At 63.0% G+C, this 57228-nt stretch carries 51 protein-coding genes, 1 tRNA gene, 1 pseudogene and 1 riboswitch (2 of these 54 running past the window's edge); of the genes and pseudogenes, 35 read left to right on the top strand and 18 right to left on the bottom strand.

Annotation, left to right across the window (positions count from 1 at the left end; genetic code table 11):
* The 4 genes from P3T25_RS26335 to glyA all read right to left on the bottom strand — a co-directional run.
* A protein-coding gene (locus P3T25_RS26335; protein ID WP_154566599.1) for a type IV pilus modification PilV family protein crosses the window boundary here: on the bottom strand, positions 1-327 show its 5' portion. The gene continues 87 nt to the left of window position 1, outside the view; 327 of the gene's 414 nt are visible here — the first part of the coding sequence; the start codon lies at positions 325-327; its stop codon lies off the left edge, out of view.
* A gap of 41 nt (positions 328-368) precedes the next feature.
* The gene (locus P3T25_RS26330) at positions 369-935 is read right to left on the bottom strand and encodes a GspH/FimT family pseudopilin (protein ID WP_154566578.1); all 567 of its coding nucleotides are present in this window, start codon (positions 933-935) and stop codon (positions 369-371) included.
* A 199-nt stretch (positions 936-1134) separates the two neighbouring features.
* Positions 1135-1617: a transcriptional regulator NrdR gene (nrdR, locus tag P3T25_RS26325; RefSeq protein ID WP_027799387.1), complete on the bottom strand. Its 483-nt coding sequence runs from the start codon at positions 1615-1617 to the stop codon at positions 1135-1137.
* A 6-nt stretch (positions 1618-1623) separates the two neighbouring features.
* A complete protein-coding gene (gene glyA, locus P3T25_RS26320) occupies positions 1624-2871 on the bottom strand; it encodes a serine hydroxymethyltransferase (protein WP_154566577.1) in 1248 nt (415 codons plus the stop codon).
* Between the two features lie 166 nt (positions 2872-3037).
* Positions 3038-3146, bottom strand: a riboswitch (ZMP/ZTP riboswitch).
* A gap of 238 nt (positions 3147-3384) precedes the next feature.
* Here glyA and ydfG point away from each other — a divergent pair.
* From ydfG to P3T25_RS26265, 11 genes are all read left to right on the top strand, one after another.
* Positions 3385-4131 carry a bifunctional NADP-dependent 3-hydroxy acid dehydrogenase/3-hydroxypropionate dehydrogenase YdfG gene (gene ydfG, locus P3T25_RS26315; RefSeq protein ID WP_093644681.1) on the top strand — a complete coding sequence of 249 codons (747 nt, stop codon included), beginning with the start codon at positions 3385-3387 and terminating at the stop codon, positions 4129-4131.
* A 70-nt stretch (positions 4132-4201) separates the two neighbouring features.
* Positions 4202-4681, top strand: coding sequence for a tol-pal system-associated acyl-CoA thioesterase (gene ybgC, locus P3T25_RS26310; RefSeq protein WP_154566598.1), 480 nt, complete (start codon positions 4202-4204; stop codon positions 4679-4681).
* A gap of 155 nt (positions 4682-4836) precedes the next feature.
* Positions 4837-5514: a protein TolQ gene (tolQ, locus tag P3T25_RS26305; RefSeq protein ID WP_154566575.1), complete on the top strand. Its 678-nt coding sequence runs from the start codon at positions 4837-4839 to the stop codon at positions 5512-5514.
* Between the two features lie 10 nt (positions 5515-5524).
* Positions 5525-5968, top strand: a complete 444-nt coding sequence (gene tolR, locus P3T25_RS26300) for a protein TolR (RefSeq protein WP_154566574.1) — start codon at positions 5525-5527, stop codon at positions 5966-5968.
* Positions 5965-6957 (top strand): cell envelope integrity protein TolA, encoded by a 993-nt coding sequence (gene tolA / locus P3T25_RS26295; RefSeq protein WP_408382161.1) that lies wholly within the window; start codon positions 5965-5967, stop codon positions 6955-6957. The genes tolR and tolA overlap by 4 nt, the downstream gene beginning before the upstream one ends.
* Before the next feature lie 139 nt (positions 6958-7096).
* A complete protein-coding gene (tolB, locus tag P3T25_RS26290) occupies positions 7097-8389 on the top strand; it encodes a Tol-Pal system beta propeller repeat protein TolB (RefSeq protein ID WP_154565856.1) in 1293 nt (430 codons plus the stop codon).
* A 32-nt stretch (positions 8390-8421) separates the two neighbouring features.
* The gene (pal, locus tag P3T25_RS26285; protein WP_035552920.1) at positions 8422-8931 is read left to right on the top strand and encodes a peptidoglycan-associated lipoprotein Pal; all 510 of its coding nucleotides are present in this window, start codon (positions 8422-8424) and stop codon (positions 8929-8931) included.
* A gap of 19 nt (positions 8932-8950) precedes the next feature.
* A complete protein-coding gene (gene ybgF / locus P3T25_RS26280; protein ID WP_154565855.1) occupies positions 8951-9700 on the top strand; it encodes a tol-pal system protein YbgF in 750 nt (249 codons plus the stop codon).
* 195 nt (positions 9701-9895) lie between these two features.
* Positions 9896-9971, top strand: a tRNA-Lys gene (locus P3T25_RS26275).
* Between the two features lie 328 nt (positions 9972-10299).
* Complete coding sequence (locus P3T25_RS26270; RefSeq protein ID WP_325063544.1) at positions 10300-10764, top strand: hypothetical protein; 465 nt, start codon at positions 10300-10302, stop codon at positions 10762-10764.
* Between the two features lie 193 nt (positions 10765-10957).
* The gene (locus P3T25_RS26265) at positions 10958-11770 is read left to right on the top strand and encodes a mechanosensitive ion channel family protein (RefSeq protein WP_154565854.1); all 813 of its coding nucleotides are present in this window, start codon (positions 10958-10960) and stop codon (positions 11768-11770) included.
* 166 nt (positions 11771-11936) lie between these two features.
* On the opposite strand, the gene P3T25_RS26260 is transcribed toward P3T25_RS26265, so the two are convergent.
* Positions 11937-12614 (bottom strand): DedA family protein, encoded by a 678-nt coding sequence (locus P3T25_RS26260; protein ID WP_429359473.1) that lies wholly within the window; start codon positions 12612-12614, stop codon positions 11937-11939.
* Between the two features lie 273 nt (positions 12615-12887).
* Here P3T25_RS26260 and mutL point away from each other — a divergent pair, with 273 nt between their 5' ends.
* The gene (mutL, locus tag P3T25_RS26255; protein ID WP_154565852.1) at positions 12888-14927 is read left to right on the top strand and encodes a DNA mismatch repair endonuclease MutL; all 2040 of its coding nucleotides are present in this window, start codon (positions 12888-12890) and stop codon (positions 14925-14927) included.
* Positions 14928-14970: 43 nt separating this feature from the next.
* On the top strand, positions 14971-15927 hold the full coding sequence (miaA, locus tag P3T25_RS26250) for a tRNA (adenosine(37)-N6)-dimethylallyltransferase MiaA (RefSeq protein WP_429359471.1): 957 nt from the start codon (positions 14971-14973) through the stop codon (positions 15925-15927).
* 72 nt (positions 15928-15999) lie between these two features.
* On the opposite strand, the gene purM is transcribed toward miaA, so the two are convergent.
* A complete protein-coding gene (gene purM, locus P3T25_RS26245; RefSeq protein ID WP_429359469.1) occupies positions 16000-17055 on the bottom strand; it encodes a phosphoribosylformylglycinamidine cyclo-ligase in 1056 nt (351 codons plus the stop codon).
* Between the two features lie 159 nt (positions 17056-17214).
* Between purM and P3T25_RS26240 the strand changes: the two genes are divergently transcribed.
* The 7 genes from P3T25_RS26240 (at position 17215) to panB (ending at position 23553) form a co-directional block, all read left to right on the top strand.
* Positions 17215-18291, top strand: a complete 1077-nt coding sequence (locus P3T25_RS26240) for an AI-2E family transporter (RefSeq protein ID WP_154565849.1) — start codon at positions 17215-17217, stop codon at positions 18289-18291.
* Between the two features lie 104 nt (positions 18292-18395).
* Complete coding sequence (hda, locus tag P3T25_RS26235; RefSeq protein ID WP_168435938.1) at positions 18396-19169, top strand: DnaA regulatory inactivator Hda; 774 nt, start codon at positions 18396-18398, stop codon at positions 19167-19169.
* Positions 19162-19848, top strand: coding sequence for an HAD family hydrolase (locus P3T25_RS26230; protein WP_154565848.1), 687 nt, complete (start codon positions 19162-19164; stop codon positions 19846-19848). Before hda ends, P3T25_RS26230 begins: the two co-directional genes overlap by 8 nt.
* The gene (gene pcnB, locus P3T25_RS26225; protein ID WP_429359466.1) at positions 19845-21428 is read left to right on the top strand and encodes a polynucleotide adenylyltransferase PcnB; all 1584 of its coding nucleotides are present in this window, start codon (positions 19845-19847) and stop codon (positions 21426-21428) included. The genes P3T25_RS26230 and pcnB overlap by 4 nt, the downstream gene beginning before the upstream one ends.
* Positions 21429-21476: 48 nt before the next feature.
* Entirely contained in the window at positions 21477-22025 is a 549-nt protein-coding gene (gene folK / locus P3T25_RS26220; RefSeq protein WP_154565846.1) for a 2-amino-4-hydroxy-6-hydroxymethyldihydropteridine diphosphokinase, read from the top strand.
* Complete coding sequence (locus P3T25_RS26215) at positions 22022-22702, top strand: deoxynucleoside kinase (RefSeq protein WP_429359463.1); 681 nt, start codon at positions 22022-22024, stop codon at positions 22700-22702. Before folK ends, P3T25_RS26215 begins: the two co-directional genes overlap by 4 nt.
* A gap of 35 nt (positions 22703-22737) precedes the next feature.
* Entirely contained in the window at positions 22738-23553 is an 816-nt protein-coding gene (gene panB / locus P3T25_RS26210) for a 3-methyl-2-oxobutanoate hydroxymethyltransferase (RefSeq protein WP_266238385.1), read from the top strand.
* A gap of 380 nt (positions 23554-23933) precedes the next feature.
* Here panB and pabB read toward each other — a convergent pair whose 3' ends face one another.
* From pabB to grpE, 5 genes and pseudogenes are all read right to left on the bottom strand, one after another.
* On the bottom strand, positions 23934-25814 hold the full coding sequence (gene pabB / locus P3T25_RS26205) for an aminodeoxychorismate synthase component I (protein ID WP_429359461.1): 1881 nt from the start codon (positions 25812-25814) through the stop codon (positions 23934-23936).
* Positions 25815-25838: 24 nt separating this feature from the next.
* Positions 25839-26981: a molecular chaperone DnaJ gene (gene dnaJ, locus P3T25_RS26200; RefSeq protein ID WP_171926328.1), complete on the bottom strand. Its 1143-nt coding sequence runs from the start codon at positions 26979-26981 to the stop codon at positions 25839-25841.
* 268 nt (positions 26982-27249) lie between these two features.
* A complete protein-coding gene (gene dnaK / locus P3T25_RS26195; RefSeq protein ID WP_171926327.1) occupies positions 27250-29205 on the bottom strand; it encodes a molecular chaperone DnaK in 1956 nt (651 codons plus the stop codon).
* 143 nt (positions 29206-29348) lie between these two features.
* Positions 29349-29529 (bottom strand): annotated as a pseudogene (locus P3T25_RS26190) (hypothetical protein); the annotation flags it as partial.
* Positions 29530-29645: 116 nt separating this feature from the next.
* Positions 29646-30230: a nucleotide exchange factor GrpE gene (grpE, locus tag P3T25_RS26185; protein ID WP_171926326.1), complete on the bottom strand. Its 585-nt coding sequence runs from the start codon at positions 30228-30230 to the stop codon at positions 29646-29648.
* A gap of 379 nt (positions 30231-30609) precedes the next feature.
* Here grpE and P3T25_RS26180 point away from each other — a divergent pair, with 379 nt between their 5' ends.
* A complete protein-coding gene (locus P3T25_RS26180; protein WP_012431795.1) occupies positions 30610-30771 on the top strand; it encodes a hypothetical protein in 162 nt (53 codons plus the stop codon).
* Here P3T25_RS26180 and P3T25_RS26175 read toward each other — a convergent pair.
* The 3 genes from P3T25_RS26175 to hrcA form a co-directional block, all read right to left on the bottom strand.
* On the bottom strand, positions 30743-31150 hold the full coding sequence (locus P3T25_RS26175) for an RNA-binding S4 domain-containing protein (protein ID WP_175052135.1): 408 nt from the start codon (positions 31148-31150) through the stop codon (positions 30743-30745). The genes P3T25_RS26180 and P3T25_RS26175 overlap by 29 nt on opposite strands.
* Positions 31151-31158: 8 nt before the next feature.
* Entirely contained in the window at positions 31159-32229 is a 1071-nt protein-coding gene (gene hemH, locus P3T25_RS26170) for a ferrochelatase (RefSeq protein WP_154565839.1), read from the bottom strand.
* A 175-nt stretch (positions 32230-32404) separates the two neighbouring features.
* Positions 32405-33424, bottom strand: a complete 1020-nt coding sequence (gene hrcA / locus P3T25_RS26165; RefSeq protein WP_154565838.1) for a heat-inducible transcriptional repressor HrcA — start codon at positions 33422-33424, stop codon at positions 32405-32407.
* Between the two features lie 213 nt (positions 33425-33637).
* On the opposite strand from hrcA, the gene P3T25_RS26160 reads away from it, so the two are divergent.
* Both P3T25_RS26160 and recN read left to right on the top strand, forming a co-directional pair.
* Positions 33638-34540, top strand: coding sequence for an NAD kinase (locus tag P3T25_RS26160; protein ID WP_154565837.1), 903 nt, complete (start codon positions 33638-33640; stop codon positions 34538-34540).
* 96 nt (positions 34541-34636) lie between these two features.
* Positions 34637-36307, top strand: a complete 1671-nt coding sequence (recN, locus tag P3T25_RS26155; RefSeq protein ID WP_429359456.1) for a DNA repair protein RecN — start codon at positions 34637-34639, stop codon at positions 36305-36307.
* Between the two features lie 29 nt (positions 36308-36336).
* Here recN and glnE read toward each other — a convergent pair whose 3' ends face one another.
* On the bottom strand, positions 36337-39129 hold the full coding sequence (gene glnE / locus P3T25_RS26150; RefSeq protein WP_429359454.1) for a bifunctional [glutamate--ammonia ligase]-adenylyl-L-tyrosine phosphorylase/[glutamate--ammonia-ligase] adenylyltransferase: 2793 nt from the start codon (positions 39127-39129) through the stop codon (positions 36337-36339).
* A gap of 186 nt (positions 39130-39315) precedes the next feature.
* Here glnE and P3T25_RS26145 point away from each other — a divergent pair, with 186 nt between their 5' ends.
* The 3 genes from P3T25_RS26145 (at position 39316) to tldD (ending at position 46080) form a co-directional block, all read left to right on the top strand.
* Positions 39316-43497 (top strand): YhdP family protein, encoded by a 4182-nt coding sequence (locus P3T25_RS26145; RefSeq protein ID WP_429359452.1) that lies wholly within the window; start codon positions 39316-39318, stop codon positions 43495-43497.
* A gap of 128 nt (positions 43498-43625) precedes the next feature.
* Positions 43626-44516 carry a carbon-nitrogen hydrolase family protein gene (locus tag P3T25_RS26140; RefSeq protein ID WP_429359450.1) on the top strand — a complete coding sequence of 297 codons (891 nt, stop codon included), beginning with the start codon at positions 43626-43628 and terminating at the stop codon, positions 44514-44516.
* Positions 44517-44613: 97 nt separating this feature from the next.
* Entirely contained in the window at positions 44614-46080 is a 1467-nt protein-coding gene (gene tldD / locus P3T25_RS26135) for a metalloprotease TldD (protein WP_429359448.1), read from the top strand.
* A 206-nt stretch (positions 46081-46286) separates the two neighbouring features.
* On the opposite strand, the gene P3T25_RS26130 is transcribed toward tldD, so the two are convergent.
* Positions 46287-46442 carry a hypothetical protein gene (locus tag P3T25_RS26130; protein ID WP_200571431.1) on the bottom strand — a complete coding sequence of 52 codons (156 nt, stop codon included), beginning with the start codon at positions 46440-46442 and terminating at the stop codon, positions 46287-46289.
* A 41-nt stretch (positions 46443-46483) separates the two neighbouring features.
* Here P3T25_RS26130 and aroG point away from each other — a divergent pair, with 41 nt between their 5' ends.
* From aroG to P3T25_RS26115, 3 genes are all read left to right on the top strand, one after another.
* Positions 46484-47557, top strand: a complete 1074-nt coding sequence (gene aroG / locus P3T25_RS26125) for a 3-deoxy-7-phosphoheptulonate synthase AroG (protein WP_429359446.1) — start codon at positions 46484-46486, stop codon at positions 47555-47557.
* Between the two features lie 195 nt (positions 47558-47752).
* Positions 47753-48091, top strand: a complete 339-nt coding sequence (locus tag P3T25_RS26120) for a type II toxin-antitoxin system RelE/ParE family toxin (RefSeq protein WP_429359444.1) — start codon at positions 47753-47755, stop codon at positions 48089-48091.
* A gap of 3 nt (positions 48092-48094) precedes the next feature.
* Positions 48095-48427, top strand: coding sequence for a helix-turn-helix domain-containing protein (locus P3T25_RS26115; protein ID WP_063494819.1), 333 nt, complete (start codon positions 48095-48097; stop codon positions 48425-48427).
* Positions 48428-48482: 55 nt separating this feature from the next.
* On the opposite strand, the gene hmpA is transcribed toward P3T25_RS26115, so the two are convergent.
* Together hmpA and P3T25_RS26105 are read right to left on the bottom strand one after the other, a co-directional pair.
* Complete coding sequence (gene hmpA / locus P3T25_RS26110) at positions 48483-49688, bottom strand: NO-inducible flavohemoprotein (RefSeq protein WP_429359442.1); 1206 nt, start codon at positions 49686-49688, stop codon at positions 48483-48485.
* Positions 49689-49787: 99 nt separating this feature from the next.
* Positions 49788-50342 carry a cob(I)yrinic acid a,c-diamide adenosyltransferase gene (locus P3T25_RS26105; protein ID WP_429359440.1) on the bottom strand — a complete coding sequence of 185 codons (555 nt, stop codon included), beginning with the start codon at positions 50340-50342 and terminating at the stop codon, positions 49788-49790.
* A gap of 222 nt (positions 50343-50564) precedes the next feature.
* Here P3T25_RS26105 and P3T25_RS26100 point away from each other — a divergent pair, with 222 nt between their 5' ends.
* From P3T25_RS26100 to proC, 6 genes are all read left to right on the top strand, one after another.
* Positions 50565-51980: an FAD-linked oxidase C-terminal domain-containing protein gene (locus P3T25_RS26100; RefSeq protein WP_266238403.1), complete on the top strand. Its 1416-nt coding sequence runs from the start codon at positions 50565-50567 to the stop codon at positions 51978-51980.
* Between the two features lie 100 nt (positions 51981-52080).
* Positions 52081-53574 (top strand): FAD-linked oxidase C-terminal domain-containing protein, encoded by a 1494-nt coding sequence (locus P3T25_RS26095; protein ID WP_154567784.1) that lies wholly within the window; start codon positions 52081-52083, stop codon positions 53572-53574.
* Between the two features lie 270 nt (positions 53575-53844).
* Positions 53845-54933, top strand: a complete 1089-nt coding sequence (glcE, locus tag P3T25_RS26090; RefSeq protein ID WP_429359437.1) for a glycolate oxidase subunit GlcE — start codon at positions 53845-53847, stop codon at positions 54931-54933.
* 8 nt (positions 54934-54941) lie between these two features.
* Positions 54942-56168, top strand: coding sequence for a glycolate oxidase subunit GlcF (gene glcF, locus P3T25_RS26085; RefSeq protein WP_429359435.1), 1227 nt, complete (start codon positions 54942-54944; stop codon positions 56166-56168).
* A gap of 151 nt (positions 56169-56319) precedes the next feature.
* Complete coding sequence (locus P3T25_RS26080) at positions 56320-57018, top strand: YggS family pyridoxal phosphate-dependent enzyme (protein ID WP_093644623.1); 699 nt, start codon at positions 56320-56322, stop codon at positions 57016-57018.
* Positions 57019-57071: 53 nt separating this feature from the next.
* Positions 57072-57228: the start of a pyrroline-5-carboxylate reductase gene (gene proC, locus P3T25_RS26075; protein ID WP_429359432.1), read on the top strand. It continues 659 nt past the right edge of the window; the window shows 157 of its 816 coding nt (coding positions 1-157); it begins with the start codon at positions 57072-57074; its stop codon lies off the right edge, out of view.

Genomic DNA, 57228 nt, shown 5'->3' with positions numbered 1-57228 from the left:
GGCCCGCGGCGTGTCACGCAGGGCCGTCCACGTGACACGTGCGGCGGATACACCGCCGCGCTCCCCTACCGACGCCTCACCATGCGGCAACAAGGCCGTTGCACGCGCGCTCCATTGCCTGATCGCAGAGTCGCCTGCCGAAGGTTCGCGCATTGCTTCGGCAACGGAATCGGCTATCCATGCCGCGTGCTCGCGCATTGCCATCGCACGGGCTTCGCGCGCAGTCCACAATTGACCGGCGATCAACCCGAGCGCCGTCACCGCCATCAGGACAACGGCTAGCATCACTTCAATCAGCGAACTACCCCTATGCCTCGTTGAGCGCATTGCTGCGCAGTTGCGCGCCCATGATTTCGACGAATATCCGCTCACGATGCCGCTCCACACGCGCCCTCGACAATCCGCGCTCGCCCGCCCGCCGCGATGCGGATGCAGCGTCGCCACTTGTCGCCTTGCGTCGCTTTCCACGGCGCGCGCGGCGCGATCTCAAAGCTGCGAAACGTGCCGATCAACTGCCCCGCCGGCGGCGTAAACGTGAGATTTGTCTGCGTCGCGGTGATGCTGACCGCTGCGAGCAAAGGATGCGCGCGCAGTAGTGAGAGCGTGCCACCCCGTTCGGCCAATACAGCCCAGCCACACGACCAGTCCGCGACGCCATTGCCACAAGCTTGCCCTGCGGCAAGACAACGTCGTGCCGCGTCGATCCGGCACACGGTGACGCGAGCACCGCGGCGCAATGCCTCGCTGCGCGCATAGGCGAGCGTTGAGGCAAGCGCTTTCGCACGTGCGTCAACCTGGTCCCGCAGGTGCCATGCAACGAACGACGGTGTCGCCATCACCGCGATTATCGCCAGCAGCGCAACAACAGCCAGTGTTTCAACAAGCGTAAAGCCGCGGCACGGCCGCAAACAGACTCCATCCCATTTCATCTGCATCCCTGATCGTTTCAAAGCATGCAGCCAATCTAGCGATTCAGGAGCGGGTCAACAATCGGCCGAACGGCCAGGTGGCACTCAGACGCTATCCCGCGCAAAAATGCACGCGTGACGAACCATAACGGGAGCGGAGATGCAGATGCGCGAACCTACGCAGCGGAAAACAGAACCTGGCGCGCAACTTCAGGCGCGGCAGCAATCAGCGCTTGCGGGACGGCTTGGGAGGAGAAGAGGCGCGGCGAAATTCTTCGATCACGTCTTCGAATTCGGAGACGTCTTCGAAGCGCCGGTAAACAGAAGCGAAACGAACATAGGCAATCGTATCGAGCGCACGCAACTCGTTCATCACGAGTTCACCGAGGCGCTCGCTGCGCACCTCACGCTCGCCGCTGCCGAGCAGTTGATACTCGATGCGGGCGACTGCCGCGTCGATCGCGTCTGCTGCCACCGGGCGCTTGCGCAGCGCCAGTTGCATGCTTGCGACGATCTTGCGGCGATCGAATTCCGTGCGACTGCCATCCTTCTTGACGACCGACGGCAACGCCAGCTCGACCCGCTCATACGTCGTGAAACGTTTGTCGCAGGCCGGGCAGCGGCGGCGCCGGCGAATCGTCGCGCCGTCTTCGGATACGCGGGAATCCACAACTTGCGTATCGGCGTGACGGCAGAAGGGGCAGTGCATGGCGGCTTAGCGGTAAACCGGGAAGCGCTGGGTCAGCTCGGCGACTTGCGCGCGCACACGTTCGATCGTGGCTGCGTCTTCCGGGTTGTCCAGCACGTCGGCGATCAGGTTACCAACCTGCTCCGCTTCCTTGACGCCAAAGCCACGCGTGGTCATGGCCGGCGAGCCGAGACGCACACCGCTCGTGACGAACGGCTTTTCCGGGTCGTTCGGAATCGCGTTCTTGTTGACCGTGATGTGCGCCGCGCCGAGCGCCGCTTCCGCTGCCTTGCCGGTGATCTTCTTCGCGCGCAGGTCGACCAGCATCACGTGGCTTTCGGTGCGACCAGACACGATGCGCAGTCCGCGCTTGACCAGCGTTTCAGCCAGCACGCGCGCGTTCTCGACGACCTGCTGCTGATACGCCTTGAACTCCGGCGACAGTGCTTCCTTGAACGCGACGGCCTTGCCGGCGATCACGTGCATCAGCGGACCACCTTGAATGCCCGGGAAAATTGCCGAGTTGATCTGCTTTTCGAACTCGGCCTTCATCAGGATCACGCCACCGCGCGGGCCGCGCAGGCTCTTGTGCGTGGTGGTGGTGACGAAATCGGCGTGCGGCACCGGGTTCGGGTAGACGCCCGCGGCGATCAGGCCAGCATAGTGCGCCATGTCGACCATGAAATACGCGCCGACCGACTTGGCGATCTTCGACATCCGTTCGAAGTCGATGCGCAGCGAAAACGCCGACGCGCCGGCCACGATCAGCTTCGGCTTGTGTTCCTGAGCGAGCTTCTCAGCAGCGTCGTAATCGATGTCTTCGGCTTCGTTCAAGCCGTAGCTCACCACGTTGAACCACTTGCCCGACATGTTGACCGGCGAACCATGCGTCAGATGACCGCCGTGCGCGAGGCTCATGCCCATGATCGTGTCGCCCGGCTTGAGCATGGCGAAGAACACGCCCTGGTTCGCCTGCGAGCCGGAGTTCGGCTGCACGTTGGCGGCTTCGGCGCCGAACAGTTGCTTCACGCGGTCGATCGCCAACTGCTCGGCGACGTCGACATATTCGCAACCGCCGTAGTAACGCTTGCCCGGATACCCTTCGGCGTACTTGTTCGTGAGTTGCGAGCCTTGCGCAGCCATCACGGCCGGGCTCGTGTAGTTTTCCGACGCGATCAGTTCGATGTGCTCTTCCTGACGGCGGTTTTCCTGCTCGATGACCTTCCAGAGTTCAGGATCGACGTTGGCGATGGTGCTTTGGGCTCTATCAAACATACGGATTCCGTTGAGTGTGTGCAGGTTGACCGGATCGTGCGCCGATTCTTGCGTAGAGGGTACGCAGCGCTGCTGGCGGCTGGGCCAGCCCTGACGTGGCGGATGGAGAGTCGCCGCACACGCGAGGCAGGACAGCCACCGTCAGCGCAGATCAATGCGCGCGGATCACGGCTGCCCAGGCGAACGGCAAAACGGCTCCCTGCGCTTCACGGTGGGTTGCTCCACCTTGAACCCGATTGCTCGAATCGGTTCTATCGCCAGTCACGCAGGGATGAGCGCGTTAGTTTATTGGAAGAGGATCGAATAGGCAACCGGCTTCCTGCCGGGCCGGCGCTCGCTCGCGAAGCCGGTCCTGGCGCCGCTGCGAGCAGCGCGCAAACGTCTGATGAAAGCGCGCCCGGCACCCGCTTCGCGTCACTGCCGCAGCCAGTCGTGCGACTGGTTCATCCTTGCCGCAGCGCCGCATTGGAAGTAGGCTTGGGGCCTTTCTCTCCTACCAACCAGGGAACTGCAATGATCGTGTTCGTCACCGGAGCGTCCGCAGGATTTGGCGCCGCTATCGCTCGTGCTTTCGTCAAGGGCGGCCATCGTGTCGTCGCCACCGCGCGCCGCAAGGACCGCCTGCAGGCACTCGCCGACGAACTCGGCGACGCCCTTCTGCCGTATGAACTCGACGTGCGCGACCGCGCCGCCGTCGAGGCCGTGCCGGCTTCGTTGCCCGCCGATTTCGCCGCACTCGACGTGCTCGTCAATAACGCCGGCCTCGCGCTCGGCATCGAGCCGGCGCAAAGAGCGAGTCTGGACGAGTGGAACACCATGATCGAGACCAACTGCACCGGCCTCGTGCAGGTCACGCATGCGCTCCTGCCCGGCATGGTGGAGCGCAACCGCGGGCACATTTTCAATCTGGGCTCGGCGGCCGGCAGCTGGCCTTACGCAGGCGGCAACGTGTACGGCGCAACCAAGGCGTTCGTGCGCCAGTTCAGTCTGAATCTGCGGGCCGATCTGGCCGGCACGGCACTGCGCGTGACCGACATCGAGCCGGGCCTGTGTGGCGGCACCGAGTTCTCGAACGTGCGTTTCCGTGGCAACGACGAAAAAGCGGCGAAGATGTACGAGAACGTACAACCGCTGACACCCGAAGACATCGCCGATTCGATCTACTGGATAGCCACGCGCCCCGCTCACGTCAACATCAACACGATCGAGCTGATGCCGGTGGCCCAATCCTTCTCCGCTTTGTCCGTTCATCGCGGCTGAAATCCCGGCTGAGGCCCGCCAGACGGGGCGCACATCTTGAAACAGACCTCGGGGTGTGCGTTCCGGTAAAATGCGCCGCATGAATATGTCGACCAGCCAGCCCGGCACGGAAATCGGCTTCACGTGGCCAATCCGCGTGTACTACGAAGATACCGACGCCGGCGGCATCGTGTTTTACGCGAATTATCTGAAGTTTTTCGAACGTGCGCGCACTGAATGGCTACGCGCGTGCGGCGTCGACCAGAACCGTCTCGCCGGCGAATCGGGCGCAATCTTCATCGTGCGCAGCACCGCAGTCGACTATCGGGCACCGGCCCGGCTCGACGATGTCGTCAAAGTGGTGAGCCGAATCGAACGTCTTGGCCGCGCGTCGGTCGATTTTGCGCAGGAAGCGTGGCGGGACGGCACGCTGCTTGCTTCCGGCTCCATCCGGGTTGGCTGCGTCGAGCGCGTTGCGCTGCGGCCGGTCGCGATTCCTCCGCCGGTTCTCGCGGCTTTGCGGCGCGGGCCGGGCGTGAACGACGGTGGCATGTCAACGGACAACGACTGAACCCCGTTGTTACGGGGCCAGTGAACTCGTATCGATCAAGCAACACAAAGCATGGTTCGGCTTGCAATATCGCCGATGCTTCCGTTTTGCTCACGGCAAGCTTCGAGCGGCCTTGCAGCCGGACGCCCCCTTCCGGGACGTTAAAACGAACCTTTATGAACACTACACAAGATCTGTCGATCGTTTCTCTCGTACTCAATGCGAGCCTGCTGGCGCAGGCCGTCATGGCGCTGCTGCTTCTGCTGTCGCTGCTGTCGTGGACTTTCATCTTCCGCAAGTGGTTTGCGATCCGCCGGGCGCGCGCGCAAACTGAACGTTTCGAACGCGATTTCTGGTCGGGCGGCGACCTGCAGGCGCTCTATCAGAGCGCCGCGAACAACCGCCACACGATCGGCGCACTGGAACGGATTTTCGAGTCCGGCATGCGCGAATTCCTGAAGGGCAAGGAAAAGCGCCTGAACGATTCAGGCGCGATTCTCGACGGCGCACGCCGTGCCATGCGCGCCGCGTTCCAGCGTGAAATGGACGTGCTCGAGGCAAATCTGGCGTTTCTCGCGTCGGTCGGCTCGGTCAGCCCGTATATCGGTCTGTTCGGCACGGTGTGGGGGATCATGAATGCGTTCCGCGGCCTCGCCAACGTGCAACAGGCTACGCTTGCGAACGTAGCTCCAGGCATTGCCGAAGCGCTGACCGCCACCGCAATCGGCCTGTTCGCTGCGATTCCGGCCGTGGTCGCCTACAACCGCTACGCGCACGACATCGACCGTCTGGCGATCCGCTTCGAGACTTTCATCGAAGAGTTCTCGAACATTTTGCAGCGTCAGGCACATTAAGGAGTCCACGATGGCAGGCTCTTCCTCCAGCATGCGCGGTTCCCGTCAGCGCCGCGCGATGGCCGACATCAATGTTGTGCCGTACATCGACGTGATGCTCGTGCTACTCGTGATCTTCATGGTGACCGCGCCGCTCGTCGCCCCGTCGATCGTCAATCTGCCGACCGTCGGCGGCGCCGCGCCTCAGCAGCAAACCCCGCCTGTGATCGTCAATATTCGCGCAGACGGCAATATGAGCGTCAAATACAAAGACGACGCGGGCGCGCAGCAGCAGGAAGACATGACCAAGGCCGGCCTGCACGGCTTTATCGCCGACCGCGCACAGTCGCACCCTGACCAGCCTGTCGTGATCGCCGCCGACAAGACCGTGAAGTATGAAGTCGTGATGAACGTGATGTCCGAGTTGAAGGCTCAGGGTGTCAAGCGCGTTGGATTGCTCGTCAAATCACAATGATCCGCAAGAATTCCGAATACCCGCTTCAGCCGCCGCGTGAACGCGGCACCTGGCGAGCCTTTGTGTTCGCCCTGGTGATGCACGCGCTGCTCGGGTTCTTCCTGTATCACGGCATTCAATGGCAGAACAGCACGCCGGCAGGCGCGGAGGCCGAACTGTGGACCGAGGTGCCGGACTCGGCGATTCCGCGCCCGCCCCCACCGCCGCCCGTTCCCGTCGCCCCTGCCCCGCCGCTGCCGGATGAACAGGCCGACATCGCGTTGCAGGAAAAGAAACGCCAGCAACAGGAAGCGGCCCGTCAGGCGCAACTGGCCGAGCAACTGCGTCAGCAGAAGCTGCAAGCCCAGCAGGAAGCCGAGGCGAAGCGCCAGCAGCAACTGGCGGCCGATCAGGCTGCGCAAAAAGCGGCCGCGGCCAAGCAGAAACAGTTGCAACAACAGCAACAGCAGCAGGCCGACAAGCTGAAACAACAGCAATTGGCCGACCAGCAAAAGCAACAGCAGGAGCAGCAGAAACAAGCCGACGCTGAGGCGCAGAAGAAAGCCGATGCGCAGAAAGCGGCGAAGGCCAAGGCGCAGGCCGATGCAGCGGCGCAAGCCAAGAAGCTGGATGCGGAACGTCGTGAGCGGCTTGCCCAGATGCAAGGTTCGGCAGGCGCCCCGGGTTCGACCGGCAATGGACTCGCGAAGAGCGGCACGGGTAGCGGCTCGGGTGGCACGGCGACATCGCCGGGTTACGCGGACAAGGTGCGTCGTGTGGTGCGCCCGAATATCTCGTGGGGTGGCGAAACGGAAGGTCTGGAGACCGTCATCTCCGTGCGCTGCTCGCCGACTGGCACGCTGCTGGACGCGCAGATCGCGCGCAGCAGCGGCAACTCGGCGTGGGACGATGCGGCACTGCGGGCCGTCCAGCGTTCCAATCCGATGCCTCAGGACATCGACGGGAAGACGCCGACCAGCTTCAAGATTACGTTGCGCCCGGCAGGTTGATTGCAACAGTTTGACAGTCAGTTGACAGCAGACGCCGCGCCCCGCCCAGCGCGGCGCGCCCGGGAACGAATTAGATGTTTTCGGGTCTCTCTGCTGTCGTGAAGTGTTAGTAAAACCGTTTTTGGGGAAACCATTCAGCATGAGTTTGATGACCAAGCTAGGCCTGCGGACACTTGTAGCATCGTGCCTGATCGCCGTCGGCGGCGCCGCCCACGCACAACTCAACGTCCTCGTGACAGGCGTCGGGTCCACCCAGTTTCCGATCGCAACGGCGAATTTCGCCAATGAAGCGAACTCGCCGCAGCAGGTCAGTACGATCGTGCGTCAGGATCTGCAACGCAGCGGCAAATTCACGAATATCGACGCGGGCAGCACGCCCGTCGCGGAAACCGATTCCGTCGACCTCGGCAGCTGGAAGGCCAAGGGCGCCAACGCGTTCGTGTCGGGCAGCGTGAACCGCTTGCCGAACGGCCAGTACGAAGTGCGCTTCAAGCTGTACGACACAGTCAAGGGCGAAAGCCTGGGCGGCCTCGTGCTGGTGAGCCCGGAAAGCGGCTTGCGCATGAGCGCACACAAGGTTGCGGACTATATCTACGCGAAGCTGATGGGCGGCCGCGGCGTGTTCGCCACGCGCCTGTCGTACGTCATCAAGACCGGTGGCCGTTATCAGTTGCAGATCTCCGATTCGGACGGCCAGGACGCGCACATCGCGCTGTCGAGCCCCGAGCCGATCATCTCGCCCGCCTGGTCGCCTGACGGCACCAAGGTCGCTTACGTTTCGTTCGAAAAGAAGAAGCCGATCGTCTACATCCACGACCTGCCTACGGGCCGTCGCGTGGTCGTATCAGACCAGAAGGGTAACAACAGTGCGCCGGCATGGTCGCCGGACGGCCGCACGCTGGCCGTCGCGCTTTCGCGCACCGGCAACACGCAGATTTTCGCCGTCAATGCGGACGGCAGCGGCCTGCGGCGCCTGACGCAAGGCAGTTCGATCGACACTGAACCGTGCTTCTCTCCTGACGGCCAGTCGATCTATTTCACCAGCGACCGTGGCGGCCAACCGCAGATCTACAAGATGTCGGCCCAGGGCGAGAACGCCGGCGCCGCGCAACGCGTGACCTTCACGGGCAACTACAACACCAGCCCGCGCGTCAGCCCGGACGGCAAGCAGCTCGCCTATATTTCGCGCGTCGGCGGCGGCTTCAGGCTGTATATCCAGGACCTGCAAGGCAACACGGCAACGGGCCTGACGGACACCACACATGACGAATCGCCGAGCTTCGCGGCGAACGGTCAGTACATTCTTTACGCCACAGAGGTGAACGGCCGTGGCGTGTTGGCCGCAGTATCGACCGACGGTCGCACTCGGCAGGTCCTTTCCGTTCAGGGTGGCAGCGTACGCGAGCCATCCTGGGGCCCGTTTATGCAGTAACGTTCATGCAACAACACAAGGAGAGTAACAAAATGATGTCAAAACTTCGTTTCGCATTTGCCGTATTGATGGTCGGTGCGTTGGCCGCATGTCACTCGGGCGTCAAGCTCGACGAAAACGCTAACAAGGGTGGTGCAGTTTCGACGCAACCGAATCCGACCGATGTCGCTCAGGTCAACGTCGATCCGCTAAACGATCCGAACAGCCCGCTCGCCAAGCGCAGCATCTACTTCGACTTCGACAGCTACTCGGTCAAGGACGACTATCAATCGCTGCTGCAACAACACGCGCAATACCTGAAGAGCCATCCGCAACGTCACGTCCTGATCCAGGGCAACACCGACGAACGCGGCACCAGCGAATACAACCTGGCACTCGGCCAGAAGCGTGCCGAGGCGGTGCGCCGTTCGCTGTCGCTGATGGGCGTGACGGACTCGCAAATGGAAGCCGTGAGCCTCGGCAAGGAAAAGCCGCAAGCTACCGGTCATGACGAATCGTCGTGGGCACAAAACCGCCGCGCCGACCTCGTGTACCAACAGTAAGTAACAGGTGATGAGCCGAATGACGCATCGTTTCTCCTGGCTGCGGTTTGCCGCAGCGGCCTGCGTCGCGGGCACGGCCTTCGCGGCTATGCCTGCGCATGCGGGCATCTTTGACGACGATCAGGCCCGTCAGGCCATTCTCGATCTGCGTTCGAAGACCGATAGCCTGTCGAGCCAATTGTCGGCCGCACAGCGCACGATCCTCGATCAGTCCAACCGCCTCGACCAGTTGAATCAGCAGGTCGCAACGTTGCGTGGGCAGAACGAGGATATGGGCAACCAACTCACCACGCTGCAAAAACAGCAGAAGGACTACTACACCGATCTGGACACGCGCCTGAAGAAATTCGAGCCGCAGCAACAGACGGTGGATGGCGTCCAGGGTGAGGTGCAGCCGGGCGAAACCGATTCGTTCAATGCGGCTTCACAGTTGTTCCGCAACGGCGACTTCAAGAATGCGGCGGCGGCGTTCCGCAGCTTCATCTCCAAGTTTCCGAACAGTCCTTACCAGCCGACCGCGCAGTACTGGCTCGGCAACGCGCTGTATGCGCTGCGCGACTACAAGGGCTCGACGGCGACCTGGCAAGGTGTGGTGGCTAAGTATCCGCAGCATCCGCGTGCGCCGGAAGCGTTGCTCGCGATTGCGAACAATCAGCTCGAGCAAGGTCAGAAGGCTGCGGCCAAGAAGACGCTGGAGCAGATCGTCGCGCAGTACGGCGGCTCGGACGTCGCCCAGTCGGCTCAGAGCAAGCTGTCGCAGATCAAGTAGTCGTACAGGGTTTGGCAGTTGATGTAACGCGCAGTGGCTGCGCAGTCTCCAAATCAACAGTCACGCGCGCCTCTCGCCGGAAAGCCCGGGGTAGTGATACCTCGGGCTTTTCACTATCTGAAGTGCGGATAGCTCGACTCACCACCATGGGTTGACAGGCCATAGGTCCTATCGCTATAATCTCGCTTCTCTTTTGGGTCGTTAGCTCAGCTGGTAGAGCAGCGGACTTTTAATCCGTTGGTCACAGGTTCGAATCCCGTACGGCCTACCAAAAGATTCAAGGGCTTGCACGCGTCAGCGTGCAAGCCCTTTTCTTTTTGCGGCTCGAATCCGCGCGCGGTCTCGGCGAATCACGCCGTCACCATTCGTCCGTATCGCCCAACCGAATGGCGTCGCGAGAAACGCCGTTTAAGTGACGAGCGAAATCGACGAAATCGGAACGATATCGCCGCACTCTTTACACGCGCGCGAAGCATTCTCACAGCGCCAATCACAAAACCCCACGCACCCACGGGCCCCTCTTACATCACGCCTCTTCGATACGAAACAGATACAACGGACTCCGAACATTGATATTTATTGAGACGTGAAGACGTGCAATGATCGCCGCCGATTCTGCGAATCACGCTGCAACGCTGCGTGAGCAGACGCTTTGGCAACGCCGCAGATCCCTGCGCTTTCATTCTGTCAACATGACCAATTTTCTGTTCGACCTCGTCTCGAACCTTGTTTTGCTGGCTATCGTTCTGAGCGCATGTCATCTGTGCAACCGGTTCGCACCCGGCGCCGCGCTCAATGGTGCGCACATTTTCGTCGCAATGATTTCGGCCGCCTTGCTGCTCGATGCCGCGCTAACCTTTCTCGTGTTCGCCGATGCGCAGAGCCGCTATGGCAAATTCAGCACGCCGGCCGCGTTCTTCGAACGCGCCAGCGCATATGTGCTTGCAGCCATTGCGGCTTTGGCTTCGCGCTACGTGGCACGTCGCGCGCGCGCCGCCAAAACTAACGACAACACGCTGGTCATTCGCACGTCCCCGTACTCCGAATCTCAACTGCCGATGTAGCCCCACGCGGCCCGTTTTCTTCCCTTACGCAATCCGCATCATCAACAGGAACGGACCTTGCGGTCGCGCGCGCCGTCGCGTATAACTTTCGAAGACCGAGATTTACAGTTTGCGCCCGTCGCCGGGCATTCGCCGCTGTATTGCACTACCGCCGTTCAATCAGTCGAAGGCAACTCAACCAGCGAGGAACATCTTGGATCTCGAAACCGTACGCGTGTTCATCATGACCCGAGGCATCGACCTCGGCACCAAGGTACTCGGCGCAATCGTCTTGTGGATCGTCGGCCGGTGGGTCATCGGCCTCATCACCGGCTTGCTTCGCAAACTGTTGTCGAAAAACGGCCACGTCGATCCAACACTCGCTCATTACCTCGGTTCGATTCTCGGCGCACTGCTGAACCTGCTGCTGATCCTTGCGATCCTGCAGGTGTTCGGCGTCCAGACTACCTCGTTCGCCGCATTGCTCGCCGGCCTCGGTCTTGCAATCGGCACGGCGTGGGGCGGCTTGCTCGCACACTTCGCGGCAGGCATCTTCATGCAGGTGCTGCGGCCGTTCAAGGTGGGGGATTTCGTCATGGCGGGCGGTGTCACGGGCACGGTCTCGGAACTGGGGTTATTCGGCACGACCATCGTGACGCCCGACAATGTGGTAACCATCGTGGGTAACAACAAGATCTTTTCGGACACAATCTCGAACTACAGCGCACTGCCGGTGCGGCGCGTCGAGCTGACCGCGAAGATTGCGAACGGCGTCGATCCTACGGATGCGATGGTCCGGTTGAAGGCGGCCGTTACGCAGATCCCCAACGTGGCCGAGAGTCCCGCACCGGATATCGAAGTACTGAGCTTCACGCCGGAAGGACCGTTGCTGTGCGTGCGGCCCTACACGCATACCGATCATTACTGGCAGGTCTACTTCGACACCAACCGCGCGATCATCCAGACCTTCAAGGACGCAGGCTATCCGACACCGGAAACACCGCTTGCGCCGCGTATCGTCAGTTGAGCACTATCGGGGCTCAGGTCTCTGGATCGAGGCTGACGTCCGCTAAGGTGAAGCGTTGTTCGCTGCCTCAGCGCTTCAACTGACCAAAAGCCCAACCGCAAAACGAAAACGGCGTCGCGAGATTCGTGACGCCGTTTGTTCGTTCAGCTTCGTACTACGTGAAGCGTTAGCGGCTACCCGACTTGGCCGCGTCGCTCTTCTTGCGCGTCACTTTCCACAGCGCGCCGAGCACAACCGGCACCACGGCCGCGCCAATACCCACCAGCACGATCAGGTTCAAATACTGCCGGATGAACGGAATGTTGCCGAAGAAGTAACCGAGGAACACCAGCAGCAACACCCAGAGCAGCGCACCCAGGACATTGAAAAGCTGGAACCGGCTAACCGTCATCTCCGACGCGCCCGCCACGAATGGGGCGAAAGTCCGCACCACCGGAATGAAACGCGCCAGCACGATGGTCTTGCCGCCATGCTTCTCGTAGAAGTTATGAGTCTTCTGCAGCGCGCTGCGGTCGAGGAAGCGCTCAAGGAAAGGGATGCGCGAATTGAACACCCGAGGCCCGATGGACCGCCCGACCATGTAGTTAACCGTGTTGCCGGTGATCGCAGCGACGAGCAGCAGCACGATCAGCAAACCGAGATTCATTTCGCCGGCCGCACAAAAAGCACCGCCGATGAACAGCAGTGAATCGCCCGGCAGAAACGGCAGGACGACCAGCCCGGTTTCGCAGAACACGATCAGAAACAGCACCGCGTAGACCCAGGCGCCGTACTCGTGAATAAAGACTCCCAGAAACTTGTCGATGTGCAAGACAAGGTTGGCGAACTGTAGCAGCGTGTCCAAAAAGCGTCCTTTATTGAGCGAATGTGAGCGTGGCGGAAGCGGCCGCGTCAGCAGCCTTGCGGGCGATGAGCAACGAGCGCATGCTCGCCGCTGGAAATTGACCGCGTCATGATACCGAAAGTGCCCGGCTGCGATTAAAAATCTGCCTTGCGCGGACAATTTCGACGCCGTGCGGCGATTCTGCAGTTCTGCGATCACCTGCCGCACGACCGCGCCGATTCCTACCTTCGGCCCCCATCCAGCCTGTTCGCGCCGAATCGCTATAATTTCGCCATGTCAGAATTCTCCGAAACGCCTGCCGGCACCGCCGACGCGGCCGCAGTTTCCGCCGCCGCGCCCGTCCCACGCCCGTTGCGGGCGATCCAGCCCCTGCCCGATCAGTTGATCAGCCAGATTGCCGCCGGCGAAGTGGTCGAGCGGCCGGCCTCGGTGGTCAAGGAATTGCTCGAAAATGCGCTCGACGCCGGCGCGCAGACGCTGCGCATCCTGCTCGACGAAGGCGGCGTCAAACGCATCTCGATCACCGACGACGGCTGCGGCATCCCCGAAAACGAACTCGCGCTCGCGCTGATGCGTCACGCGACCAGCAAGATCCGCTCGCTCGCCGAACTGGAAGCGGTTGCCACGCTGGGGTTTCGCGGTGAGGCGCTGGCGTCGATTGCATCCGTCGCGCAGATGGCCATCACGAGCCGCACTGCTGACGCGCCGCACGCCGTGCGCGTCGACGCGCAAACGGGAGTGCTGAGCCCCGCCGCGGGCACCCAGGGCACCACGATCGAAGTCCGCGAGCTGTACTTCAACACGCCCGCGCGCCGCAAATTCCTGAAAAGCGAGCAGACCGAACTCGGCCATTGCCTCGAACAGATTCGTCGCGCTGCGCTGGCGCGGCCGGATGTGGCGATTTCGGTCCTGCACAACGGTAAGGCGGTCGAACACTGGAATGCCAGCGAACCTCCCGTGCGGGTCGCCAAGATCCTCGGCGAAACCTTTGCGACGGCTCATTTGCCGCTCGACGAATCCGCTGGACCGCTCGCCGTCTACGGCTGCGCCGGCCTGCCGACCGCGAGCCGCGGACGCGCCGATCAGCAGTATTTCTTCGTCAATGGCCGGTTCGTGCGCGACAAGCTGCTCACGCACGCCGTGCGCGCCGCCTACGAAGACGTGCTGCATGGCGACCGCTATCCGTCCTATGTGCTGTTTCTCGATCTGCCGCCAGAAGCGGTCGATGTGAACGTGCATCCGTCGAAAATCGAAGTGCGGTTTCGCGATTCCCGTTCGATTCACCAGTTCGTGTTTCATGCCGTGCAGCGTGCGTTGGCCCGGCATGCGGGCGCGTCGCCGGAAACGACTGCCGGTGGGCATGCAGCGCATCTGGAAGCATCGCCGGGTGGGCCGGCTTCGTTCGGCGCTACACCGCTCGGCGGCGCGGGTGCTGGAGGCGGCGGTGGCTTCGGCACCACTGCAGGCGGCTTCGGCGGCGGCTTTGGTAGCGGATCCGGATCCTCGCAGCCGGGCAATAGCTGGATGCGCCAGGCACGCATGACACAAGGCACGCTGCCGGTTGCCCAACCGTTGGCCTTCTACGACGCCCTCTTCGGCCGCAGAGACACGAACACCGGCACAGCGGAAGGCGCGACGCTCTTCGAAGCGCGCGACTCGGCTACGGAAGCGCCGTCCCCGTACAACGCCTCAGGGTCATACGCATCGCCCGCGTTCAATGCCTCCGACGAGCAGCCGCTCGGTTTCGCCCTCGGCCAGATTCACGGCATCTATGTGCTCGCACAGAACGCACATGGACTGGTGATTGTCGATATGCACGCCGCGCACGAGCGCATCCTGTACGAGCAGTTTAAAAACGCGCTGGCCGATCGCACGATTGCCGTGCAGCCGCTGCTGATCCCGCAGACCATGCAGGCCGATCCGATCGAAATCGGCACGGTCGAAGAAGAGCGCGACACGCTGGACGCACTCGGCTTCGACCTCGCGGTGCTGTCGCCGACTACGCTCGCGATCCGCGCTGTGCCCGCCCTGCTGAAAGACGCCGATCTGCAGGCCTTGGCCCGTGCGGTCCTCTCGGACCTGCATGCGTTCGGCGGTTCACGCGTACTGACGGAGCGTCAGCACGAACTGCTCGGCACGCTCGCCTGCCATCACGCGGTGCGCGCGAACCGGCGTCTGACGCTCGACGAAATGAACGCCCTGCTGCGCCAGATGGAGGCGACCGAGCGCGCCGACCAATGCAACCACGGGCGTCCGACGTGGTACCAGCTGACGCTGTCCGATCTCGATCGGCTGTTCATGCGTGGGCAGTGACGGTGCGCCTGATTACGCAGATTCGGCGCGCGCCGTCTTGCCTATGACCTCACGCACTTCGAGCACTCCCACGCCGATCCCTTGCCTGCTCGGCCCGACCGCGTCCGGCAAAACCGCTGCTGCGCTGGCGCTGGCCGCACGGCGGCCAGTGGAAATCATCAGTGTCGATTCGGCGCTGGTCTATCGCGAGATGGATATCGGCACCGCCAAGCCGACGGCGGAAGAACGCGCGGTGGCGCCGCATCATCTGATCGACATCGTCGATCCGACGGACGCATATTCGGCGGCGGAATTTCGCAGCGACGCGTTGCGCCTGATCGGCGAGATCAGCGCGCGCGGGCGACTGCCCTTGCTGGTCGGCGGGACAATGTTGTACTACAAGGCGCTCACTCAAGGGCTAAACGACCTGCCCGCCGCGGATGCCGACGTTCGCGCGACGCTCGATGCCGATGCCGCACGCCACGGCTGGCCGGCAATGCATGCGCGGCTTGCCGCTGTCGATCCCGTTACGGCCGCGCGTCTGGCGCCGAACGATTCGCAGCGAATTCAGCGGGCGCTCGAAGTTTTCATGCTGACGGGGCAAGCGATGTCCGCTCTGCTAGCCGCGCCCGCTCGAACGGACGACGCCGCTTTGGCGTGGCGCTTTGTGCCCATTGCGCTCGAGCCTTCCGATCGAAGCTGGCTGCATGCGCGCATCGAAAAGCGCTTCGACGCCATGCTGGCCGACGGCTTTATCGACGAAGTGGTGAAATTGCGCGAGCGCGGAGATCTATTGCCCGAGATGCCGTCCATGCGCTGCGTGGGATATCGGCAGGCCTGGGAATATCTCGACGGGGCGGTCGATTACTCGACCATGCGGGATAAGGGGGTGTTTGCTACCCGGCAATTGTGCAAACGGCAGCTCACATGGCTGCGCAGCATGACCGAGCGGGTTGTTGTTGATTGCTGCGACCCCAACGCTACCGGGCAGGTCGTGAGCTTGATTGAAGCGCTAATTTGAGGTTTTACCCGCGCGGCGCGTTCTTTCTGTACGCCGCGCAGGCAAACCAGCCTTGGGTCAAGCTGGGGCTGGTTAGACGACTACCGTCTGAGCTTCACCGGCCGCGCTCTCGCGAATCACGCCGATCTTCCAGACCTGCTCGCCAGCCGCCGACAAAGACGCGATCGCCGCATCGGCATCAGCAGCGGCAACCACAACCGCCATGCCGATCCCGCAGTTGAACACGCGGTGCATTTCCGCATCCGCCACGCCGCCGTGCTCCTGCAGCCACGAGAACAGCGGCGGCATCGTCCAGCTACGGTGATCCAGCTCAGCCGTCAGACCTTCACGCAAAACGCGCGGAATGTTCTCGACCAAACCACCGCCAGTGATGTGCGCCATACCCTTCACAGCGATCTGCTGCATCAAGGCCAGCAAAGGCTTCACATAAATATGCGTAGGCGCCATCAGCGCATCGGCCAGCGAGCGGCCATCGAAATCCGCATTCAGATCCGGCTGCGCGCGCTCGATGATCTTGCGCACCAGCGAAAAACCATTCGAATGGATGCCGCTGGAAGCCAGGCCCAGCACCACGTCGCCCGGGGCGATCGTGCTGCCGTCGATAATCTTGCTCTTTTCCACCGCGCCGACCGCAAAACCGGCCAGATCGTATTCACCGTCCGGATACATGCCCGGCATTTCAGCCGTCTCGCCGCCGATCAGCGCGCAGCCGGACAGTTCGCAGCCATGCGCGATACCCTTCACGACCGTTGCCGCCGTAGCGACGTCCAGCTTGCCGCAAGCGAAATAATCGAGGAAGAACAGCGGTTCGGCGCCCTGCACCAGGATGTCGTTCACGCTCATCGCCACCAGATCCTGGCCGACGGTGTCATGTTTGTTCAGTTGGAACGCGAGGCGCAGCTTAGTGCCGACACCGTCGGTGCCCGAAACCAGCACCGGTTCCTTGTATTTCTTCGGCACTTCAAACAGCGCGCCAAACCCGCCGATGCCACCCAGTACGCCGTCGCGCATCGTCTTTTTGGCAAAGGGCTTGATCGCGTCGACAAGGGCGTCGCCCGCGTCGATGTCCACGCCGGCGTCGCGATACGACAAACCTTGGGCGTCAGAGGCGGATTTCGGTTGATTCATGGGGAAGAGCAAGAAGGTCGGTAAAATGCGATTTTACCCGATGCCGACCAGAGTTGGCGCTTCAGCGCTTACTCTGGTCCCATACAGAGTTGCCGGCCGGCTGGCTGGAATTTGAATCATCCTGAATCCTCCGGTCACGACGACACCAGGGAAATAACTTTGCAACAGAACTCCTCGATCCTGACGCCTGTGCAGCGCCGCGCCTTTATCTGGCTGGCGATCGCGCTGGGCGTCGGCATTCTGCTCTGGCTCCTGAGCCCGGTCCTCACGCCGTTCCTGCTGGGCGCCATTCTCGCGTACATTCTGCAACCGGGCGTCGCGTGGATGGTGCGCCGGCGCGTGCCGCGCGGACTCGCCGCCTTGCTGATGATGCTGCTGTTCTCGTTGCTGATGACGCTGCTCGTACTGCTGGTGCTGGCCGTCATCCAGAAAGAAGGGCCGCAGTTGAAGCAGCAGGTGCCCGTGCTGTTCGCTCACGTGAGCGCCTGGCTGCAACCGAAGCTTGCGCTGCTGGGCCTCGCCGACTCGCTCGATTTCGCCAGCATCCGCGATCTCGTGATGGGCCAGCTCGAAGGCAGCGCGCAGCAGGTCGCGCTGTATGTATGGACCTCCGTTCGCACCAGCGGCAACGTGATGATGACAGTGGTCGGCAACCTCGTGATGGTGCCGCTCGTGCTGTTTTATCTGCTGTACGACTGGAATCGCATGCTCGCTCGCATGCAGATCACGGTGCCGCGCCGCTGGCTCGACAAGACGCTGCAACTCGCGCGCGACATGGACCAGATGCTGTCGCAATACCTGCGCGGCCAATTGCTCGTGATGGGCGTGCTCGCGGTCTATTATGCGATTGCGCTGACCATCGCTCGCTTCGAGATCGCGCTGCCGGTGGGTATTTTCACGGGCCTCGCTGTGTTCATCCCGTACATCGGTTTTGCAACCGGTCTCGCGCTGGCGCTGCTCGCGGCACTGCTACAGTTCGGCGACTGGTACGGCTTCGGCGCGGTCGCGCTGATTTACGGCGTCGGCCAGATCGTGGAGAGCTTTTATCTCACGCCGCGCCTCGTCGGCGAACGGATCGGCCTGCACCCGCTCGCGGTAATCTTCGCGTTGCTCGCGTTCGGTCAACTGTTCGGCTTTTTCGGCGTGTTGCTGGCATTGCCGGTCAGCGCCATTCTGTCGGTAGCCATGCGCGAGTTGCGTCAAAGCTATCTGACGAGCACGCTTTACAACAACTGAGTCACTGACTGCTCATTGACTGCTCATTGACTGTTCATGGACGTTTTAGGGCCCGCGATCCGGGCCATTTGCGGCCTAAGCCTCATTTTCGGCATTAACTTACTGTGCTTCGTCAACTGACGCTCGATCTCGGCACCCCGCCGCCATCGACATTCGACAATTTCTTCGCCGGCGCCAACGCCGAGCTGGTCACGCGGCTGCGCGAGCTCGACAACGCGCTCGCGGCCGGGCCAGTGGCCGATCGCACCTTCTATGTCTGGGGCGAAGCCGGCAGCGGCCGCACGCATCTGCTGCAGGCGCTGGTCCACGAAGCGCCGCCGGGTCATGCACGTTTTGCCGGTCCGCAGAGCAGCCTCGCCGCTTTCACGTTCGACCCGCGCGTCGCGCTGTATGCGGTCGACGATTGCGACGGTCTGTCCGCGGCGCAGCAGATTGCCGTGTTCAACCTGTTCAACGAGGTGCGCGCGCATCCCACCAGCGCGCTCGTCGCCGCGGGCAATGCGCCACCGATCGGAATGACGGTGCGCGAAGATCTGCGCACCCGTCTCGGCTGGGGCCTGGTGTTTCATCTCGCGCCGCTGCCGGACGAAGGCAAGGCCGCCGTGCTGAAACACGCGGCGCGCGAGCGCGGCATCATGCTCGCCGACGACGTCCCCGCCTACCTGCTCACGCATTTTCGGCGCGATATGCCGAGCCTGATGGCCTTGCTCGACGCGCTCGACCGCTTCTCGCTCGAACAGAAACGCGCGGTTACGCTGCCGCTCCTGCGCACCATGCTGGCCTCGCCCGACGCCGACGATCGGCGAGCCGCGCCCCCTTCATCGGCCTCATCCGCGTCCCCCGCCGCCGCTTCAAGTAAAATAGGCCCCCATGGCTAACCTCGCACTCTTCGACCTCGACCACACCCTCATTCCCACTGACAGCGACCACGAATGGGGCCGCTTCATGGTGAAACAAGGCATGGTCGACGCCGAAAACTTCGCTCGTGAAAACGACCGCTTTTTCGCCGACTACAAGGCCGGCAAGCTCGACATTCACGCTTATCTGATCGCCATGCTCACGCCGCTCGCGAAATACACGCGCGCGCAGCTTGCCGAGCTTCACGCGCAGTACATGCATGAAGTGATCAAGCCGGCGATCTTTCCGGTCGCGCTGGAGCTGGTCAGGGAGCATCGTGAAGCCGGTGATCTCTGCTGCGTGGTCACCGCGACCAACGAATTCATCACCCGTCCGATCGCGCAAGCGTTCGGCGTCGACGCGCTGATTGCCTGCGAAGCGGAAACCGTCGACGGCCAGCCGCATTCGCCGTACACCGGCCGCCCCACCGGCACGCCGAGCTACAAGGAAGGCAAGATCGTCCGTACCGAGGCGTGGCTCGCATCCCTCGGCAAAACCTGGAGCGACTTCGAGCACAGCTATTTCTATAGCGACTCGCACAACGACATCCCGCTGCTCGAAAAGGTCACCGATCCGATCGCGACCAATCCCGACGACACATTGCGCGCCCATGCGCAGGCCAAAGGCTGGCGCATCCTCGAACTCTTTCAACCCTCGTGATCAAAAAACTTATCCGCAAGCTATTCGGCCAGGACCCGGCGCCCGCTGACGACACCCCGCCCGCCGAAGCCGAAGCAGACGAAGCCGGCGAGGCGCCGGCACGCAACGCGTCCAGCGCCACCAAAGCGCGCCGCAAACCGGCGCGCCCTGCCGCCAAAACCGTGCGGGACCCCGACGTGCCGGTCATCATTCCGCACGACGTGCATGGCATCGATCAGTCGCTGATCTCGAGGAACGCGATTCGCGTCACCGAGGGTCTGCAGGAAGCGGGGCATCGCGCGTTTATCGTCGGCGGTGCGGTGCGCGATCTGCTGCTCGGCATCAAGCCGAAAGACTTCGACGTCGCGACCGACGCCACGCCCGAACAGGTGCAGAAGCTGTTCCGCCGCGCGCGCATCATCGGCCGTCGGTTCCAGATCGTGCACGTGCAGTTCGGCCAGGAAATCATCGAAACCTCGACGTTCCGCGCACTGGTCGATCCTCCCGCAGCCGACGCGGCGCCGCCGCGCCGCCTGAAGCGCGACGAACTCGACCGCCGCACGCATGCGGTAGACGCCAGCGGCCGCGTGCTGCGCGACAACGTCTGGGGCGAGCAGCACGAAGACGCCACGCGCCGCGATTTCACGATCAACGCGATGTACTACGATCCGGCCACGCAAACCGTGCTGGACTATCACAACGGCATGGCCGACATGCGCGCGCATCTGTTACGCATGATCGGCGACCCGGCCACGCGTTATCGCGAGGATCCGGTGCGCATGCTGCGCGTGGTGCGTTTTGCCGCCAAGCTCGAGTTCGAGATCGAAGACACGACCCGCGCGCCGATCGCCAAAATGGCCGATCTGATCAACAACGTGCCGGCCGCGCGTCTGTTCGACGAGATGCTCAAGCTGATGCTGTCGGGCCACGCGCTTGCCTGTTTGAAACGTCTGCGCCAGGAAGGCCTGCATCACGGTCTGCTGCCGCTGCTCGACGTGGTGCTGGAACAGCCGATCGGCGAGAAATTCATTACGCTCGCGCTGACCAATACGGACGCCCGCGTGCGTGCCGGCAAGCCCGTTTCGCCGGGTTTCCTGTTTGCCACGCTGCTGTGGCACGACGTGCAGACACGCTGGCAACAATTTGAAGCGAACGGCGAATATCCGGTGCCGGCGCTGCATCGCGCGATGGACGAAGTCCTCGACATGCAAACCGAGAAACTCGCGATCCACAAGCGCTTTTCGTCGGATATGCGCGAGATCTGGGGGCTGCAACTGCGCCTCGAGAAACGCTCTGGAAGAAGCGCGCTGAAGCTGCTGGAACACCAAAGATTTAGAGCGGGGTATGATTTCCTCCTGTTGCGCTGCGAATCGGGCGAACTCGATGAGTCGGTCGGTGCGTGGTGGACGGAGTTCATCGAAGGAGACGTCGCTGCGCGGGAGACTTTGCTCACGCAAGGCGGGAAGGACCGAAGCCCCAGAAAACGACGGCGGCGCAGCAGTGGCGCGAGGAGCCGCAAACCGGGCGACGGAATGGAGGGCGGCACGCAAGCCGAACGCACAGCCAACGACGCGGGCCATGACGGCCCGCACGAAGACTGACACAGCGTTGGCAGTTGCCGTCGAACGATAGTTGCAGGAAGTTATGCCATGACGGTTGCCTATCTCGGCCTCGGCGCGAATCTCGGGGACGCGCGCCAGACCCTGAAAGACGCGGTGGTGTGCCTGGCACAACAGCACACCATCTCCGTGCTCGCCAAGTCGAGCCTGTATCGCACTGCCCCGATCGACGCGGGCGGTGACGACTATTTCAACTGTGTCGTGAAGGTCGAAACGACGCTCCCCGTGCGGCATCTGCTAGCGCTATGCCACAAAATCGAGCATCAGTTCGGTCGTGAACGGCCGTTTCGCAACGCCCCGCGCACGCTCGATCTGGACATCCTGCTGTACGGCGATCAATCGATCGACGAAGCCGATCTGATCGTGCCGCATCCGCGTTTGATCGAACGCGCCTTTGCACTCGTGCCGCTCGTCGAGATCGACCCAACGCTGATCATCCCGCAACACGGCCGTGCGGAGGCGCTGCTTGGTGGCGTGCACGATCAACGCATCGAAAAGGTGAAGGGGCCGTGCCAGTGTCCGATGCTCAATGCATTGACCGCCGACGCCCCTGCCAGGGACAAGGGTCGTTGCGAATGAATTCGCCGCCACTCACCGTCACCGCGCCGCAACTGCGGCCGCCCTTCGGCTATCTCGCGATCGAAGGGCCAATCGGCGTCGGCAAGACCTCACTGGCACGGCGGCTCGCCCAGCGTTGGTCGATGCAGGAACTGTTCGAGCGGCCGCAGGACAATCCCTTTCTCGAACGCTTTTATCGCGACACCACGCGTTATGCGCTGCCCACGCAATTGCACTTCGCCTTGCAGCGCGCGCAGCAGGCCCAGAACGTGGCAGCCGCGCATGTGGCGGGCACACCGCTGATTGCCGATTTCATGACGCAGAAGAACGACATCTTCGCGCGTCTGACACTGCAGGAAGACGAGTGGCAGCTTTATCGCGCCCTCGCCGCGCGAATCGGCGTGAGCGCACCTGCGCCGGATTTCGTGGTCTACCTGCAAGCCAGTCCCGAAGTGCTGTTCGCGCGTATCCAGAAACGCGCGGTGCCAATGGAACTGCAGATTTCCGATGCGTATCTGCACGCGCTCTGCGACGCCTACAACGAGTTTTTCTATCACTACGACAGCGCACCCGTGCTGACGGTCAACGCTGAACATCTGAATCCGCTCGACTCGGACGCGGACCTTGCGCTACTCGCCGAACGCATCGAAACCATGCGCGGCCGCAAGGAATTCTTTGTCAAAGGCACGTCGCTTTAAGCGACGCGCCGCTCTTCTTTCCAACGGATTTCCCCATGACCTATTTGCAGGAAGCGAGCCGGAACGCCATCACCGTCCCGAAACTGCAGGCGATGCGCGACGCTGGCGAAAAGATCGCCATGCTGACCTGTTACGACGCGAGCTTCGCCGCGCTGCTGGATCGCTCGGGCGTCGACGTGCTGTTGATCGGCGACTCGCTCGGCAATGTGCTGCAAGGCCAGGCAACCACGCTGCCAGTCACGCTTACCGACATCGCGTATCACACGGCGAGCGTCGCGCGAGCGCGGCCCTCGGCGCTGGTGGTCGCCGACCTGCCGTTCGGCACGTACGGCACGCCGGAAGACGCCTTCAGAAGCTCCGTGGAACTCATGCGTGCCGGCGCGCAAATGGTGAAACTCGAAGGCGGTGAGTGGCTCGCGGACACGGTGCGCTTTCTGGTCGAACGGTCGATTCCGGTGTGCGCGCACGTCGGCCTGACGCCGCAATCGGTGCATGCGTTCGGTGGTTTCAAGGTGCAGGGCAAGACCGATGCCGGCGCGAGCCAGGTGCTGCGCGACGCGCTCGCCGTGCAGAATGCAGGCGCCCAACTGATCGTGATAGAAGCGATTCCCACGCTGCTCGGCAGTGAAGTCACGAAGCAATTGCGGATTCCGACTATCGGCATCGGCGCGGGTCTGGATTGCTCGGGTCAGGTGCTGGTGCTACACGACATGCTGGGAATTTTCCCAGGCAAGCGGCCGCGCTTTGTGAAAGATTTCATGCAGGGGCAGCCGAACATTCAGGCTGCCGTGGAAGCGTATGTGCGTGCTGTGAAGGACGGCTCGTTCCCGGGGCCGGAGCATACGTTCTAATTACGCGGTCTGTTAGCGGATTACATCAATCGGGCGTAATTGCGCCCGATTGATGTGTTGTCCCGTTTGGTCCTGTTTTGTCCTATTTGGGACCCGTCCGATATCGCCTGAAAACCTGATCGTCTATCTTCGTCTACCTTGTTAACGCGGCGCTGCCGCAAGCCGAAGAGAGATGACCATGAGCCCCTTTTGCCTGATCGATGTAGCGGAAATCCGCAATCACGCCACCGCACCGCATGACTTGCGGGAATCCACTTGGCACGCCCGCTTGTCCGGATGGATGGCCCGCTTGCTGCACGCTCGCCACAGTTGAGCCGCTGTGGCGGCATGCGTCACCCAAAGCCGGTAGCACGGCTACCTCAAGCCTCGCCCCTCCCACCTTAGCCCAGCACTCGCGCCTTTACCGCGCCTCGCAGTGCGTTGCACACCAGAAGTGCTTCGGCATTCTGCACATCGACTCGAGTTAGCACGCGTTCAGCAGCGCGAAGGCCGGTATCCTCCAGCAACACACCTCGCATGATCCCGGGCAGCACGCCCGACTCTAATGGCGGCGTCCACCACCGTCCCGCCAGCTTCACAAACACGTTCGACCGGCCGCCTTCGGTCAACTCGCCGCGCTCGTTGAAGAACAGCGTGTCGAATGCGCCTTTCGCTTCGGCTTCGCGCCAACCGCGATCGTATTCGGCGCGGCGCGTGGTTTTGTGGCGCAACAGCGGATCGTTGGCGTCCGTCGTGGGGAAATCGTGATCCGGCCCAAGCAGCACGCCGACCGTCGAGTCGGCCAGCGGCGTCAGCACTGCCGCCGTTATTTGTGCCGCGCCGTTTTTGCTCAACGCGAGGCGCACACGGTGCGGGATTTGCGTTGGCAACGCCGCACATCTTTCTGCAATTTGCGCGCGAATTTCGTTTTCATCGTCGAGTTTGAAACCCAGCGTCGCGGCGCTCGCGGAGAGTCGTGCGAGATGACGCGACAGATTCCGCACGCCCTCTTCCCGCATCGCATACATCGTTTCGAAGAGCTCGAAACCCGGCTCGGCGCCGGTCAGAAAGCTGGCCTTCAATTGGCACTCCGCATATTCGTCGGCGGCGAGGCTGTCGAGCACGATGCCTGCGCCGACCCCCATCTTGCCTTGCAGTTCGCCTGGTTGTGCGGTCGGGGTTAAGGTCAACGTGCGGATCGCGACAGATAGGCAGAAGTTGCCGCAGGCGTCTTCGCTTGTGGTGGCATCGAGCCAACCGATCGCGCCTGTGTAAAGACCCCGCGGCGTGCTTTCCAATTCCTCGATCAACTGCATCGTGCGATGCTTCGGCGCACCGGTGATCGAGCCGCATGGAAACAGCGCACGCATGATCGTGGCGAAAGACGTGCCGGCGCGCAACGTCGCATGCACCGTCGACGTCATCTGCCAGACCGACGCATACGGCTCGACCGAAAACAGCGCCGGCACACTGACCGAGCCTGTCTGCGCCACGCGCGACAGGTCGTTGCGCAACAGGTCGACGATCATCACGTTTTCGGCGCGATTCTTCGGGTCATTCGCGAGGAAATCGGCGGCGCCGCGATCCGCGTCAGGATCTTCCGACCGCGGCGCCGTGCCTTTCATCGGACGGGCGCGCAGCAGCGCCCCTTCCTTCTCGATGAACAGCTCCGGCGAGCACGACAGCACCCACTCGTCGCCCGGCAACGCGATCAACGCGCCGTATGGAACCGGCTGACGCACTCGCAGCCGCCGATAAAGCGCGGTCGGCGAGCCGAATACATCGAAACCAAGCCGATACGTGTAGTTGACCTGATAAGAATCGCCCGCGCGCAGGGCGGCATGGATCGCATCGATCGCTTCGTTGAATTGCTTTGGATCGACGCTCGCGCGCACGTTTGCGGTACCCGCTACCGACGCCTCTGCCGTCCCGCCGTCGCGCGCCATGAGCCACGCGTCGACCTCGTCGCGCGACAGCTTCTCGCAACGTTCGAACAATAAAAAACGCAGCGTAGCATCGCCACGCTGCGTTTCTTTCAATGCCTGGTGAGAAAGGCAGCCGTCCAGAAGATGCCGGCCAAACTCATAGTCGGCGAGCACGACGGCATGCAAACCACGCCGCGTATCCGCGGCCACGGTCTCGCACACGACTTCGAGTTGCGCGGCGTCCGCGCAAACCCGCTCATGCACAAAACCCATGTACAGACGACTCGAACGGCGCGCCGCCGTCGCGTCGCAATCGTCGAGCAACGCGAATACTGCATCGCGCTCATCTGCCGTCATGCTTACCGCCACATCAAACCGCTATTAATCGAAGAAGCTCTTTACCCGATCGAACCAGCTCTTGCTCTGCGGGCTATGCCGTGCGCCGCCTTCCACGAGTGCCTTCTCGAATTGCTGAAGCAACTCGCGCTGCGGCTCCGTGAGCTTGACCGGCGTTTCGACTTGCACGTGCACGTAAAGATCGCCGGCAATGCTCGAGCGCAGACCCTTGATCCCCTTGCCACGCAAACGGAACGTCTTGCCCGACTGCGTGCCTTCCGGCACCGTGAAGCTCGCGCGGCCCGCGAGGGTCGGCACTTCGATTTCGCCGCCGAGCGCCGCCGTGGTAAACGGAATCGGCATCTGGCAATGCAGGTCGTCGCCGTCGCGCTCGAATACCGAGTGCTGCTTGATGTGAATCTCGACGTACAGATCGCCCGATGGACCGCCGTTGATACCCGGCTCACCGTTGCCGGCCGAGCGGATGCGCATGCCGTCGTCGATACCTGCCGGGATCTTCACTTCCAGCGTCTTGGTTTCCTTCACCTTGCCCGCGCCGTGGCAATGGCCGCACGGCTCAGGGATATAAGTGCCCGTGCCATGGCACTTCGGGCAGGTCTGCTGGATGCTGAAAAAGCCCTGCGACATCCGCACCGAACCCGAGCCGCTACAGGTCGGACAGGTTTCCGGCTTGGTGCCGGGCTTCGCGCCCGAGCCGTGACAGATTTCGCACGACACCCAGCTCGGCACGCGAATCTGCGTGTCGTAGCCGTGCGCGGCCTGTTCCAGCGTGATTTCCATGCTGTAGCGCAGATCGGCGCCGCGATACACCTGCGGGCCTGCGCGGCCGCCACCGCCGCGTGCGGCGCCGCCGGCCGCCTGGCCGAAGATGTCGCCGAAAATATCGCCGAATGCATCGGCAAAACCGCCGAAGCCTTGCGCACCGGCTCCGCCCATGTTCGGGTCGACGCCCGCGTGGCCGTACTGATCGTACGCGGCACGCTTTTGCGAGTCCGACAGCATTTCATAGGCTTCCTTCCCCTCTTTGAAATGCTCTTCCGCATCCTTGTTGCCGGGATTGCGGTCGGGGTGGTGCTTCATCGCAAGCTTGCGATAAGCCTTCTTGATTTCGTCGTCGCTCGCGTTCTTTGCGACGCCCAGAACCTCGTAGTAATCCCGTTTCGCCATATCGGTTCAACGCCACTCGCGCAATGCGACGCGGTGGCTCCTCTTGAATGCTGGAGTCTTGCGACTCGTGCGGCCGCTGTTTCCCGCCGCTTTCACGCGACTCAAAACAACGCCCTCCATAAAACAAATGTGCCCGGAGAGCCCAAAAAGGCTCACCAGGCGCGATAACCGCTTTGCAGGTTCATGCACCCGGACGGGAGCAAACCGTTTTGCAGCCAGGCCGCACACATCGCTGTGTGCGGCTTTACGGTCAGATTGCGACCCGGCTTTAGTCTTTCTTCACTTCCTTGAACTCGGCGTCGACCACGTCGTCCTGCTGCTGATGGCTCGCGCCACCCGCCGATGCGCCTGCACCTGCCGCGCCCGCTGCCGCAGCTTCGGCACCTTGTGCAGCCTGCATGTCGGCGTACATCTTCTCGCCCATCTTCTGCGAGGCCGTAGCCACCACTTCGATCTTGGCTTCGATCGCGGCCTTGTCGCTCGAACCGCTCTTCAGCGTTTCTTCGAGGTCCTTCAGCGCGGTTTCGATCGCTTCCTTCTCCGTGGCGTCCAGCTTGTCGCCGTATTCGGTGAGCGCCTTCTTCGTGCTGTGGACCAGCGCGTCGCCCTGGTTGCGGGCATCGGCCAGCTCACGCAGCTTGTGATCTTCTTCCGCGTTCGCTTCGGCGTCCTTCACCATCTTCTCGATTTCGGCTTCGGACAGACCCGAGTTCGCCTTGATCGTGATGCGGTTTTCCTTGCCGGTCGCCTTGTCTTTCGCGCCGACGTGCAGAATGCCGTTCGCGTCGATGTCGAAGCTCACTTCGATCTGCGGCGTGCCGCGCGGTGCCGGCGGAATGCCTTCAAGGTTGAACTCGCCCAGCAGCTTGTTGCCCGCTGCCATTTCGCGTTCGCCCTGGAACACCTTGATCGTCACGGCGCCCTGATTGTCGTCAGCCGTCGAGTAGACCTGTGCGTGCTTGGTCGGGATCGTGGTGTTCTTGTTGATCATCTTCGTCATCACGCCGCCGAGCGTTTCGATGCCGAGCGACAACGGGGTCACGTCGAGCAGCAGAACGTCCGTGCGGTCGCCCGACAGAACCTGGCCTTGAATCGCGGCGCCAACGGCCACGGCTTCGTCCGGGTTCACGTCACGGCGCGGTTCCTTGCCGAAGAACTCCTTGACCTTGTCCTGCACCTTGGGCATACGCGTCATGCCGCCGACCAGAATCACGTCGTCGATCTCGCCAACCTTCACGCCTGCGTCCTTGATCGCCGTGCGGCACGGTTCGATGGTGCGTTCGATCAGTTCTTCAACCAGTGCTTCGAGCTTGGCGCGCGTAATTTTCAGGTTCAAGTGCTTCGGACCCGACGCGTCGGCCGTGATGTACGGCAGGTTGATTTCGGTCTGCTGGCTCGACGACAGTTCGATCTTCGCCTTTTCCGCCGATTCCTTCAGGCGTTGCAGCGCGAGCACGTCTTTCGACAGGTCGACGCCCTGTTCCTTCTTGAACTCGCCGATGATGTAATCGATGATGCGTTGGTCGAAGTCTTCACCGCCGAGGAACGTGTCGCCGTTCGTGGACAGCACTTCGAACTGCATTTCGCCGTCAACGTCAGCGATTTCGATGATCGATACGTCGAACGTACCGCCGCCAAGGTCATACACCGCGATCTTGCGGTCGCCCTTTTCGGCCTTGTCCAGACCGAATGCCAGAGCGGCTGCGGTCGGTTCGTTGATGATCCGCTTCACCTCCAGACCGGCGATGCGGCCTGCGTCTTTGGTAGCCTGACGCTGGCTGTCGTTGAAGTACGCGGGAACCGTAATCACGGCTTCGGTGACCGGCTCGCCGAGGTAATCTTCAGCGGTCTTCTTCATCTTGCGCAGCGTTTCCGCGGAGATTTGCGGCGGTGCGAGCTTCTGGTCGCGCACTTCGATCCATGCGTCGCCGTTATCGGCTTTCATGATCTTGTACGGCATCAGAGCGATGTCTTTCTGCACTTCCTTTTCTTCGAAGCGGCGGCCAATCAGGCGCTTGACCGCGTACAGCGTGTTCTTCGGGTTCGTGACCGACTGACGCTTCGCAGGCGCGCCGACGAGAATCTCGCCGTCTTCCATGTAAGCGATGATCGACGGCGTGGTGCGCGCGCCTTCCGAGTTCTCGATCACCTTGACCGAATTGCCTTCCATGATCGCCACGCACGAGTTGGTCGTGCCGAGGTCGATACCGATGATTTTGCCCATTTTTACTAATCTCCTGACTTTGATCGCTGCGGGAATCGCCGTTTTTGCCCATCTGGCGGTACGGCGATCCGCTCTGAATTCCTACCTGCACTCAACATAAGTGCGTCCGCATCGTTTTCAAGACCTCTTTTACGATGCGGTCTTTAATTTTTTTCAATCGGTCGAACTTTTGCCGCTTTTTTCACCATTTGCGTACTGCCGACCACATTGCCCGCACAGATCTTGTCCCGCGCGACCGCGACCGCCGCCTCGAACTGCCCCAGGCCGTGCCAGCTGGCTGCCTCGGTAAAAGAAGAACCATGTGGGCACGCCGTGAAGCATGAACGCAGTGGCGTCAACGGGAATGTTGGCCATCACGGTGCCTGTCGGGCGGACCGGCTGATAACCAGGTCCCTGATGCGGCGTCCGAGGCAGCTCGTGCGGCGGCCTCAGATGCTTGCTTACTTCGGCGCCGCGACAGTCACTAGGGCCGGACGCAGCACGCGGTCGGCGATCACGAAGCCCTTTTGCAGCACAGCAACGACGGTGTTCGGTTCCTGATCGGCCGGCACCATCGAAATAGCCTGATGACGGTGCGGGTCGAACTTCTCGCCAACCGGGTTCAGGGCAACGACGCGGCCCTTCTCCAGCGCGCCGGAGAGCTGGCGCAGCGTAAGTTCGACGCCTTCGCGGACCTTTTGCAGGTCGTCGGACGAGTGTGCAACAGCCGCTTCGAGGCTGTCGACCACCGGCAGCAAATGCTCAGCGAAGCTTTCGATCGCGAACTTGTGGGCCTTGGCGACATCTTCCTGGGCGCGGCGGCGCACGTTCTCAGTCTCCGCCTTCGCCCGCAGGAAGCTTTCCTGCAGCTCGGCGAGCTTCGCCTCTGCTTCGGCCAATGCGGCTTCCGCGCCGGTTGCCGGCGCTTCAGGCGCAGCATTTGCAGCCGCGTCCTGCTGGGGTGCTGCAGCCTCGGCGGCCTGGCGCGCGGTTTCGTCGGCGGGCGTGGGATTCTGGCTCGTCGGGTTCTCTTGCGTGTTTTCCATGTCGCTGACAGTCGTTAAAAGGTTAAAGCTAGTGGTGGCGGCAACGCGTCAAAAGCTGTCGCAATTTGTGCGTTGCAAAATTGCGACAGACAACTTGGTGCGTGAGCGCGTATCGAAACGGCAGATGGGGCCGGAAAGACCCAATTCAAGCGCATCTCCCGGAACTTTTCACACCGCGGACCTGCGGCAGAAATGCCCGGTTACAACCATTATTGCGTCGCAATCAGATTGAGATTGAGTGCGCCCAACAAGTGGCCTATGCTCCATTAAAGCGTCGGAAAAGACACGTTAACCCTAATCTAACGTAAGCCTTACCGATAATTTTCAATTACCACCTGATTCGCCTGTTTCCGTCTCGAATCTTCCCAAGGGGAGTACCGTGAAACTGACCTTTGCAATATCGGTGGTCGCATTGGTACTGATCGCGGGCACCACGACCATCTGCATGTCCGGGGCCGTCAACGATCACACCACCGAGTACGGCGGTGTGCACGCGACGATGGAACAACTGTTCAATCCCCACCTGAAAGTTTGTCGATAGTGCGCCGGTCGCGCTTGGTCGGCCTGCCGTGCAAAGCGGCGGCCGGTTCGCGGTATGTCTTGCGCCGCTCCTGCTCGACCTGCCGCTTCACCTTGCTCTCTTCGGTTTCCGCATAAAGCGTCTGCGCGACGCTGGCCGGGCCGCGCACGTCGCATACGCCCAGCACTTCCACCTGCCAGACAATCCGCTCGATTTCTATCTCGACCAGGTCGCCTACGCGCACATCCTTGGCCGGTTTGACACTCGCGCCGCCGATGCGCACGTGCGCTTTTTCGACGGCATCCGCCGCGAGCGAGCGGGTCTTGAAGAAGCGCGCCGCCCAAAGCCATTTGTCGATGCGCAGCTTCGCGCCCGGTTCGGTTGAGATCCTGTAATTCATGAGCCTGCTTAAGCCCCGGTCGTGTGCGGCACCGGCACCGCTTGAACGGGCCAGCCCTGCAGATTCTGCGCGACGATTTCGCCGAGCGCGGCGATCCACGGCTGCGAGGCGTTCAGGCAGGGAATTCGATGGAATTCCTTGCCGCCCGCCTGCAGGAACTCGTCGCGCACCTCCATGCCGATTTCTTCAATCGTTTCAAGGCAGTCGGCGGTAAAACCCGGACAGAACACGTCGGCACGCCGCACGCCCGCCGAGCCCAATTCCTTCAGCGTGGGGGCGGTGTACGGCTGCAGCCACTCAGCCTTGCCGAAGCGCGACTGAAACGTGACGCGGCATTCCACCTGCGTCAATCCCAGCGCCTGCGTCAACAACGCGCCGGTCTGCTGGCATTGCTCGTGGTACGGATCGCCGAGATCCATCGTGCGCTTTGGCACGCCGTGAAAACTCAGCACCAGCTTGTCGCCTGCCGCGAAATCCGGCCGGCCGTGCTGATGCCAATAGTGATGCACCTGAGCGGCGAGCGCGGCGATATAAGCCGGATGATCGGCGTACTGCCGCACCGTGCGGATTTCCGGCTGATTGCGCATGCGCTTGAGGGCCGAAAAGGCGTCGTCGAACGCCGTGGCCGTGGTCGACGACGAGTATTGCGGATACATGGGCATCAGCAGAACGCGCTCGGCGCCTGCCAGCTTGAGCTGGTTCAGCATGGCCGGAATGCCGGGCGTGCCATAGCGCATCGCGTAGTCGACCAGCACCGTGTAATCGTTCAATTGCAGCAGATGGCGCAAACCCTCCACCTGCTTCTCCGTGAAGACACGCAGCGGCGAGCCTTCCGGCATCCACACGGCCGCGTACTTCTTTGCTGACGCGGGGCTGCGGAACGGCAAAATCAACACGCGCAGGATCACCTGCCAGAGCAGCGCCGGAATTTCGACCACACGCGGATCGGACAGGAACTGCGCAAGATAGCGCCGGACCGCACGCGGTGTCGGCGCGTCGGGCGTGCCGAGATTGATCAGCAACACGGCGACACGGTGTGACGTGGCGTTCTGTGATGGCCGCTCGAGGTCGAAGCGCATAGGCAGCAGGGATAACCGCTTTGGGCGGAGAGTCGGTTCAGGTGGAATTCATTATAGCGGCGCGGTCCATTGCGAGGTCCGCCAGGGACCCCTGGCCATTCGGCCAATTGGCAAGCCGCGCGCTGTCGCGCATCATTTGCAGCATGAGGTGTGCGGCAGCCACGGTGACCGCAGGTTACTGTTGACTAAGCGTCAGCGAAAGCAACCGCGCGGTGATGTCCACGATTGGAATCACTCGGTTGTAGGCCATGCGGGTCGGCCCGATCACGCCGAGCGTGCCGACAATCTTGCCGTTCACCTCATAAGGTGCGGTGACGACGCTCATTTCCTCGATCGGCACGAGATTCGACTCGCCGCCAATGAAAATCTGCACGCCCGCGGCGTGACTCGACACGTCGAGCAACTGAAGGAGACTGGTCTTTTGGTCGAACACATCGAACAGCTTGCGCAGGCGCGCCATGTCCGACGAAAGGTCGGCGACTTCGAGCAGGTTGCGCTCGCCGGAAATCAACACGTGTTCGCCGGTGTCGGTTTCATCCGTGCTGGCCGTGACCGCGGCGTGCATCAGCGTGGTCATGTCGCCGCGCAATTCGTCGATTTCTTCGCGCAGGCGGCGGCGCACGTCGTCGAACGAGAGGCCCGCGAAGTGCGCATTGATGTAATTGGAGGCTTCCACCAGTTGCGAAGGCGAAAAGTCGCGCTGGGTGGCCATAATGCGGTTCTGCACGTCGCCCTCGGGCGTCACGATGATCAGCAGGATGCGCTTGTCCGACAGGCGCATGAATTCGATCTGCTTGAACACGTGGCTGCGGCGCGGCGTGAGCACCACACCGGCGAACTGCGACAGATTGGACAGCACGCTGGCCGCCGCGGCGACGACTTTCTGCGGCTCGCCCGCCTGCAGCGTAGTCTTGACGATACGCATCACCGCTTCTTCGTCCGCGGCGGATTCCACCGTCAGCATGGTATCGACGAACAGCCGGTAACCGCGCGGCGTCGGAATCCGGCCCGCCGACGTATGTGGACTGATTACGAGCCCCAGGTCCTCGAGATCGGACATCACGTTGCGGATCGTGGCCGGGCTCAGTTCGAGGCCGGAATAGCGTGACAACGTGCGCGAGCCGACCGGCTGACCTTCGGCGATGTAGCGCTCGATCAGCGTTTTGAGGAGGGTTTGTGCGCGGGGATCTAGCATGACGGAAAATTTTAGCTCAATGACGCGGCTACAGCGAGCGCTAACGGCGCCAACCCCTGACTATCGCGCCGCCGGTTGGCGGGACGGCGCATGTCATCAAGGTTTCACCATTCTAACGATAATCGCCCAATGCGCCGGCAGCGCGCTTGCGCAGGCTCGCTACCGGGTCTGTCTGCGGTTCTTTTCAGGCCCTACCTATGGTGTAATGCCGGCATGCAAGTGACCAGCCAGTTCAAGACCGTCGCGCTCGTCGGGCGCAACAATACGCCGGGCATCGGCGAGCCGCTGACCGAGCTCGCCTCGTGCATCGCGAGGCGCGGCTTCGAGGTCGTATTCGAAGCCGACACCGCCGCCGAAATTGGCGTAACCGACTATCCGGCGCTGCGTCCCGCCGAGATCGGCGCGCGCGCCGACGTTGCCGTGGTGCTAGGCGGCGACGGCACGATGCTAGGCATTGGGCGCCAGCTCGCGCCCTACCGCACGCCGCTGATCGGCATCAACCACGGCCGGCTTGGCTTCATTACCGACATTCCGATCTCCGACATGCGCGAGATCGTGCCGCAAATGCTCTCAGGCAACTTCGAGCGCGAAGAGCGCATGCTGCTCGAAGCGCGCATCATGCGCGACGGCGCCCCGATCTATCACGCACTTGCCTTCAACGACGTGGTGGTCAACCGCAGCGGTTTCTCGGGGATGGCGGAACTGCATGTCTCGGTGGACGGGCGCTTCATGTACAACCAGCGCTCGGACGGCCTGATCGTCGCCACGCCAACGGGTTCGACCGCCTACGCGCTGTCCTCGCAGGGGCCGATCCTGCATCCGCAATTACAAGGCATCGTGCTGGTGCCGATTGCGCCGCATGCGTTGTCGAACCGGCCAATCGTGCTGCCGGACGACTCGAAGGTGAGCATCCAGATCGTCTCGGGCCGCGAAGTGAACGTCAATTTCGACATGCAGTCGTTCACTTCACTGGAATTGGGCGACACGATCGAAGTGCGCCGCTCGCGCCATACGGTGCCGATGCTGCATCCGGTCGGCTACAGCCATTTCGCGACGCTGCGCAAGAAGCTGCACTGGAACGAATACCCGTCGCACGAAGAAGATACCAAGCCCTGAACGGCCCGAAACGCCGGAAAGCCGGAATGCCGGGCCGCCGGAACACGAACGCCGCCGCTGCCGAACCCTGAATCTCAAGCTCACCAGACGACCTCCATGCTTCGCCACCTCTCGATACGCGACTTCGTCATCGTCGCCGCGCTCGACCTCGAATTCGACAGCGGCTTTACCGTTTTCTCAGGCGAAACAGGCGCCGGCAAGTCGATCCTGATCGACGCACTGGCCCTTGCGCTCGGCGCCCGCGCCGATGCGAACGTGGTGCGCACCGGCGAGAGCCGTGCCGACATCACCGCGGAGTTCGAGACGCATGCGCAAGTCGAGCAATGGCTCGACGAGCAGGCGCTCGGCACGACCTCCGACGACGGTCATCACGGCGGCACCGTCATGCTGCGTCGCGTGGTGGACGCGAACGGCCGCTCGCGCGCGTTCATCAATGGCACGGCAGCGACGCTCGCGCAATTGCGCGAAGTCGGCGAGATGCTGGTGGATATTCACGGGCAGCATGCGCACCAGTTGCTGATGCGTCCGGACGCGCAACGCGAACTGTTCGACACCCATGCTGGCCTCACGGAAACCGCGGCAACCGTCACGCGTACATGGCGGTCGTGGCGCGAAAAGATTCAGGCTGTCGAGCACGCGAAAACGCGCGACCGCGAGCTGCAACTGGAGCGCGAACGTCTCGCCTGGCAGCTCACCGAACTGGACAAGCTTTCGCCGCAACCGGGCGAATGGGAAGAGGTCAACACCGAGCACCGGCGCCTGTCGCACTCGGCCAATCTGATCGACGGCGTGCAAGGGGCGCTCGGCGCGCTGTCCGAATCTGATGAGGCGATGATCACGCATCTCGCCTCGATCGTGTCGAAAGTGCGCGACCTCGCCGAGATCGACCCGGCGCTGAACGATGTGCTGGCGGCGCTGGAACCGGCGGAAATCCAGTTGCAGGAAGCCGCCTATTCGCTCAGCCACTACGCGCAGAAGCTCGAACTGGATCCAGACCGGCTCGCCCAGGTCGAAAAGCGTCTCGACGCGCTGCACTCGGCCGCACGCAAATTCCGCCTGCAACCCGAGACGCTGCCGGAAGAACACGAAGCGCGTCGCGCGCAACTTGCCGCGCTCGACGCCGCCGCCGATCTCGACAGCCTGCACGCGGCCGAAGCCAAAGCCAAAGAAGCCTTCCTCGCCGAAGCAAAAAAACTGTCGAAGGCGCGCGCCAAGGCCGGCAAGGCCCTGGGCGCAGCGGTGACCACCGGCATGCAGGAACTGTCGATGAAAGGCGGCAGCTTCGACGTGGCGCTGGTGCCGTTGCCAGAAGGTGGCGCGCACGGGCTCGAACAGGTCGAATTCCGTGTCGCCGGTCATGCCGGCGTGCCGCTGCGGCCGCTCGCAAAGGTTGCCTCAGGCGGGGAACTGGCGCGGATCAGTCTCGCTCTGGCGGTCATTGCGAGCGCCGCGAGCCCGACACCAACCCTGATCTTCGACGAAGTGGATACGGGAATCGGCGGCGGCGTCGCCGAAGTGGTTGGGCGCTTGCTGCATCAACTGGGTCAAGCTCGGCAGGTGCTGTGCGTCACCCACTTGCCGCAAGTCGCCGCGCGCGGCGACCATCATTTCCAGGTGGCGAAGTCGGGCAACGGCAAAGGCGGCACGGTGAGCAGCGTGACCTCGCTCGACCGCGCGAGCCGCGTCGAAGAAGTCGCGCGGATGCTCGGCGGACTGGAGATCACCGCCACCACCCGCAAGCACGCGAAGGAAATGCTGGCGGCCTAGGAACGCGGGTTGGAAATCATCGCGGAGCCTCAGCCAAACACCCGCTCCCACAGTCTCAGCACCGCTTCACGCTCGGTCACCACCAGCGCCGGATCGACCCGCGCCTTCTCCATCCCGTCCAGCCGCAATTGGTGCTGCAACTTCCGGTAGGTCCGATAAGCCGCCCCGACCGTCTCCGCTTCCGCCTCGCTCATCAGGCCGAAGCGCGACACCTCACGCAGCAGCGCGATATTGCCGGTATTGCGGATCAGTTCGGGATCGCTCGCCGCATGCAGCAGCACCCAGTACTGCACGGTAAATTCGATATCGACCATGCCGCCGCGATCGTGCTTCAGGTCGAACAGCGCCGTATGGTTCGGATGCCCCGCCTCCACGCGCTCGCGCATCTCGACGATTTCCTTCGCGAGCGGTTCGGCCTCGCGCGGCGTGGTCAGCACCTGTTCGCGAATCTGCTCGAATTTCGCGCCGATTTCGGCGTCGCCCGCGCAGTAGCGCGCGCGGCTCAATGCCTGATGCTCCCACACCCACGCCGTGTTGGCGGCATCGCCTTCACGCAGTTGATAACGGCGGAACGCGTCCAGATCGGTGACGAGTAGGCCCGACTCGCCGTTTGGCCGTAGCCTCAAGTCGACATCGAACAAGGTGCCAGCGCCGGTCGCCGTCGTTAGCCAGGTGATGAGGCGGCGGGTGTAGGTGGCATAGACGTCGGCGGCAGCATCGTCCGGATCGTCGTAGAGGAAGATGACGTCGAGGTCGGATGCGTAGCCGAGCTCCTTGCCGCCCAGCTTGCCGTACGCGATCACCGCAAACTTCGGCACCTCGCGATGGCGTTTGGCCAATTGGTTCCAGACAGCTTCGAGCGTGACGTCGAGCACGGCGTCGGCAAGCTCTGACAGGCGGTCGCTCACATGCTCGACGCTCAGCCTGCCGGCCAGATCGATCAGCAGGATGCGGAACACCTCGGCCTGGTGCGCGTGGCGCAGCAGGTCCATCTGTTGCTCGATGCCATCCGCCGCGGCCAGACGCAAGCGCAGCGTGCGCTTGAATTCAGGCCAGTCGAACGGACTGTCCATCGCCTCGTCGTCGAGGAGTTCGTCGAGCAATTGCGGGTGGCGGATCAGGTAGCCGGCGGCCCAGCGCGAACCACCCAGCACCGACAGCACCCGATGCAGCGCCTGCGGATATTCCGTCAACAGCGCGAGGTACGCGCCGCGCCGGCTCACGGCTTCGAGCAGGTCGAAGAAACGCGCCAACGTATCGCCGCGCCGTTCGAGCGGCTCAAGGGTACGCGCGGCTTCCAGCGCACGCTGCGCGACGATATCGAAGCGCTGCCGGCTACGCTCGGCGAGCCCCGCGTAACGCGATGACTGCCATATCGCCCGCAAGCGCGCCAGCAGCTCGTCCGGCTCGGACACACCCAGTTCAATCAGGCGCGCGCGAAGCGCGTCCTCAGCGCTGTCGTCGGCGAGCGCGCTGCTCCAGACCCACGCCGCCGCGCCGTCTTCCGGTGCGCCGCAGCCATCGCGGCCGCTCACCTTGTCGGCGAAAATCTGGTCGAACTGCTGCTCGACGAACTCGCGATGCGCGTCGAGCTTGAGCATCAACGCGGCATAGTTGTCGCAACCCATTGCTTGCGCGAGCGCCACGCGCTCCTCAGGATCGACCGGCATCGCGTGAGTTTGCGCGTCGTTGCGGTATTGCAGGCGGTGCTCGAGTTCGCGCAGGAAGCGGTACGCCTGTGAAAGCTTCACGCAGACCGAGGTATCGAGCAGCCCGTGCGTGGCCGCGTGCCGCAAGACAGCGAGCGTCGGACGCACCCGGAAGCCGGCATCCTGGCCGCCGCGGATCAGCTGAAATACCTGAGCGCTGAATTCGATTTCGCGGATGCCGCCGCGGCCCAGCTTGATGTCGTCGGCTTTGTCAGGGCGCATCGAGGCACGCCGCTGTGCTTCCTGGCGAATCTGCAAATGCAGCGCACGGATTGCGCTGATCACACCGAAGTCGAGATAACGCCGATAGACGAACGGCGTGACGATCGCGTCGAGCTGCTTCTGCAACCGCCGTGCCGCCTCGCTCGCGCCTTCGGACACGAGCCGGCCCTTGATCCACGCATAGCGCTCCCACTCGCGGCCCTGCACGTAGAAATACTCTTCGAGCATGCCGAGGCTGCACACGAGCGGCCCCGAATCGCCGTTCGGCCGCAAGCGCATATCGACGCGGAACACGTAACCGTCGGCGGTCACCTCGGCCAATGCGCCGATCAGGCGCTTACCCAGACGCGTAAAAAAGTCCTGCGTCGCGATCGGCGAACGCTGACCGCCCGCGGTCTCACCGTCCTCTTCATAAATGAAGATCAGATCGATATCCGACGAAACATTCAGCTCACGCCCGCCCAGCTTGCCCATCCCAACCACGCCGAGCGCGAGCCGCTCGCCCTGCGGTCCGCGCGGTTCGCCGTAAAGCGTTTCGAGCTCGGCGGACACGACCGCGAGCGCACGCTGGATCGTCGTCTCCGCCAGATCCGTCATCGCGCCGGTGACTTCGGCGACATCCGCCTCGCCCGCGAGGTCACGCTCCATCACGGCGCAAAATACCTCGGTGCGCAATTGGCGCAGGGCCCGTTTGAGTGCATCCTCACTCAACGGACCGTCGCCCGCGCAGGCTGCCTCGGCACACAGCGCATCAAAGCGCGCGTCGATCCGTTCGCGCGTGAGGGGTGCGGACGCGAGCGCCACCACCTGCGCCACGATTTGCGGACGGGCCGCCGCGGCACGCGCCGCGTAATGTGAATAGCTGGAACTCAGGAGTGTTGCGTCAGTCATCAAGGGTCTGGCTCGCTCGTTGCTTTATCAGCGTTGTTCAGTTCGCCGCAGCACACGGGTCCCGCGGCCTCGCGCAGGTCGCGAGACGGCATGGAGAAAGGGTTTGCCGGAGGTCCGCCGACGCTTTCCCGTGTGTTACATTTCGTCGTTAATTCGCAAAACTACCATACGCCCACCCGCCGCAGCATGTCCGAGCGAAACGAATCCGCCGACCCGCACGAAACCAGGCAGGTCCGGCCCGCGAGCGGAAGCGCCCACATGGTGCTGCATCGGACGTCCCATGTAGTGCTGGCGCTCGCACTCGCCTTCTACTTTATCGCGGCGGGTCTGTTTCTCGGTTTGCGTTATGTACTGCTGCCGCGCGTCGACTCGTTCCGTCCGCGCATCGAAGCCATCGTTTCCGAGAAACTGCACACACAGTTCACCATCGGCAAGCTGGCGCCGCATTGGAGCGGCTTTCAGCCGGGCCTCGACGTCACCGATATCGTCATCCGCGACCCGGAAGGCAAAGCGGCGCTGACCATTCCGCATGCCACCGCCGCGCTCTCGTGGAAGTCGCTCTGGCAGTTCCATCCCGCGCTTTCTAGCCTGATCGTCGATCAACCGGACGTGCTGGTGTCGCGCAGCAGCGACGGCGTGATCTCGGTGGCGGGCGTGCCGGTGCCCACCCGGCACAGCGGCAACGACACCCTGTCCACTTGGCTGTTGCGCCAGCAGGCAATCGTGGTGCGCGGCGGCGTGCTGCGCTGGCGCGATGCCCAGCATGACGCGCCGGAACTCGCCCTGCGTGACATCCGGATCGCGATTCTCAACGACGGCTACGATCACCGGCTCGCGTTGCAGGCGCCCGCCGACGGCCATGTCCTGCACGGGCCGATCGACTTCCGTACGCATTTCAAACACGCCCGCCTCTCCGCGATCGGCAAGCCGGTCAACTGGGCCGGCCAGGTCTATATGTCGACCGGTCCCGTCGATCTGCCGACTCTCGCGCGCTACATCAATTTCCCGATCGAGATGTTCGCCGGCCGCATCGACAACGCGATCTGGGCTGACTTCGCCGACGGCCGCATGAAGTCGGCGAGCGGGCAGTTGGCCGGCACGGACGTCTCGATGCGGGTCCGCCCGACCCAGCCCAAGCTGGTGGTGCCGATCGCCAATTTCTCGTGGGGTCTCGAAGTCGACCAGGGCGACTACACGCTGCAACTGAACCACTTGCGCGCCGAGCTCGGCCAACCGCCGCTCGACGACGGCACGCCGCTCACCCGCACCCTCGCGCTAACCACGCTGCACGGCCGCTACCGGACCGCCTCGCTGCAGCATGGGCAACTCGTCAGCGTCAGCGGCGACCGCGTCGACCTGGGCATCCTCGCCGAATTCAGCCGCGCGCTGCCGCTGCCGCGGCCCCTGCTGAACAACCTGCTGCGCTTCAATCCCCGCGGCATGGTGTCGAACTATGTGATCGAGGTCGAACGCGGCAAACCGGAGTCCGGCGAAGCGGGCAGCGACCACCGGCCAAGCGGCGCCGAACCGATCGAGCGTTATCGTTTCAAGGGCGACCTGCAGGGCATCAGCGTTGCCGCGCAGGAACCGCCGCCGGGGCTCACCCCGCTGAATCACCCGCGCGCGGGCATTCCCGGCATCGAAAACCTGTGGGGCAGCGTCGACGCCGACGAAAACCACGGCACCGCGACGCTCAACACCTCCAACGTCGCGATTACGCTGCCGGGTGTGTTCGACGACCCGCGCCTGACACTCGACCGCCTGCATGGCCGGGCGGACTGGACCATCACGCCGAAGGCGCCGGGCGAGAATCACCCGGCCTTCACCGTCAAGCTGGCCGACTTCGGCATCTCGAACGCGGACGCCGACGCCACCGCCACCGTCGATTACAGCAACCCGGGCCATGGGCGCGGTTCGCTCGACCTGAAGGCCGACTTCCAGCGCGCGCAGGTCACACGCATCGTCCGCTATCTGCCGACCAGCATCAGCGAAAAACTGCGCATCTACCTGGGCCATGGGCTGCAAGCCGGCATCTCGCGCGGCGCGACGATCGAAATACACGGCGATCTGACCAAATTCCCCTACTCGCGTGCCCCGGAGGCCGGGGTCTTCCATATCGTCGCGCCTTTCAAGGGCGGCAAGTTCGACCCTTCGCCGTACCCGCCGCGCAAGATGAAGAACGGCACGCCGAACGTGTGGCCGCCGCTGGATGGCATCGACGGCGTGTTCGAACTCAAAGAGAACGTGCTGCGCTTCGATATCGACCGCGCCCATTACAAGCGGGTCGCTTTAAACAAGGTGAACGGCAGGATCGACGATCTCGGCACCAAGGCGTCGAACCTCGTCATCGATGGCAACGGCCGTGGGCCGCTTGCCGACATGCTCGACTACGTCAACGAAAGCTCGCTCGGCATCATGTCCAAACATGCGACCGAGAAAGTGCGCGCCGAAGGGCCCGCCGCGCTGGCGCTCAAGCTGACCGTGCCGCGCACGCCGAAGCCGCATATCGCCGTGGAAGGCGCAGTGGGCTTCCAGAATAACCGTTTGACGGTCGATAACGTGCCGCCGTTGTCGCAACTGAACGGCAAGGTGCGTTTTACCGAACATACGGCGCAAGTCGACCGGCTCTCGGGCCAGTTCCTCGGCGGCGACGTGCACGCGAAAGGCGGCCTGAAGCAGGACGGCACGTATGCACTCGACCTCGGCGGCCATATCGCCGTCGACGCCGCGCGCGGCCTGAATCTGCATGGTCCGACCGCGCAGGTCCTGACGCGCATGAGCGGCAGCGCGCCTTATGCGCTCAACGTGCGCGGCGCCAAGGGGCGGTTGCCGGAAGTCACGGCGAACTCCGATCTGACCGGCCTCGCGCTCGACTTCCCCGCGCCGTTCAACAAGCCTGTCGGCACGCCGATGCCGCTGCACTTCGCGGTCAGCCCCTACGCCAGCGCAAGCGAAGCCGGCCTGGAACGGGCCGACCTCACCTTCGGCCCGATCGCCGCCACCTACCTGCTGCGTTACCAACCGAAAACGCCGCCGACGGTCGTGAGCGGCGCGATCGGCGTCAACAAGCCCGCCGACCTGCCGTCCGAGGGCGTGATCGCCGCCGTCGACGTCGAAGCGTTCGATGCCGATGCCTGGCGCGCGCTCGTCACGCAGATGCGCAACAAGGACGCGCCCGCAGCCGCGCCGGCCACGCCTAATCCGACCCTCGCGCAATTCCTGCCGAGCCGCTTCGCGGTGCACGTCGGCACGCTGACACTGCTCAAGCGGCACTGGGACAGCGTGATCGTCGGCGCTTCGCATGCGGACGGCAAATGGCAGGCCAACATCGCGTCGAACCAGGTGTCGGGCCACGTGTCCTGGCTGCCGGGCGTCAATAAGGAATCGCCGGGCACGCTGCAGGCGCGCTTTGCCCGGGTGGTGATCCCCTCGGCCACGGATAAAGATCTGCTCGGCCAGGCCATTTCGGCGCCAGCGCAGAACATGCCGTCGATCGATCTGGTGGTCAATGAGTTGATCGTGCGCGATCGCGACATAGGCCGGCTTGAAGTGGATGCGCACAACTTCGAAGAAGACGGTGTGCCGGTCTGGCAGCTCGACAAGCTGGACATCACCAATCCCGCCGCCACGCTGACCGCCACCGCGAACTGGCGCACGTCGACGGGTCTCGGCAACACCGCCGACGAAGCGACGCCGCGCCGTACGGTGTTCGATTTCAAACTCGACATCAAGGACGCCGGCGCGCTGCTGGAGCGCTTCGGCCAGCCGCGCACGCTCAAGGCCGGCAGCGGCTCCCTCTCGGGCAAGGTGGTGTGGCGCGGCGGCCCGACTACCATCGACTACCCGACGCTCAACGGCAATCTGGCCGTCGATCTGCGCCATGGGCAGATTCTCAAGGTCGATCCGGGTGTCGCGAAACTGCTGGGCGTGCTCAGCCTGCAAAGCCTCGCGCGCTTCGCCACGCTCAATTTCCGCGACGTGATCGGCGAAGGGCTGCCGTTCGAGCACGTCACCGCTACCGGCGAGATCCACAACGGCATTGGCCGCACCGAGAACTTCGAGATGGTGACGGCGCCGGCGCGCGCCGAGATGAAGGGCTCGGTGGATCTGGCGCAGGAAACCCAGGATCTGCACGTGCAGATCGTGCCGACCGTCAGCGCCGGCGCCGCCGTGATCGCCGCGACCGTGATCAATCCGCTGCTCGGGCTGGGTGCGCTGGTGGCCGATCTGGCGTTCAGCAAATCGGTCTCCACCGCGTTTGCACGCGAGTACGCAATCACCGGTCCGTGGTCGAAACCGCACATCGAGCGGGTGAAGAGCGATCGCGGTAAGATGGACGCTCCGGCTTCGACCGTGGAAGCGCACTGAGCCCGATCCGATCCTTGGTTTGATCGGAAGAGCGCCGTGCCGCGCCGCAGTCCTCAGCCAGCCTTGAACGACGTATGCGGCGCCAACGGTTCGCGCCGCCGCCTTGCCGGGAGTTTTCCGAAACGCTCATGAGCGAAACACACGTCTCTTCATCCTCGTCCACCGCTTCGTCCACTGCCTCGCCCAGCGCGGCGTCCAGCGGAGCTTTCGAAAGCGTGTTCCGCGTGGCCGCGCTGCAAATGGTGAGCACGCCGGATCGCGAACGCAATCTGGCCGAAGCGGAGCGCCTGATCGCCGAAGCCGCCGCCGACGGCGCGCAACTGGTCCTGCTGCCCGAGTATTTCTGCTTCATGGGTTTCAAGGACACGGACAAGCTCGCCGTGCGCGAGCCCTACCAGGACGGCCCGATCCAGCGCTTTCTCGCCGACGCCGCGCGCCGCCATAAGGTATGGGTGATCGGCGGCACCTTGCCGTTGATGTCGCAGGAACCGGCGCGCGTGCTGAACACTACGCTGGTGTTCGACCCGCAAGGCAACGAGGCCGCGCGCTACGACAAGATCCACCTGTTCAACTTTGAAAAGGGCGAAGAATCGTTCGACGAGGCGCGCACCATCTGCCCCGGCGGCGAAGTCCGCACCTTCGAGGCGCCGTTCGGCCGGGTCGGCCTGTCGGTCTGCTACGATTTACGCTTTCCGGAGCTGTACCGGCGCATGGGCGACTGCGCGCTGATCGTGGTGCCGTCGGCGTTCACTTACACCACCGGCCGCGCGCATTGGGAGATGCTGCTGCGCGCCCGGGCGGTCGAAAACCAGTGTTACGTGCTGGCCGCCGCGCAAGGCGGCAAACATGAAAACGGCCGCCGGACATGGGGCCACAGCATGCTGATCGACCCGTGGGGCGAAGTCGTCGCGGTGCGCGACGAAGGCGCCGGCGTGGTGACCGGCAATCTCGAGCGTGCGCGCATCGACGAAGTGCGGCAGAGCCTGCCCGCCTGGCGTCACCGCGTGCTGAGCTGCTGACGTATTACCTGACATTGAAAGTGCGGCGCCCGTCACTCATATAGGGGGTGATAGAAGCGCTAACCGAATCCTTCGTATCGAGCAGAACATACTTCGCATGAACATCATCGAACCCGGTATCCGTAATCTCGCCACCGCCAAGGACATCCTCCTGACGCCCTACGGTCTCGACGAGGCCCTGCTCACCCGCACGCTCGCCGAAATCTTCACGCACAAGATCGATTACGCCGACCTGTACTTCCAGTACACGCGCAGCGAGGCGTGGAGTCTCGAAGAAGGCATCGTGAAGTCGGGCAGCTTCAGCATCGACCAGGGTGTCGGCGTGCGCGCCGTGTCGGGCGATCGCACTGCCTTCGCGTATTCGGACGATCTGTCGCCCGAAGCGATCCGTCAGGCGGCGCTCGCCACCCGTTCGATTGCCAAGGCGGGCGGCGGCAAGCAGAAGATCAAGGTGGCCTCGTCGTTGACCGGCATTGCCGGGCGCGATCTGTACCTGCCGTCCGATCCGCTGCACTCGCTCGACGCGACCGCCAAGGTCAAGCTGCTCGAGCGCATCGAACAGATGGCGCGCGGCCGCGATCCGCGCATCCAGCAAGTGATGGCAGGCCTCGCCGGCGAATACGACGTAGTGCTGGTCGCGCGCAGCGACGGCGGCTTCGCGGCCGATATCCGTCCGCTCGTGCGCGTATCGGTCACGGTGATCGCCGAACAGAACGGCCGCCGCGAAATCGGCAGCGGCGGCGGTGGTGGCCGCTTCGACTATGGCTATTTCACTGACGAGGTGCTGTCGGGTTATGTCGACGACGCTGTGCATGCGGCGCTCGTGAACCTCGACGCCCGCCCGGCTCCGGCCGGCGCGATGACTGTTGTGCTCGGACCGGGCTGGCCCGGCGTGCTGCTGCACGAAGCGATCGGCCACGGCCTCGAAGGTGACTTCAATCGCAAGGGGTCCTCGGCGTTCGCGGGTCGGATCGGCGAGCAGGTTGCGGCCAAGGGCGTGACCGTGGTCGACGACGGCACGCTGCCGAACCGCCGCGGCTCCCTGAACATCGACGACGAAGGCAATCCGACCCAGTGCACGACGCTGATCGAAGACGGCATCCTGAAGGGCTACATCCAGGACACGCTGAATGCACGCCTGATGAAGATGCCGGTCACCGGCAACGCGCGCCGCGAATCGTATGCCGCGCTGCCGATGCCCCGCATGACCAACACATACATGCTCAACGGCGACAAGGATCCGCAGGAAATCATCGCATCAGTAAAGAATGGTTTGTACGCGGTGAACTTCGGCGGCGGCCAGGTCGACATCACGAACGGCAAGTTCGTGTTCTCGGCCTCCGAGGCCTACATGATCGAAAACGGCAAGGTCACCTACCCGGTCAAGGGCGCGACGCTGATCGGCAGCGGGCCGGAATCGCTCAAATTCGTCAGCATGATCGGCAACGACATGAAGCTCGATTCGGGCGTCGGCGTGTGCGGCAAGGAAGGCCAGAGCGTGCCGGTGGGCGTCGGTCAGCCGACGCTGCGTATCGACAAGATGACGGTCGGCGGTACGGCCTGATTTGGATGTAGACGCATACTTCGTGCATATAAAGCTCGAAGTATGCGGATTTGCCGCATTTTTACACCCCGCAGCTTGTCATCCGAGCTTGCACGGGTTATAAAGTCACTCACCCTTTTTGACCAGCGACCCAATTTCGCCATGTCCGCCAAGTTTTACTTTTACTTTTTTTGGCATCTCAGACCGCTGGCGGATCGAGAGGGGTGTTAGTGCACGCAAGACACCCAGAATTCACGAAAACCGCCAGCTAGCCTGGCGGTTTTTTTTCGCCTCACGCCTTTGAAACTTTTGCCGTTGAAATCTTTTTGATTGTTGTTCGCCGTGGCATCGCTGCCTGATTGCCGTCTGATCGCAGCCTTCATTGCCCGCGCGAACACGCTACGACCGATTCAGGAGAATAAACATGCCCCCGCACAACACCGACGATGTCCGCATCCGCGAATTGAAAGAACTCACGCCGCCCGCTCACCTGATCCGCGAATTCGCTTGCGACGAAACGGTGTCCGACGTGATCTACAACTCACGCAACGCGATGCATCGCATCCTGCACGGCATGGAAGACCGTCTGATCGTCATCATCGGACCGTGCTCGATTCACGATACGAAGGCGGCGATGGAATACGCCGGGCGTCTCGTCGAACAGCGCAAGCGCTTCGCCGGCGAACTCGAAATCGTGATGCGGGTGTACTTCGAAAAGCCGCGTACGACGGTGGGCTGGAAGGGTCTCATCAACGACCCGCACATGGACAACAGTTTCAAGATCAACGACGGCCTGCGCACCGCGCGCGAGTTGCTGCTGCGTATCAACGAACTCGGCCTGCCGGCCGGCACCGAATACCTCGACATGATCAGCCCGCAGTACATCGCCGATCTGATCTCGTGGGGTGCAATCGGCGCACGCACGACCGAATCGCAAGTGCACCGTGAACTGGCTTCGGGCCTGTCGTGCCCGGTCGGCTTCAAGAACGGCACGGATGGCAACGTCAAGATCGCCGTCGACGCGATCAAGGCCGCGTCGCAGCCGCACCATTTCCTGTCGGTCACCAAGGGTGGCCACTCGGCGATCGTCTCGACCGCCGGCAATGAGGATTGCCACATCATCCTGCGCGGCGGCAAGACGCCGAACTACGACGCGGACAGCGTCAATGCGGCGTGCGGCGACATCGGCAAGGCGGGTCTCGCGGCGCGCTTGATGATCGACGCGAGCCACGCGAACAGCTCGAAGAAGCACGAGAACCAGATTCCGGTGTGCGCGGACATCGGCCGTCAGATTGCTTCGGGTGACGAACGGATTGTCGGCGTGATGGTGGAATCGCATCTGATCGCGGGCCGCCAGGATCTGCAGGAAGGCTGCGCGCTGACGTACGGCCAGAGCATCACCGATGCCTGCATCGGCTGGGACGAAAGCGTCGCCGTGCTGGAGGGTCTCGCCGAAGCAGTCAAGCAACGGCGTGTGGCGCGCGGCAGCGGCAACTAAAAAGTCTCTGCGCGCCTCTGCGCAACCGCTGTAGTTGACTCAACGAAAACCCGGCTCAGGCCGGGTTTTTTGTTAGCCGAACGGACGAATGGTGCTCCATGCACCGCCTCTGTACCGTAACAACTCGTTGCCGGGTCGGATACGACTTGACCCGGCGGGGTGTTGCGTATAAGATTTTGTACATGAAAGGCGGCTATGGAGCACGAAAAAGAAATTCGCTGGATGGGTTCCAGCTATCACGATTTACTCGCCTTTCCCGAAGAGCCACGTCGGCGGCCCGGATTTCAGCTTGGCAAGATTCAGGCAGGCCTCGACCCAGACGACTGGAAACCGTTTGACTCGATCGGCGCTGGAACACGCGAGATTCGCATCAAGGAGGCTGACGGTATTTACCGCGTGATGTATGTCACCAAGTTCGTGGAAGCGCTGTATGTACTGCATTGCTTCCAGAAGAAGACGCAGAAGCTACCGCCGCAGGTTAGAAAGATTGCCGAGATGCGGTACCGCGCCATCATCAATGATAGGAAAACTTAACAAATGACGATCGACACGAAAATCCGTCACGTAACAAAACCCGGCGCAAACCTGTTTCTCGAACTCGGCTTCTCCGCCGAAGAAGCGAAGCGTTTGCACGCCGCTTCGCAAAAACAGATCAACGACACGCGGCTGCTCAAGGAGCAGTTGATGACCGAGCTATCCAGTTGGATCGAACAGCATCATCTGAAGCAGGCCGAGGCGGCCGAGATTCTGATGGTGTCGCGTCCGCGCGTGTCAGACGTGGTCAACAAGAAGACCACCAAGTTCACTATCGATACCCTGGTCGAAATGATGAGCCGGATCGGCAAGCCGGTCACACTGGCTGTTGGGTAAGGTGCACGGCGCGCCCTCGCGTGCTTTCGCACTTCGCTTGCCGTGCGCCCTTGTTTCACTCCACCACGCCTGAACCGAACACTTCGGTGTGAATCCGCGCCGAATCCACGCCGAGCGAAGCCAACGCCTCGCATTGCGCGCGCATGAACGGCACCGGCCCGCAGATGTAGTAATCCGCATCGGGAACGATCACCTTGTCGGCGATTTTCGTGAGGTCGAGGCGGCCCTCGAAGTCGTAGTCGATACCAGCGCGATCGCACGCTTCAATGGCTTCGTAGAACACCGCACGCGTGACGTTGGGATGCGCTGCGACCGTATCGTTAAGCCACTGCCGGAACGCGTGCACGCGACCATTGCGGCAGGCATGCACGAAGGTCACGCTGCGCTCACTCTGGTCGGCAAGCAACGTGGACAGCATCGAAGTCATCGGGGTCACGCCCACGCCGCCACTCATCAGTACCACGGGTGTCGTCGTCTTGCGGTCCAGCGTGAAGTCGCCCGATGGCGCGCTGACATGCACCACCGCGCCCACTTCCACGCCGTCGTGCAGGAGGTTCGATACATGGCCGGGCGCCGTATCTTCGCGGCCGGCTTCGCGCTTCACCGAGATACGCAGCCACTTGCCGTTTGGCGCATCCGACAAGCTGTACTGCCGCGGCTGATCGACGCCGAGTTCATCCACGAAACGCTTCACGCTCAAATATTGGCCAGGCTCGAAGCCGCAGGCCGGTGAGCCATCGGCGGGCGAAAGATAGAACGACGTGATTTCATCGCTCTCCACCTCCTTGCGCGCAACCTTGAACGGCCGGAAGCCGCTCCACGCCGCACCTTCGTAAAGCTTGGCCTCTGTGCCGATGAAAATATCCGCGAGCTGCCCATAAGCGACTTCCCATGCGCCGAGCGTCTCCTGATCGACTGCGTCGCCGAGCACATCAACGATTGCGCCTAACAGATGGCGCCCCACGATCGGATACTGTTCCGGCCGGATATTCAGACTCACGTGCTTATGCGCGATGCGCGAGACGGTGGGACCCAGCGCGCCGAGGTTATCGATATTGGCGGCATATGCATATACCGCCTTCGCCAGCGTCTCCGGCTGATTGCCGCTCTTCTGGTGGGTCTGGTTGAACACGTTCTTCAACTCGGGATGGTGCGCGAACATGCGCTTGTAGAAGCGTTTGGTGATGGTCGTGCCGTGCACGGCAAGCACGGGAACGGTGGCTTTGACGCGGGCGATCTGGTCGGCGGTGAGTGCGGTCATAACGACTTCTCCTTAAAGATGCATTTACAATACATCTTTAAGGAGAAGTTTTGCCCCGGACAGATTGTCACAGGTGCTTAAAGGGACTGAAGCGCCGTGTTAGTCGGCGCTACGATCGTGCTGCCACAACACGTCGCTGCCACCGTCCGCGCGATTGAGCACGCGTGCGAGCACGAACAGCAGGTCGGACAGCCGATTCACATACTGGCGCGGCGCCTCATTGACCGCCTCGCTTTCACCGAGCGCGACGATCGACCGTTCGGCGCGCCGGCACACCGTCCGGCACACGTGCGCAAGTGCGGCTGCGCGCGAGCCGCCGGGCAGAATGAATTCCTTCAATGGCGGCAGGGTCGCGTTGTAGTCGGCCAGCCAGTCGTCGAGTTGGCCGAGATGCTTGTCGGTAATCATCGTGTGGCCGGGAATGCAGAGCTCACCGCCAAGATCGAACAGGTCGTGCTGTATCGCGACCAACACCGCCCGCACCTTGTCGGGCAGCGTTTCGCACAGCAACACGCCGAGATTCGAATTGAGTTCATCGACGTCGCCGATTGCCGCAATGCGCGCGCTATCTTTGCGCACGCGCCGGCCGTCGCCGAGACCGGTGCTGCCGTCGTCGCCCGTACGGGTGGCGATCTTGCTCAAGCGGTTGCCCATGATGTCTCCCATGCATTCATTCAGTAACGATGCGTCTTCGCGGCGCCGGCGAATCCGGTAAGTAAGCCACCAGGTTGGCCACCGGGTTATCCATATTGCGCGCATCGTGAGGTCGCCGCCATTATAGGAGCGGCAGCCGTCCGCAACGCCGGCCCGCGGGTGATCGGCGTAAAATGAAGCACAAGCTGTAGAACAGCTCCGCCCCAATATCAGGAGACATGCGTGAATCATCCCGTGCCGCCGGCCCCGCTACGCCGGCCGTTTCCCGCCGAGTTGCTGACTGCCCTCAAAGCCGTTTTCGGCGAACGCGTGTCCACTGCGGAAGCCGTGCGTACCCACCATGGCCGCGACGAATCGCCGTTCGATCCCCAACTGCCCGACGCCGTCGTATTCGCGCGCAATACGGAAGACGTGCAAACCATCGTCAGGCTGTGCGGCCAGTACAACGTCCCGATCATCCCTTACGGCAACGGTTCGTCGCTCGAAGGGCATCTGCTGGCGGTTCAAGGCGGCGTGTCGATCGACCTGTCGGAAATGAACCGGGTGTTGTCGATCAACGCCGAAGACCTGACCGTCACTGTCGAACCCGGTATTTCGCGCAAGCAGTTGAACGAAGCACTCCGCGACACCGGCCTGTTTTTCCCGATCGACCCGGGTGCTGACGCGAGCATCGGCGGCATGTCGGCCACGCGCGCCTCGGGCACCAACGCCGTGCGCTACGGCACGATGCGCGAAAACGTACTCGGGCTGACGGTGGTTCTCGCCGACGGCCGCGTGATCAAGACCGGCACGCGCGCGCGCAAATCTTCGGCGGGTTACGACCTCACGCGTCTGTTCGTCGGCTCGGAAGGCACGCTCGGCGTGATTACCGAGATCACCGTTCGGCTGTATCCGCAACCGGAAGCGGTCTCGGCGGCGGTCTGCACGTTCCCGTCGATGGGCGATGCGGTGCGCGCGGTCATCGAAACGATTCAGATGGGCGTGCCGATTGCACGCGTCGAGTTCGTCGACTCGCTCGCGATCCGCTCGATCAATCGCCATTCGAATCTGACGTTGCGTGAAGCGCCCACGCTCTTCTTCGAATTCCACGGCACCGAAGCCGGTGTGAAAGAGCAAGCCGAACTGGTGCAGGAGCTCGCCGCGCAGAATGCCGGCGAAGGCTTCGAATGGGCAACCCGGCCGGAAGACCGCAGCCGCCTGTGGAACGCGCGCCACAACGCCTATTTCGCGATGCTGCAACTGAAGCCCGGCTGCCGCGCCGTCACGACGGATGTCTGCGTGCCGATCTCGCGCCTGGCGGAATGCGTGGTGGAAACCGAGCAGGATCTGAAGGCGTCGCCGCTGCCCTGCCCGATCGTCGGCCATGTCGGCGACGGCAACTTCCACGTCGCGATCCTGATCGATCCGAACAAGCCGGAAGAACTCGTCGAGGCCGAGCGCCTGAACCATCTCATCGTGCAACGCGCGCTGCGCATGGACGGCACCTGCACGGGCGAGCACGGTGTCGGCCTGCACAAGATGAACTTCCTGCTCGAAGAACACGGTGAAGTCGCCGTCGACACGATGCGCTCCATCAAACACGCGCTCGATCCGCGGAATCTGATGAACCCGGGCAAGATCTTTTCCTGGGCGGCTTGAAAGATCGTCAACGCTCAAAGGTGCGGCAGCGGCAACGCCTACGCCGCACAACCAGGCTTGACCGGGCATGCAGCGTGAAAGACACCAGGAGACAAGTCATATGAACGCACCCGTCGAACTGACGGCCGAAGTTCTCGCCCAACGCCAGCGCGAAGTCGTGCAGGCGCTGATGGCCGTGCTGCCGAACCACTGTCTGCTGTATCGCGAAGAAGACACCGTTGCCTACGAGTGCGACGGCCTCGCCGCGTACAGGCGTCTACCGCTCGCGGTCGCATTGCCCGAGACGGAATCGCAGGTCCAGCGCATCGTGCAGATCTGTCACCGGCTCGACGTGCCGATCGTGCCGCGCGGCGCGGGCACCGGTTTGTCCGGTGGGGCGATGCCGATTCGTCACGGCGTGGTGGTGTCGCTTGCGCGCTTCCGCAAGATCGTCGAAGTCGACTCGTATGCCCGGACCGCGACCGTGCAACCGGGGGTGCGCAATCTGTCGATTTCCGAAGCCGCCGCGCCCTACGGCCTTTACTACGCGCCCGATCCGTCGTCGCAGATCGCCTGCACGATCGGCGGCAACGTCTCCGAGAATTCGGGCGGCGTGCACTGCCTCAAGTACGGCCTCACCGTGCACAACGTGCTGCGTGTTCGCGCCGTGACGATGGAAGGCGACATCGTCGAATTCGGCTCGCTCGGGCCTGACGCGCCCGGGCTCGATCTGCTCGCGGTGCTGATCGGCAGTGAAGGCATGTTCGCGATCGTCACCGAAGTCACCGTCAAGCTGATCCCGAAGCCGCAAACTGCGCAGGTCATCATGGCCAGTTTCGACGACGTCGTGAAAGGCGGCAACGCGGTCGCCGGCATCATTGCAGCAGGCATCATTCCGGCCGGTTTGGAGATGATGGACAAACCGGCTACGCGCGCCGTCGAAGAATTCGTCAACGCGGGCTACGACCTCGACGCGGCGGCGATCCTGCTGTGCGAATCCGACGGCACGGCTGAAGAGGTCGCCGACGAAATCGTGCGCATGACCGCGGTGCTGCGCGAACAGGGTGCAACCCGCATCCAGATTTCGCGCTCGGAGAACGAACGGCTGCGCTTCTGGTCCGGGCGCAAGAACGCGTTTCCCGCAGCCGGCCGCATTTCGCCTGACTACTACTGCATGGACGGCACCGTGCCGCGCCGCAGTATCGGACCGCTGCTGGCGCGCATCGAAGTCATGGAGAAGAAATACGGTCTGCGCTGCATCAATGTATTCCATGCCGGCGACGGCAACATGCATCCGCTGATCCTGTTCAACGGCAACGATATGGACGAGTGGCACCGGGCCGAAGCCTTCGGTTGCGACATTCTCGAAACCTGCGTCGAACTGGGCGGAACGGTGACCGGCGAGCACGGCGTGGGCATCGAGAAAATCAATTCGATGTGCGTGCAGTTTTCGCCCGAAGAGCGCGATGCATTCCACGCGGTCAAACGCGCCTTCGACGCACCGGGCTTGCTCAATCCCGACAAGGGCATTCCCACCCGCGCGCGTTGCGCCGAGTACGGCAAGATGCACGTGCGCGGCGGTTTGCTGCCGCACCCGGACCTGCCGCGGTTTTAAGACGGCTGATGACGCTGCCGGCCCAAGGCGGGCCCGCAGCGTCACATGGCGCGGCCGCCGCCCGGCTCTGCCCCGCCTGTCCAAATAGCGAGACTTCCACGCACAACCACCCCGCTACCCTGCACGCGCGCTCCCCGCCGACGCATCCACAAGTCCCAAGCCCCTAGCGCTTCCCCGCTCCCACCCTGATTACCCGATGCGGGTCCGCTCCGGGTTGCCAGCGCGCCGCCGCCCGGTACAATCAATCGAAACACAACGAAGCAGGACACCATGGAAGAGGACGACATCGTCGCCGTTTGGTCTGAACGCGTGCGTTCAGCCAGCGCCGAAGGGCGCACACTGCGCATCCGTGGCGGCGGCACCAAAGACTGGTACGGTCAGACGCTGGAAGGTGACATCCTCGACACGCGCGCTTATCGCGGCATCATCGCCTACGACCCGGCCGAACTGGTCATCACGGCGCGCGCGGGCACGCCCCTGCTGGAAATCGAGGCCGCGCTCGCCGAACACCATCAGATGCTCGCCTTCGAACCGCCGCACTTCGGGCCGCAGGCCACCTTCGGCGGCTGCATCGCGGCGGGCATCGCCGGTCCACGCCGCCCGTCGGCCGGCGCGGCGCGCGACTTCGTGCTGGGCGCCGTCATCATGAACGGTCAGGGCCAGACGCTGCATTTTGGCGGCCAAGTGGTAAAGAATGTGGCCGGATACGACGTCTCCCGTTTGATGGCGGGTTCGCTGGGCACCCTTGGGCTGATCCTCGAACTGTCGGTCAAGGTACTGCCGCTGCCGCAGGCCGAAGCCACGCTCAAATTCGACATGAACGGCACCGACGCGGTCCGCAAGCTCAACGAATGGGGCGGCCGCCCGCTGCCGATCACGGCGAGCGCATGGCGTCATGGCACGCTGGCCGTGCGGATGGCCGGTGCGGAAGCCGCGGTAAAATCCGCGCGCACGGCGCTCGGCGGCGAAGTCGTCGATGCCGTCGAAGCGGAGCGCTTCTGGGCCGGCCTGCGAGAACAGACCGACTCGTTCTTTGCGGCCATCCCGCCGAAGGCCGCGCTCTGGCGCCTCGCGCTGCCGTCGATCACCGAGCCGATGCAATTACCCGGTGCGCAACTGATGGAATGGGGCGGTGGCCAGCGCTGGTGGATCACCGACACCGACGCGCAAACCGTGCGTATCAGCGCCAAACAGGCCGGCGGCCACGCCACCATCTTTCGTAGCGGCTATGGCTACGACCGCAGCGCCGGAGTCTTCACACCGCTGCCCGCACCGCTGATGAAAATTCATCGCGGCCTGAAAACCGCCTTCGACCCGGCCCGCATCTTCAATCGCGGCCGCCTCTACCCCGACTTCTGAGCGACGCGATGCAAACCAACCTCGCGGACTTCATTCGCAACACGCCCGATGGCGACGAAGCCGACGCCATCCTGCGCAATTGCGTGCACTGCGGCTTCTGCACCGCGACCTGCCCGACCTATCAGATACTCGGCGACGAACTCGACGGCCCACGCGGCCGCATCTATCTGATCAAACAGATGGTGGAAGGCGCGGCGGTCACGCGCAGCACCCAGGTTCACCTGGACCGCTGCCTCACTTGCCGCAACTGCGAGACGACCTGCCCCTCCGGCGTGCAATACGGCAGGCTGGTCGAGATCGGACGCAAGATCACCGAGGAAAAGGTCACGCGCCCGTTCAGTCAGCGGATGGTGCGCCGGCTGCTCGCGAGCTTCGTGCCAAACAGCGCGCTGTTCACCCCGGCCATGCGAATCGGTCAGCATATCCGTCCGCTCCTGCCAAAGAAACTGCGCGATAAGGTGCCCGCGCGCCAGCGTCCGCTCGAGTGGCCGACCGCGAAACATCCGCGCAAGATGCTGATGCTCGCGGGCTGCGTGCAACCGTCGATGATGCCGAACGTCAACGTCGCGACGGCGCGGGTGCTCGATGCGCTCGGCGTGGAAACGCTGATCGCGCCCGAAGCAGGCTGCTGCGGTGCGATCCGTCTGCACCTGGGCTACAACGACGAAGCGCTCGACGACTTGCGCGCCAACATCGACGCGTGGTGGCCGTATATCGAGCAAGGTGTGGAAGCAATCGTGATGAACGCGTCCGGCTGCGGCGCGACGGTCAAGGAATACGCGCATCTGCTGCGCAACGATCCCGCGTATGCGGAGAAGGCGCGCCGCGTGACCGAACTGACGCGCGACGTCGCGGAAATCCTGCCGGAGTTCGAAGAAGCGCTCGTCGCCGTGACGCGCCGCCGCGCGATCCATACGGTGGCGTTCCATCCGCCGTGCACATTGCAGCATGGTCAGCAGATACGCGGCAAGGTCGAACATCTGCTGACGGCACTCGGCGTGGAAGTGCGCCTGCCCGCCGACAATCATCTCTGCTGCGGCTCGGCCGGGACTTATTCGCTGACCCAGCCCAAGCTCTCATACGCACTGCGCGACCAGAAGCTCGAGCGGCTGCAGGCGCAGGAGCCGCAGGTGATCGTGTCGGCCAACGTCGGCTGCATTGCGCATCTGCAAAGCGGCACGTCCACGCCGGTCGCGCATTGGATCGAACTGGTGGAGCACATGCTGTCCGCCTGAGGCGATACATTTTGACGAGAAGCACGGCACGTGGCTTGCGGTACATCACCGCAAGCGCTTTCGTCTGTCCGGTGGCGGCATAAAGCGGCACGAGGTGGCGGCGTCCGTATAATTCGATCATCGCCTTTCGCCAGACTTCCGGTTCCGTTCCATGCCCGATCTGATTCACAACCTCGAAGCGGTGCAGCAGCGCATCGCCCTCGCCGCGCAGGTTGCCGGACGCGACCCGCGTTCGATCACCCTGCTCGCGGTCTCGAAGACGTTTCCGGCCGAAGACGTGCGCGCCGCCTACGCAGCCGGCCAACGCGCGTTCGGTGAGAACTACGTGCAGGAATCCATCACCAAGATCGAAGCGCTGGCCGATCTGCGGGCCGCGCTCGAATGGCATTTCATCGGACCGTTGCAATCGAACAAGACGCGCCCGGTTGCGGAGAATTTCGACTGGGTGCATTCGGTCGACCGCCTGAAGATCGCACAGCGGCTGTCGGAGCAGCGCCCGGACAACCTGCCGCCGTTGAACGTCTGCCTGCAGGTCAACATTAGCGGCGAAGCGTCGAAAAGCGGTGCGAGCATTCCTGAGGCCGTCGAGGTCGCGCAGGCGATCGCCGCGCTGCCGAAGCTGAATCTGCGCGGCCTGATGGCGATTCCGGAGCCGGCCGGCAGCATCGAAGAGCAGCGCGTACCGCATCGGCAACTGCGTGAACTGTTCGAGCGTCTGCGTAACGACGGCCTCGAACTCGATACGCTCTCGATGGGCATGTCGAGCGACCTCGAAGCCGCCGTGCTGGAAGGCGCGACGATCGTGCGCGTCGGCACCGCGATCTTCGGTGCGCGCGACTACTCTCACTGACCGTTTCAGACCTTTCCCTTCTCGACACCTCACGGCACTTCTTTCGGAACATCATGAAAATTGCTTTTATCGGCGGTGGCAATATGGCTGCCGCGTTGATCGGCGGTCTCATCAAGCGCGGCGTCGCGCCCACTGACCTATACGCAATCGATCCCAACGAAGACGCGCGCAAACGCAATGAGCAGCAATTCGGCATCAAGACCGGCGCCG

Origin of the sequence: Paraburkholderia sp. GAS32 (genome assembly GCF_050434225.1) — a bacterium.
In the GTDB taxonomy this organism is placed as follows: Bacteria; Pseudomonadota; Gammaproteobacteria; order Burkholderiales; family Burkholderiaceae; genus Paraburkholderia; species Paraburkholderia madseniana.
This window is presented reverse-complemented; position numbering and strand designations above follow the sequence as displayed.

Excerpts from the sequence above, each read along its gene's own strand:
- P3T25_RS26095 (WP_154567784.1), top strand. The coding sequence starts at position 52,081 with ATGAACGCACCCGTCGAACTGACGGCCGAAGTTCTCGCCCAACGCCAG.
- P3T25_RS26080 (WP_093644623.1), top strand. The coding sequence starts at position 56,320 with ATGCCCGATCTGATTCACAACCTCGAAGCGGTGCAGCAGCGCATCGCC.
- recN (WP_429359456.1), top strand. The coding sequence starts at position 34,637 with ATGCTTCGCCACCTCTCGATACGCGACTTCGTCATCGTCGCCGCGCTC.
- P3T25_RS26215 (WP_429359463.1), top strand. The coding sequence starts at position 22,022 with ATGAATTCGCCGCCACTCACCGTCACCGCGCCGCAACTGCGGCCGCCC.
- nrdR (WP_027799387.1), bottom strand. The coding sequence starts at position 1,617 with ATGCACTGCCCCTTCTGCCGTCACGCCGATACGCAAGTTGTGGATTCC.
- P3T25_RS26120 (WP_429359444.1), top strand. The coding sequence starts at position 47,753 with ATGGAGCACGAAAAAGAAATTCGCTGGATGGGTTCCAGCTATCACGAT.
- P3T25_RS26140 (WP_429359450.1), top strand. The coding sequence starts at position 43,626 with ATGAGCGAAACACACGTCTCTTCATCCTCGTCCACCGCTTCGTCCACT.
- aroG (WP_429359446.1), top strand. The coding sequence starts at position 46,484 with ATGCCCCCGCACAACACCGACGATGTCCGCATCCGCGAATTGAAAGAA.
- P3T25_RS26230 (WP_154565848.1), top strand. The coding sequence starts at position 19,162 with ATGGCTAACCTCGCACTCTTCGACCTCGACCACACCCTCATTCCCACT.
- hmpA (WP_429359442.1), bottom strand. The coding sequence starts at position 49,688 with ATGACCGCACTCACCGCCGACCAGATCGCCCGCGTCAAAGCCACCGTT.
- folK (WP_154565846.1), top strand. The coding sequence starts at position 21,477 with ATGACGGTTGCCTATCTCGGCCTCGGCGCGAATCTCGGGGACGCGCGC.
- dnaJ (WP_171926328.1), bottom strand. The coding sequence starts at position 26,981 with ATGGCGAAACGGGATTACTACGAGGTTCTGGGCGTCGCAAAGAACGCG.
- P3T25_RS26105 (WP_429359440.1), bottom strand. The coding sequence starts at position 50,342 with ATGGGCAACCGCTTGAGCAAGATCGCCACCCGTACGGGCGACGACGGC.
- grpE (WP_171926326.1), bottom strand. The coding sequence starts at position 30,230 with ATGGAAAACACGCAAGAGAACCCGACGAGCCAGAATCCCACGCCCGCC.
- pabB (WP_429359461.1), bottom strand. The coding sequence starts at position 25,814 with ATGACGGCAGATGAGCGCGATGCAGTATTCGCGTTGCTCGACGATTGC.
- ybgF (WP_154565855.1), top strand. The coding sequence starts at position 8,951 with ATGACGCATCGTTTCTCCTGGCTGCGGTTTGCCGCAGCGGCCTGCGTC.
- panB (WP_266238385.1), top strand. The coding sequence starts at position 22,738 with ATGACCTATTTGCAGGAAGCGAGCCGGAACGCCATCACCGTCCCGAAA.
- P3T25_RS26330 (WP_154566578.1), bottom strand. The coding sequence starts at position 935 with ATGCAGATGAAATGGGATGGAGTCTGTTTGCGGCCGTGCCGCGGCTTT.
- dnaK (WP_171926327.1), bottom strand. The coding sequence starts at position 29,205 with ATGGGCAAAATCATCGGTATCGACCTCGGCACGACCAACTCGTGCGTG.
- P3T25_RS26130 (WP_200571431.1), bottom strand. The coding sequence starts at position 46,442 with ATGAAGGCTGCGATCAGACGGCAATCAGGCAGCGATGCCACGGCGAAC.
- mutL (WP_154565852.1), top strand. The coding sequence starts at position 12,888 with ATGTCAGAATTCTCCGAAACGCCTGCCGGCACCGCCGACGCGGCCGCA.
- tldD (WP_429359448.1), top strand. The coding sequence starts at position 44,614 with ATGAACATCATCGAACCCGGTATCCGTAATCTCGCCACCGCCAAGGAC.
- P3T25_RS26160 (WP_154565837.1), top strand. The coding sequence starts at position 33,638 with ATGCAAGTGACCAGCCAGTTCAAGACCGTCGCGCTCGTCGGGCGCAAC.
- P3T25_RS26270 (WP_325063544.1), top strand. The coding sequence starts at position 10,300 with ATGATCGCCGCCGATTCTGCGAATCACGCTGCAACGCTGCGTGAGCAG.
- purM (WP_429359469.1), bottom strand. The coding sequence starts at position 17,055 with ATGAATCAACCGAAATCCGCCTCTGACGCCCAAGGTTTGTCGTATCGC.
- glyA (WP_154566577.1), bottom strand. The coding sequence starts at position 2,871 with ATGTTTGATAGAGCCCAAAGCACCATCGCCAACGTCGATCCTGAACTC.
- pal (WP_035552920.1), top strand. The coding sequence starts at position 8,422 with ATGATGTCAAAACTTCGTTTCGCATTTGCCGTATTGATGGTCGGTGCG.
- glcF (WP_429359435.1), top strand. The coding sequence starts at position 54,942 with ATGCAAACCAACCTCGCGGACTTCATTCGCAACACGCCCGATGGCGAC.
- miaA (WP_429359471.1), top strand. The coding sequence starts at position 14,971 with ATGACCTCACGCACTTCGAGCACTCCCACGCCGATCCCTTGCCTGCTC.
- ybgC (WP_154566598.1), top strand. The coding sequence starts at position 4,202 with ATGCGCCGCATGAATATGTCGACCAGCCAGCCCGGCACGGAAATCGGC.
- hemH (WP_154565839.1), bottom strand. The coding sequence starts at position 32,229 with ATGCGCTTCGACCTCGAGCGGCCATCACAGAACGCCACGTCACACCGT.
- tolR (WP_154566574.1), top strand. The coding sequence starts at position 5,525 with ATGGCAGGCTCTTCCTCCAGCATGCGCGGTTCCCGTCAGCGCCGCGCG.
- tolQ (WP_154566575.1), top strand. The coding sequence starts at position 4,837 with ATGAACACTACACAAGATCTGTCGATCGTTTCTCTCGTACTCAATGCG.
- P3T25_RS26175 (WP_175052135.1), bottom strand. The coding sequence starts at position 31,150 with ATGAATTACAGGATCTCAACCGAACCGGGCGCGAAGCTGCGCATCGAC.
- hrcA (WP_154565838.1), bottom strand. The coding sequence starts at position 33,424 with ATGCTAGATCCCCGCGCACAAACCCTCCTCAAAACGCTGATCGAGCGC.
- glcE (WP_429359437.1), top strand. The coding sequence starts at position 53,845 with ATGGAAGAGGACGACATCGTCGCCGTTTGGTCTGAACGCGTGCGTTCA.
- tolA (WP_408382161.1), top strand. The coding sequence starts at position 5,965 with ATGATCCGCAAGAATTCCGAATACCCGCTTCAGCCGCCGCGTGAACGC.
- P3T25_RS26145 (WP_429359452.1), top strand. The coding sequence starts at position 39,316 with ATGTCCGAGCGAAACGAATCCGCCGACCCGCACGAAACCAGGCAGGTC.
- tolB (WP_154565856.1), top strand. The coding sequence starts at position 7,097 with ATGAGTTTGATGACCAAGCTAGGCCTGCGGACACTTGTAGCATCGTGC.
- glnE (WP_429359454.1), bottom strand. The coding sequence starts at position 39,129 with ATGACTGACGCAACACTCCTGAGTTCCAGCTATTCACATTACGCGGCG.
- P3T25_RS26115 (WP_063494819.1), top strand. The coding sequence starts at position 48,095 with ATGACGATCGACACGAAAATCCGTCACGTAACAAAACCCGGCGCAAAC.
- ydfG (WP_093644681.1), top strand. The coding sequence starts at position 3,385 with ATGATCGTGTTCGTCACCGGAGCGTCCGCAGGATTTGGCGCCGCTATC.